29 protein-coding genes, 1 pseudogene and 1 riboswitch are annotated in these 50194 nt (G+C 71.6%); of the genes and pseudogenes, 14 read left to right on the top strand and 16 right to left on the bottom strand.

What is annotated here, in order from left to right; genetic code table 11:
* Positions 1-19: 19 nt before the first annotated feature.
* From MXD60_RS16585 to MXD60_RS16565, 5 genes are all read left to right on the top strand, one after another.
* Positions 20-5497, top strand: coding sequence for an SDR family NAD(P)-dependent oxidoreductase (locus MXD60_RS16585; RefSeq protein WP_248820159.1), 5478 nt, complete (start codon positions 20-22; stop codon positions 5495-5497).
* Complete coding sequence (locus MXD60_RS16580) at positions 5494-6372, top strand: thioesterase II family protein (protein ID WP_248820158.1); 879 nt, start codon at positions 5494-5496, stop codon at positions 6370-6372. Before MXD60_RS16585 ends, MXD60_RS16580 begins: the two co-directional genes overlap by 4 nt.
* 208 nt (positions 6373-6580) lie before the next feature.
* Entirely contained in the window at positions 6581-7543 is a 963-nt protein-coding gene (locus MXD60_RS16575; protein WP_248820157.1) for a hypothetical protein, read from the top strand.
* A gap of 2 nt (positions 7544-7545) precedes the next feature.
* Positions 7546-8715 (top strand): hypothetical protein, encoded by a 1170-nt coding sequence (locus MXD60_RS16570; RefSeq protein WP_248820156.1) that lies wholly within the window; start codon positions 7546-7548, stop codon positions 8713-8715.
* Positions 8716-8888: 173 nt separating this feature from the next.
* Positions 8889-10208, top strand: coding sequence for a CopD family protein (locus tag MXD60_RS16565; protein WP_248820155.1), 1320 nt, complete (start codon positions 8889-8891; stop codon positions 10206-10208).
* A 24-nt stretch (positions 10209-10232) separates the two neighbouring features.
* Here MXD60_RS16565 and MXD60_RS16560 read toward each other — a convergent pair whose 3' ends face one another.
* The 4 genes and pseudogenes from MXD60_RS16560 to MXD60_RS16545 form a co-directional block, all read right to left on the bottom strand.
* On the bottom strand, positions 10233-10853 hold the full coding sequence (locus tag MXD60_RS16560) for a hypothetical protein (protein ID WP_248820153.1): 621 nt from the start codon (positions 10851-10853) through the stop codon (positions 10233-10235).
* A gap of 305 nt (positions 10854-11158) precedes the next feature.
* Positions 11159-14656, bottom strand: a complete 3498-nt coding sequence (locus tag MXD60_RS16555; protein ID WP_248820151.1) for a protein kinase domain-containing protein — start codon at positions 14654-14656, stop codon at positions 11159-11161.
* Positions 14657-14934: 278 nt separating this feature from the next.
* Positions 14935-15471 carry a hypothetical protein gene (locus MXD60_RS16550; RefSeq protein ID WP_248820149.1) on the bottom strand — a complete coding sequence of 179 codons (537 nt, stop codon included), beginning with the start codon at positions 15469-15471 and terminating at the stop codon, positions 14935-14937.
* A 394-nt stretch (positions 15472-15865) separates the two neighbouring features.
* Positions 15866-15958, bottom strand: a pseudogene (locus tag MXD60_RS16545) (SAM-dependent methyltransferase); the annotation flags it as partial.
* Between the two features lie 295 nt (positions 15959-16253).
* Here MXD60_RS16545 and rph point away from each other — a divergent pair.
* Positions 16254-18851 carry a rifamycin-inactivating phosphotransferase gene (gene rph / locus MXD60_RS16540; RefSeq protein ID WP_248820147.1) on the top strand — a complete coding sequence of 866 codons (2598 nt, stop codon included), beginning with the start codon at positions 16254-16256 and terminating at the stop codon, positions 18849-18851.
* Between the two features lie 133 nt (positions 18852-18984).
* Positions 18985-19608 carry a GNAT family N-acetyltransferase gene (locus tag MXD60_RS16535; RefSeq protein WP_248820145.1) on the top strand — a complete coding sequence of 208 codons (624 nt, stop codon included), beginning with the start codon at positions 18985-18987 and terminating at the stop codon, positions 19606-19608.
* A 348-nt stretch (positions 19609-19956) separates the two neighbouring features.
* On the opposite strand, the gene MXD60_RS16530 is transcribed toward MXD60_RS16535, so the two are convergent.
* The 3 genes from MXD60_RS16530 to MXD60_RS16520 all read right to left on the bottom strand — a co-directional run bounded on the left by MXD60_RS16530 (position 19957) and on the right by MXD60_RS16520 (position 23179).
* Positions 19957-20463: a MarR family winged helix-turn-helix transcriptional regulator gene (locus MXD60_RS16530; protein WP_248820144.1), complete on the bottom strand. Its 507-nt coding sequence runs from the start codon at positions 20461-20463 to the stop codon at positions 19957-19959.
* Positions 20460-22007 (bottom strand): MFS transporter, encoded by a 1548-nt coding sequence (locus tag MXD60_RS16525; protein ID WP_248820143.1) that lies wholly within the window; start codon positions 22005-22007, stop codon positions 20460-20462. Before MXD60_RS16525 ends, MXD60_RS16530 begins: the two co-directional genes overlap by 4 nt.
* Before the next feature lie 101 nt (positions 22008-22108).
* Complete coding sequence (locus MXD60_RS16520; RefSeq protein WP_248820142.1) at positions 22109-23179, bottom strand: YihY/virulence factor BrkB family protein; 1071 nt, start codon at positions 23177-23179, stop codon at positions 22109-22111.
* Positions 23180-23690: 511 nt separating this feature from the next.
* Here MXD60_RS16520 and MXD60_RS16515 point away from each other — a divergent pair.
* Positions 23691-24530, top strand: coding sequence for a methyltransferase domain-containing protein (locus MXD60_RS16515; protein WP_248820141.1), 840 nt, complete (start codon positions 23691-23693; stop codon positions 24528-24530).
* A 127-nt stretch (positions 24531-24657) separates the two neighbouring features.
* Positions 24658-25872 carry a zinc-dependent alcohol dehydrogenase gene (locus MXD60_RS16510; RefSeq protein WP_248820140.1) on the top strand — a complete coding sequence of 405 codons (1215 nt, stop codon included), beginning with the start codon at positions 24658-24660 and terminating at the stop codon, positions 25870-25872.
* A 125-nt stretch (positions 25873-25997) separates the two neighbouring features.
* Here the strand turns inward: MXD60_RS16510 and MXD60_RS16505 are convergent, their stop codons facing one another.
* Positions 25998-26906 carry a LysR family transcriptional regulator gene (locus MXD60_RS16505; RefSeq protein WP_248820139.1) on the bottom strand — a complete coding sequence of 303 codons (909 nt, stop codon included), beginning with the start codon at positions 26904-26906 and terminating at the stop codon, positions 25998-26000.
* A gap of 139 nt (positions 26907-27045) precedes the next feature.
* On the bottom strand, positions 27046-27516 hold the full coding sequence (locus tag MXD60_RS16500) for a hypothetical protein (RefSeq protein WP_518468094.1): 471 nt from the start codon (positions 27514-27516) through the stop codon (positions 27046-27048).
* Between the two features lie 566 nt (positions 27517-28082).
* On the opposite strand from MXD60_RS16500, the gene rlmB reads away from it, so the two are divergent.
* Positions 28083-29147 (top strand): 23S rRNA (guanosine(2251)-2'-O)-methyltransferase RlmB, encoded by a 1065-nt coding sequence (gene rlmB / locus MXD60_RS16495; RefSeq protein WP_248820138.1) that lies wholly within the window; start codon positions 28083-28085, stop codon positions 29145-29147.
* Between the two features lie 495 nt (positions 29148-29642).
* Positions 29643-31823 (top strand): acyl-CoA dehydrogenase family protein, encoded by a 2181-nt coding sequence (locus tag MXD60_RS16490; RefSeq protein WP_248820136.1) that lies wholly within the window; start codon positions 29643-29645, stop codon positions 31821-31823.
* A 213-nt stretch (positions 31824-32036) separates the two neighbouring features.
* Here MXD60_RS16490 and MXD60_RS16485 read toward each other — a convergent pair whose 3' ends face one another.
* Entirely contained in the window at positions 32037-32417 is a 381-nt protein-coding gene (locus MXD60_RS16485) for a transglycosylase family protein (RefSeq protein ID WP_248820134.1), read from the bottom strand.
* Positions 32418-32419: 2 nt separating this feature from the next.
* A riboswitch (cyclic di-AMP (ydaO/yuaA leader) is annotated at positions 32420-32567 on the bottom strand.
* Between the two features lie 511 nt (positions 32568-33078).
* Positions 33079-34830, bottom strand: a complete 1752-nt coding sequence (locus MXD60_RS16480; RefSeq protein WP_248820132.1) for a peptide deformylase — start codon at positions 34828-34830, stop codon at positions 33079-33081.
* 656 nt (positions 34831-35486) lie between these two features.
* Between MXD60_RS16480 and MXD60_RS16475 the strand changes: the two genes are divergently transcribed.
* On the top strand, positions 35487-36212 hold the full coding sequence (locus tag MXD60_RS16475) for a hypothetical protein (RefSeq protein ID WP_248820131.1): 726 nt from the start codon (positions 35487-35489) through the stop codon (positions 36210-36212).
* Between the two features lie 19 nt (positions 36213-36231).
* On the opposite strand, the gene MXD60_RS16470 is transcribed toward MXD60_RS16475, so the two are convergent.
* Positions 36232-37599, bottom strand: a complete 1368-nt coding sequence (locus MXD60_RS16470; protein ID WP_248820130.1) for an alpha/beta fold hydrolase — start codon at positions 37597-37599, stop codon at positions 36232-36234.
* 740 nt (positions 37600-38339) lie between these two features.
* Here MXD60_RS16470 and MXD60_RS16465 point away from each other — a divergent pair.
* Positions 38340-40226: an ABC transporter ATP-binding protein gene (locus MXD60_RS16465; RefSeq protein ID WP_248820129.1), complete on the top strand. Its 1887-nt coding sequence runs from the start codon at positions 38340-38342 to the stop codon at positions 40224-40226.
* A 39-nt stretch (positions 40227-40265) separates the two neighbouring features.
* Here MXD60_RS16465 and MXD60_RS16460 read toward each other — a convergent pair whose 3' ends face one another.
* The 4 genes from MXD60_RS16460 to idi form a co-directional block, all read right to left on the bottom strand.
* Positions 40266-42128 carry a serine/threonine-protein kinase gene (locus MXD60_RS16460; protein WP_248820128.1) on the bottom strand — a complete coding sequence of 621 codons (1863 nt, stop codon included), beginning with the start codon at positions 42126-42128 and terminating at the stop codon, positions 40266-40268.
* Positions 42129-42453: 325 nt separating this feature from the next.
* Positions 42454-44703, bottom strand: coding sequence for a family 2 encapsulin nanocompartment cargo protein terpene cyclase (locus MXD60_RS16455; protein ID WP_248820127.1), 2250 nt, complete (start codon positions 44701-44703; stop codon positions 42454-42456).
* Positions 44704-44818: 115 nt separating this feature from the next.
* Complete coding sequence (locus MXD60_RS16450; RefSeq protein ID WP_248820126.1) at positions 44819-46213, bottom strand: family 2B encapsulin nanocompartment shell protein; 1395 nt, start codon at positions 46211-46213, stop codon at positions 44819-44821.
* Between the two features lie 1738 nt (positions 46214-47951).
* Positions 47952-48536, bottom strand: a complete 585-nt coding sequence (gene idi, locus MXD60_RS16445; protein ID WP_248820125.1) for an isopentenyl-diphosphate Delta-isomerase — start codon at positions 48534-48536, stop codon at positions 47952-47954.
* Between the two features lie 340 nt (positions 48537-48876).
* Between idi and bioB the strand changes: the two genes are divergently transcribed.
* Positions 48877-50109 (top strand): biotin synthase BioB, encoded by a 1233-nt coding sequence (gene bioB / locus MXD60_RS16440; RefSeq protein WP_248820124.1) that lies wholly within the window; start codon positions 48877-48879, stop codon positions 50107-50109.
* Positions 50110-50194 lie beyond the last annotated feature (85 nt).

Below are 50194 nucleotides of genomic sequence, written 5' to 3'. Positions count from 1 at the left end.
GTTGCCGGTGACGTTGCATGTGGATGCGCCGACGCCGAACGTCGACTGGTCCGCCGGCGCCGTCCGGTTGCTCACCGCGGAAACCCCCTGGCCGGCGACCGGCGCGCCCCGCCGCGTGGGCGTGTCCTCGTTCGGCGTCAGCGGCACCAACGCCCACGTCATCCTCGAACAACCCCCCGCGCCGACCCCGATCCCCGTGGCGCGACCCGCCGTCCCGGTCGAGCCCACCCCGGACGCGTCGGCCGAGTCCGCGTCGGCCGCCGGCGGCGAGACCAGGCCGGTGCCGTGGCTGCTCTCCGCCACCGACGCGGAGCAACTGCGCGCGCAGGCCGGATGCCTGCACGCCCATCTGCGCGACGGCGCGGCGTGGCGGCCGGTCGACGTCGCGCACACCCTCGCGACCGGACGGGCGCGGCTCACCCACCGGGCCGTCGCCGTCGCCGCAGAACCCGACGAACTGCTGCGCGCGCTCGCGGCCATCGCCGCCGGCCAGCCGTCCGCCGCGGTCGTCACCGGCGCGGCCACCCCGGGTCGCTCGGCCGTGTTCGTCTTCCCCGGGCAGGCTGGGCAGTGGACGGGGATGGCGGTCGGCCTCGCCCGCGCGTCGGCGGTGTTCCGGGCCCGGCTGGCCGAGTGCACCAACGCCCTGGCCGCGCATCTGCCCTGGCTGCGGGAATGGTCCTGGTCGGACGTGGTCGGCGGGGCGCCCGGCGCGCCCGACCTGGACCGCGACGAGATCGTGCAGCCCCTGCTGTTCGCGGTGATGGTCGCGACGGCCGGGCTGTGGCGCTCGTTCGGCGTGCGCCCGGCGGCCGTTGTCGGACACTCCCAGGGCGAGCTCGCCGCGGCCTGCGTCGCCGGTGCGCTGACCCTGCCCGACGCCGCACTCGCCGTCGCCCGCCGCGTCGAGCTCATCCGGGCGGAGCTGACCGGCCGCGGCGCGATGCTGGCCGTGGCCCTGCCCCGGGCCGACGCCGAAGCCCGGCTGGCCCGCTGGTCGGATCGGCTGACGGTGGGCGTGGTCAACAGCCCGGACGCGGTCGTCGTCGTCGGCGAACCCGCCGCGCTGGCGGACCTGGAGACGGACCTCGCCGCCGACGGCGTGCGCACCAGGCGGATGCCGGTCGGCTACGCGTCCCACTCCCCGCAGGTCGACCGGATCGGCGACCGGCTGCTCACCGCCCTCGCCTCGATGCGGCCGGTGACCGCGGCGGTGCCGTTCTACTCCACCGTCGAGGGCCGACGGATCGACACGGCGGGCCTCGACGCCGGGTACTGGCTGCGCAACCTCCGCCAGCCGGTCGAGTTCGACCAGGCGACCCGTGCGCTGCTCGACGCCGGCCACCGCACGTTCATCGAGGTCGGGCCGCACCCGGTGCTCGGTGTCGCCGTCGGGGCCACCGCTGCGGCAGTCGGTGTCAACCTCGCCGCGGGTGATCAGGCCGACCGCGACGCCCTGGTCACCATCGAGTCGTCCCGCCGCGGCGACGGCGGATTCGACCGCTTCCTGCTCGGCGTCGCCGGCGCGCACGCCCACGGGGTCGCGGTCGACTGGTCGGCGGCTCTCCCGCCCGGCGACCCGCGCCCGACCGACCTGCCCACCTACCACTTCCGCCGGCGCCGCTTCTGGCTCGATGTGGCCGGCACCGGGGACGTGGCCGCCGCCGGCATCGACCCGGTGGACCACCCGCTGCTCGGCGCCGCGTTCGGCTGGCCCGGCAGCGACCGGGCCGCGCTCACCGGCCGGCTGTCGACCCGCGCCCAGCCGTGGCTCGCCGACCACACGGTCGGCGGCGCAGCCCTGCTGCCAGGCACGGCCTTCGCCGAACTGGCCCTGCGCGCCGGCGACGAGGTCGGCTGCGACCAGCTCGACGAGCTGACGCTGCGCGCCCCGCTCGTCCTCGGCGACCGGGCGGTGCAGGTCCGCGTCACGGTCGGCGAGCCGGACGACGACGGCCGCCGCGACGTCGACATCCACGCCCGGCGCCAACCATCCCCCGGGACCGGCCCGGCAGCGGCCGACGAGGCGCCCTCGGCCGGCGACACCGCCGCCGCGGCGGCTGCCGCCGATGCCCAGCGGGGTGACTGGACCCTGTACGCCACGGGCCTGCTGTCCGTCCGCACCGACGCCCACGGCGGCCCGGGTAACGACGGCGACCGGGACGTCCCGCCGGGGGAGGACGACGCCAGCGACGGCGACGGCGCGCTGTCGTCCACGCCGGGCGAGTGGCCGCCCGCCGACGCCCTACCGGTCGATCTCGACGGGTACTACGAACGGTTCGCCGCGTCCGGCTTCGGCTACGGGCCGGCGTTTCGCGGCCTGCGCCGGCTGTGGCGCCGCGGCGCGGACCTGTTCGCCGAGGTCGCCCTGCGGCCGGCCGAGCAGCCCGACGCCGCCCGGTTCGTGCTGCACCCGGCGCTGTTCGACGCCGCGCTGCACCCCGTCGGCCTGCTCGACGCGGACCTGCCCGACGGTGCGCTCGGCCGGCTGCCGTTCTCCTGGTCGCAGGTGTCGGTCCGCGCCTCGGGCGCCACCGCCCTGCGGGTACGGGTACGCCCGCTGGGCGCGACCACGATCTCGCTGCGGGCCACCGACCCCGCCGGCCAGCTCGTCGTGGCCGTTGACGCGCTCGAGCTGCGACCGGTGTTCCCCGCAGTGCTGGACGCCGCGTCCGAGTCGACCGGGCCGGGCGAAGGGATCGCGGCCCGCGACAGCCTGTTCCACCTGGACTGGCCTGCCCTCGACGTGCGCCGGCCATCCTCGTCCACCGCCGCGGCCGAACGCCTCGTCCTGGTCCGCGCCGCGGCCCCCGGCCCCGGCCCCGGCGTCGGCGTCGGCCCCGGCGTCGAGGAGGACGACGGGTTCGTCGCCGCGATGCTCGCCACCGGCACCCCGATCACCGACGCGGCGACCTTCACCGCCGTGGCGGCGCCGGCGCCCACCGTGCTCGTCCGCTGCCCACGGGCCTGGCCCGCCGACGGTGGGACGCCCGGGGCGGTGCGCGCCGCCGTCCGCTGGGCCCTGGCCGTCGCCCAGGCCTGGCTCGCCGACGACCGGTTCGTCGACTCCCGTCTCGTCGTCGTCACCCGCCACGCCGTGCCCGTCGCCACGGGTGAGCCGAGCGATCTCGCCGCCGCGTCGGCGTGGGGACTGTTGCGCACCGCCCAGGCGGAGAACCCAGGCCGGTTCGTCCTCGTCGACGCCGACGATCACGTCGAGACGTACGCGATCCTCCCGGCCGCGCTGGCCACCGACGAGACGCAGCTCGCCGTGCGCGCCGGCGCCGTCCACGCCGCCAGACTGACCCGGACACCAGCGCCAGCGCTGCCGGCCTCGGCAGCGCTGGCCCCGGATCCGGTGCCGTGGCCGTCCACGGGAACGGTGCTGATCACCGGCGGCACGGGCACCCTTGGCCGGCTGGTCGCCCGCCACCTGGCCGACGCCCACGGCGTGCGCCGCCTGCTGCTGCTGAGCCGGCGCGGCCCCGCCGCGGACGGCGCCGCGGACCTCGTCGCCGAGCTGGCCGGCCTCGGCGCCGAGGCGTCCGTCGTCGCGTGCGCCGCCGCCGCCCGCGCCGCGCGCGCCGCGGTGCTCGAGGCGATCCCGGCGCACCATCCGCTGACCGGGGTCGTCCACGCCGCCGGCACCGTGGACGACGGTGTCGTGCCGACCCTGACGCCGTCGCGCCTCGACCGGGTGCTGCGGCCCAAGGTGGACGCCGCATGGAACCTGCACGAGCTGACGGTGGGACGGGCGCTGACGGCGTTCGTGCTGTACTCCTCCGCCGCCGGCACCTTCGGTTCGCCGGGCCAGGCCAACTACGGCGCCGCGAACGCCTTCCTCGACGCGCTGGCCGTCCACCGCCGCGACGCAGGGCTGCCCGCGACGTCGCTGGCCTGGGGACTGTGGGAGCAGCGCAGTGCGCTCACCGGCACCCTGAGCGGCACCGATCTGGCCCGGATGGCTGCCGGTGGACTGCGTCCGCTGAGCACCGCGCAGGGTCTGGCGCTGTTCGATGCCGCCCTCGCCACGGCGGACCCGGTCGCCGTCACCGTCCGCCTGGACCTGGCCGCTGCCGGCGAGCAGGCCCGGCGCCTCGCGGCCGGCGCCGTCGGGTCGGATGCCGCCGTCGTGGCGCCGATCCTGCGTCGGCGCGTCCCCGCGGGCCCGGCGCGGTCCCGCGGGCGCGCCCGCGCCGCTGCCGTGACCAGCTCGGCGCACCGCGGCGAGCTGGTGAGCCGGCTGGCCGGTCGCTCCGCCGACGAACGCGACGCGGTGCTCACCGTGCTGGTCCGTGACCAGGCGGCGTCCGTACTCGGCCACGCGGACAGCGCCGGTGTGGCCGCCCAGCGCAGCCTGCTCGAACTCGGCTTCGACTCGCTGACCAGCGTGGAGCTGCGTAATCGCCTCGCGGGAACCACCGGCCTGCGGCTGCGCCCCGGCGTCGTCTTCGACCATCCGACCCCCGCGGCGCTGGCCCGCCACCTGCGCGCGGAGCTTGACCGCGTCGGCCTCCTGCCCACCCCGGCGGGCCGGTCGGACGCTGACGCCCCGGCGGGCGCCCCCGCCGCCGTCACCCGCGTCCGCGGCCCGCAGCCCGAGGAGGGCGACGCCGACGGCGGTCCGGTGACACTGCTGTTCCGGCAGGCCGCCGCCGACGGGAAGATCAAGATCGGCCTGGACATCATGCGGGACGCCGCGCAGCTGCGACCGATGTTCGACCGTCCCGCCGAACTCGACCACCTGCCGGAGCCCGTTCGCCTCGCCGCCGGACCGGCCGGCCCGGCGATCGTCTGTTTCACCTCTTTCGTCGCCCTCGGTGGCGTGCACCAGTTCCTTCGCCTCGCCGGCACCTTCCGCGGCGACCGGGACGTCCTGGTGGTCGCGGTGCCCGGATTCGAGGACGGTGAGTCCCTCCCGGCAAGTGTGCCGGCGCTGGTCGAGATGCTCGCCGACGTCGTCGCGGCGCACTGCGCTGACGGCGGCGGGCCGACGCCGGTGCTGCTCGGCGCCTCGTCCGGGGGGCTGCTCGCGCATGCCGCCGCGCGGGCACTCGAACAGCGCGGCGTCGAGGTGCCGGCGGTCGTCCTGCTCGACACCTACCTGGCCAGCGATCAGGCGATCATCCAGTTCCAGGGGCAGCTGGTCGGCGGGATGTTCCAGCGGGCCGGCTCGTTCGTCGCCATGAACGACACCCGACTGTCGGCGATGGGCTGGTATTGCGCCCTGTTCGCCGACTGGAAACCGGAGGCGGTCGCGGCGCCCACGCTGCTCGTGCGGGCGACGGAGCCGCTCGCCGGGCCGCAGGAGGCCTCGGCGGCGGCCACCGACTGGCGTTCGTCCTGGGAATCCGCGCACACCGTCGTCGACGTTCCTGGCAACCACTTCACCATGGGCGAGGACCACGCGGCGGCCACCTCCGCGGCCGTGCGCGACTGGCTGCGGACCATCCTCGCGCAGGCATCCGACCGGCCCGCCCGCCAGGGCCCGGCATGACCGGCGCCCCGCCGGGCCGAGCAGGTGCGGTCAACGCCAGGGACGGGCAGACCACGTCGGACCACGCCTTTCCGCCATGGGACCTGCTGTGGTTTCGCCGGTTCACCCCGTCGGCCACCGCGCGGGCACGACTGGTCTGTTTCCCGCACGCGGGGGGATCCGCGAGTTTCTACCAGCCGGTCGCCGCGGTCCTGGGGCCGTTGGCCGACGTGTGGGCGGTGCAGTACCCGGGCCGCCAGGATCGGCGGACCGAGCCGGGGCTCACCAGCATCGACGCGCTCGCGGACGCCGTCGTCGCCCGGCTGCGCCGCCCCGCCTCCGGCCCGCCTGTCGCGTTCCTCGGCCACAGCATGGGGGCGGTCGTGGCCCACGAGGTGGCCCGGCGCCTGGTCCGGCTGGGTGAGCCCGGGCCGGCCGTCCTGTTCGTGTCCGGCCGGCGGGCCCCCTCGATCCGCCGCGAGGAACCGGTGCACGAGGGGACCGACGAGGACCTGCTGCGGGCGCTGGCCGCGCTGAGCGGCACCGATCGCCGCATCCTCGACGACGAGGAGCTACAGCGGATGATCCTGCCGGCGGTGCGCAGCGACTACCTGGCCATCGGCCGCCACCGTCACCTTCCCGGCCCGCCGGTGCCCTGCCCGGTCGTCGCGCTGACCGGCGACCGCGACCCGCACGCCACGGTCGAGGACATGCGCGCCTGGGCCGACCACACCACCGGAGGATTCGAACTTCATGTCTTTCCCGGCGGCCACTTCTACCTCGTCGACAGAGCGCGGGAGGTTCTTTCCGTAATCGCCAACCGAATTAGCCATCTTCTTCCTGGCGGGGCTTCCGGTGCCGTCCAGAACGATGAGAGGGTCGATCCTGGGTCTTGACCGGCACCCGGTGGGAACCTACGATTAAGAAAAGCCAGGCGCGGTCGCGGTGAACACGAGTCCGGATCGCTTCCTGCTGCTGAGCTGTCCCATTTCCGCGTCATTCGTGGATTTCTCTCTGCTTACTGCCGGCGCTTCCGCCGTGCATTCATGACATGGGCACACACGACTCAGGTCGCTCGCGAGGCGGCGTCGGGAGGAGATTGCGATGACCCTTGGCTACATTCTTGGTGGCGGTATCAGCCATGACACGGGCGCGGGCGCGGAACTGTACGAGCAGTTCCCGGTGATGCGCGCCGCCTACGACGAGGTCGCGCTGTGGACCGGCCTGACCGTGGCGCAGATCCGCACCGACCCGCTGCCTGAGGAGCAGGAGCCGCGCCAGTCGATCGGGTCGATCCGCCAGGCCGTGCTCGCCCTCGGTATCCACGACATTCTCGCCGAGGCGGGTATTCATCCGGGTGCCGCGGGCGGGCTCAGCCTCGGCGCGATGACCAGCAGCTGCCTGGCGGGCGCCCTCGACCGGCAGACGTTCTTCCAGCTGTTGCAGTACACCCGCGAGACCCCGCCACCCGCCGCCGACGCTCCCGCCCAGGGCCTGGCTCTGGCGTTCATCCCGGTCGACGAGGACCCCGGCGCCTACTACGAGCCGGCCAGGGCCGGCGTCTACCTGGCCGGCGACTTCGGGCTGGCCTTCGACCACACCAAGCAGATGCTGATGCTAGCCGGCTACCGGGAGCCGCTGGAAGCGCTGGCCGCCGAGGTCACCCCGGGCACCGTCGTGGTGCTGCCCGGTGTCACGGCGGGTGTGCACAGCCCGCTGCGGACCCAGGCCAACGACTTCATGGCGCCCTATCTCGCCGCGACGGACTTCCGTAGGCCCGCGATCCCGCTCGTGTCCTGCCTCGAAGAGCGGACCCTGACCACCGCGGAGGAGGTGCGTGACCTGTTCGTGCGCAATGCCGTGACCCCGATCAGCATGGTCCACCTGATCTCCGGCCTGGCCGCCAACGGCACCGAGCTCGGCGTCGTCGTCGGGCCGGCAGTGCCCGAGGGCGTCATCGCGTTTCCCTTCCCGGTCGTCCACGTCGAGAAGCCCGAGCACGTCGCCGACCTCACCGCCGCCATCTACGACCTGGGAGTCGCCCTGCCCGTCCCACAAGGGGCCTGACGGTGTCCGCCGCCGCCGACACCAGTGCCCCAGCCGACCGCACCGCCTCACCGGCGGCCGGGATCCCGCCGGCCCGCGTCGTCCCGACGGACAGTCGTCTTGCCGGCCTGCCCCACCCCACGCTGACCGACGACTGGCTGGCCCAGGACATCGATGCCTGGACGAGGCGGGTCGTGCGCCGTCATTTCGACCCGGAGGACGGCAGCCCCTACTGGCTCGCGCGCGCCGGCGAGCTGCCCTTCGACCCACGTGACATCACCCGTTACGACGAGCTCGTCGAGTTCGACGCGTTTCCACTGGAGCTGCTGCGCACCGCGGATCCGACCACCCTGGTGCCGCAGGCGGTACCCCGGCCGCTGACCGGGCGGATCTGGGAGTCCGGCGGCACCACCGGCACACCCTGCCGCGTGTACTACACCGAGGACATGCTGGTTCACCGCGGCGTGTGGCGGCGGTGGTCGTTCCTCGCCGAGGGTTTCGAGCCTCGCCGCCGCTGGCTGCACGCCGCGCCCACCGGCCCGCACCTGATCGGCAACGGCTGCTGGGAGATCTCCGAGCTGTACGCGTCGGTGGTCTACGGCGTCGACATGGACCCGCGCTGGATCAAGCGGCTCATCCGCGCCGGCCGGCTCGCCGACGCCGGTGCCTACACCGACCACCTGCTCGAACAGATCACCGATGTCCTCACCACCCAGCGGGTCGACTACCTCAACACCACCCCGGCGCTGTTCCAGGTGCTGGTCCGCCGCCGACCCGAACTTGCCGCGGCCCTCGCCGGGGTGCGGCTCAGCGGTACCCAGATCAGCCCGGCGATGTACCGGGAGTTCGCCGGGATCCTCGGCGGCGCGCCCTGCGGGCTGAGCTACGGCAACACCTTCGGCAACGCCGCCGGCCTGCCCTACGAGCCGGATCACGACCTGCTGCCCTACGCCCCGAACTACCCACAGGTCACGATGGCGGTGGTCGACAAGACGGACTGGCGGCGCACCGTCGGCTACGGTGAGGGCGGCCAGGTGCGGCTCACCGTTCTGCACGACGACCTGTTCCTGCCCAACGTCCTTGAACGCGATCAGGCCGTCCGTTACGACGCCGGTGACCGTTGGCCCAGCGATGGCGTGGCGAACGTGCGGCCGCTGCAGATCGCCCAGTCCGCCCCGGAAGGGCTGTACTGACCGCTGCCGGCGAACCGGAAGGGCGCCAGTGACGGCGCAGGTCAGGCTAGGTGACACGGAGCAGGGCAGTTGCAGGTTCAACGATCTGGGCGTCTGTCTTCCCACATTGAACGGCAGCTTAGGGGTGCCTAACCTCGGTTCCGCCAGCTCGGGAACCACGGAGGTGATGCACCATGCCAGCCGCATCCGTCGCGTCGGTGACGGCGCTGCCCGCGCCGTCGACGCCACTGGGGCCGTTCCAGGACAGCGCACTGTCCTGGGCCACCTGGATCACCCTGATGGGCTTCGTCGGGATCGCCGCGCTGGCGCTGTTCGCCGCCGGTCCCGCGGCGCGGCGCGCGGCACCCGGCGCGCTCGCCGCCGTGACCTCCCGGCTGGCAACGGCGGCCGTGGTACTCGGCGTGCTGGCGGTACCCGCGGTGTGGAGCGAGCGCGCCCATGACTCCGCCGCGTCCGGCGGCTTCGACTACGGCGCGGCCTGGGACCAGCTCTACACCGAGGGCGGTCCCGGGCTGCTGTTCGGCCTCGAGATCACGCTCAGCCTGGTCGGCGCCGCACTGCTGGTGCCGCTGACCGTGCGTTCGCTCGCGGCGGGACCGGCGCGGCCCGGGCTGCTCGCCGCCGGGCTGCTCGCCGGCGCCGTCAGTCTGTGGACGACGAAGCTGCCCGTGTCCTGGCCGGACGGACGGACCGCCGTCGAGACCGGGATGTGGATCCTGCACCTCACCGGCGGTGCCTGCTGGCTCGGCGGCCTCGCCGGCCTGGTGTTGCTCGCCCTGCCCGGCGCTCTGCGCGGCGCACCCGGGACCGGACCGGCGGCGGCCGACGGGGAGGTCGGACGCGCGGCCTTCTGGTCGGTGACGATCCGGCGGTACTCCGCGGTCGCGATGGGTTGCGTGGCAACAATCGGACTGTCCGGACTGTTCTTGTACTGGGAGCATGTCGACGGCCCCAGCCAGCTCGTCAGCACGATGTACGGCCGCGTCCTCGGCGTGAAGATCCTGATTTTCGGAACGCTGCTGGTCCTCGGGGCGGTCAACCAGTTCTTCCTGCACCCCCGGATCGAGGCGCTGCGCGCGGCCGACGACGAACGTCCGCTGCGCACGATTCTCACCCGGCATTTCCCGGTCGTCGTCGGCATCGAGCTGCTGCTGGTCGCCGCCGTCCTGTTCGTCGCGCCGTTCCTGCACGGCTCCGCCCGCAACCAGGCCTTCCAGGCCGACGCGGCGAAGCACGCCACCTCGGCCACCGCGACCCTGCCGACGCTGGAAGCCAAGTCGGCCAGCACCTCCACGTGGATCTGGGGCAGCCTGGAGACGGTCGCCGTCATCGCCGTCATGACCGCCGGCTACCGGGTATCGGGACGCGCCGCCGCCCGCCGCGCCGCACCCCCGGCGACGCCCGACCGCCCGCACGATCCCGACCGCCGGCACGACTCCGACCGCCCGCGCGACTCCGAGCTCATCGCCGACCGCGGCGACTCCCATCGCTGACGCGCCGCGCCCACGCCCGGCCGCTCAGCGCCGCCCGAGCAGCCCCACGACCCGGGGGAGAACCACCGCGTTCCACCCCATCATGTCCATGGACATCGCCGGGCTGGAGTTTCGCCGGCCGTCCTCGGCATCACCCGACCCGGCCGTCCAGACCCGAGCCTGTCCCTGGTGCAGGTCGGCGTGCACGATCCGGCTCCACGGCACGGTCCGCGCGAACGGGCGGCGTGGCCGCAGACCCTCGGCGTCCGCGTTGATCCGCGCCGCCGGGCTGCTGCCGAAGGTCACCGTCTGCCCGGCGGTGACGGCGCGGGCGGCCGCCGCCGCGATCGCCGGGCAGACCACCGCCTCCAGCACCTCGACGACCTGCCCGTACAGCCGCCGGCTGTCCGCCAGTTCGGTGCCGCGTTTGTAGGCGTCGAACGTGAACAGGCACGTCTCGTCGCCCTGGCCGACGCCGATCCGATAGCTGGCCTGGTTGATGCGCGCGGCGGACCGGTAGACGACGCGGTCCACGGCCGCGAGCTCGAACGCCCGCCCGCCGATGCTGATCGTCCGGTCGGTCACGACGAGATCCTGCTTCTTGCCGTGAATGACCGTGCCGCCCGGCGGAACCATGTTCGCGGGATTGGTGGCTGACGCACTCATCGTGTCTCCAGTATGTTGTGCCGGCCTGGCTGCCGCGGAGTTCGACGTTAACCCCGGAAATGCCGGTGGCACGCTGGACGACGGCCTCGAGCGTGGTCGCGACGCCGACACCCCGTTGTCCGAACCGTTCGCGCACCATCGACGTGACAACTCGCGCGGGCCCACGGTTTTTGTGGGGTCGGTGACCTGCGTGCACAGCCTGCGCGCGCACGCCCCGGAGGTCGCCGTCGCAGCAGACCGATGGTCGAGGCCGATGGTCGCCGGCAGAGCGCTGATTGCCTGCCGGCTGACCGACAGGCGCGCTGTCAGGGGGAGAGCGGGCGAGGGGTAACGGTGGCGAGGACGGTCCGCGGATGGTCGGCATCCAGCTCGATCAGAGGAATCGGGCGACCGTAGGACTCGCCGGTCTGGGAGTCGATCTCGAAGGTCCCGCTTGCGCCTGGAATGCTGCTGTTCTGTGTGTTGAGGAGCCTCAGCGCATCCCGCACCTGCTCTTTCGTGGGAAGCGTCGCGGACTGCCCGGTGACCGCGCGAATCGCTTTGGTTGCGGTCGCCATCGCGTCGTGTGTGAGGATGGCCCACCCGTCGTCCAGATCGGCCGGGCTGAACCCCTGGCCCAAGAAGTCAGCCTTGAAGCGGCTGTACTGGGCGAAGTTCGTGGTGCTGGTCCAGTGGCTGTCGCCGAGCGCCAGCGGGCTGGAGGTCGCGGCGTAGATGACCGATACCGGCGCGTCGCCTGAAAGTGACCGGGGGAGCGTCAGGCTGGACGCGTCGCCGCCGGTGAGAATGGTGACCGGGCCGCGGGCGCAGCTGCGTTGCCGGAGGTGACTGATGAGGATGGAAAGCCCGTTGGTGCGACCGGCATAGAAGATCGTCTGTGGCGGATTGGGTCCACAGAAAATGTTGTTCGTAATAAGGTCGAAAATGTTGCCGACGCCTTTCGTGGTCCCGATGTAAGGGACAGGAACGGGTCGTGACCTCAGGTAGCTTCCGAGCATCTGGGTGAAATCCGTCGTGAGGGAGGAGGTGTAGAGATCGTCGGGATTTCCGTCGCTGAGCAGCGCCGCATCTCGCAGATCTGGGCGGGTCTTGAGATAGGACGCGAGTGCGGAAACCTCGTCGCTGACGGTCGGCGTGGCTCGAACGAATCCAGGGATACCCGCGGTGACGCCGTCGGCGGTGATGACGGATCCGACCATGCCGATTTCGGCCTGCGCCACCGCCCGCGCCGTATTCACGCTGGGCGTGATGCTTATCCCGAGACCCACGACCGCGACCAGTCGCTCGGCCACCGCTCTGGACCTGAGCATCTCCACCACCGGCTGCCAGGCCTGCTCCGTCTCGCCCTGGTTGGCAAGCAGGAGTCGGATCGACGGACTGTCCCCGAGGTAGCCGTTGTTGTTCGCTCGGATCTGGGCCGTATATGCTCCCTCCAGCTCGCTGCGGATCCGTCCGATCATGATATCGCTGGTGGCTGCGGTTGTCCTGGTTTCGGTCAGCGGTGCAACGAGGGCGATAGTGACATAATTCCCCCCGTCGACCACTTTTGTGTTTTCTGTGAGAATCTTCTTCTCGATATCTTGCAGGCGACTGTCGAAAGGATAGAATCCGTCGGTCACCCCGACACAGTCGGTACCCGACCGCAGCAGATTGGAGTGGGTGCATGAATCCGGGGGCGGACCTGGCTTCCGGTTACGAGTACCGGTCAGCAGGATCGCTGCCGCCGCGACGGCCGCCACGGTGACAAGGGCGACGAGGGAGATCACCGCGTTGCGCCCTGTCCGGCGCGGCCGCCGGCGCCTGAACCAGCCGGAACCCCCGTCGATATCCTGCCGGCGGGTTGCCTCATCCTGTACGTCTGCGCTGAGGCTCACCTGGACACCCGATCGCGTGAGCCAGTCCGAACCGTAGCTGTCGCGTGCGGCCGCGGCGAGGTGCAGGGCGAACTCCCGCGCGGACTGCTGGCGGTTCCTCGGCTCCTTGGCCAACGCGCGCATCACGACGTCCGCGACTGCTCGAGGCGTGTCGGGAGGCGGGGGAGGGGTGACCCCCAGGTGGTGATGGTATAGCGCCGCCAGCGGCAGATCGGGGCCGAACATGGGGGATCCGCTGAGAAGCTCGTAAAGCATGACGGCCAGGGAGTACAGATCGGTGGCCGGCCCGGGCTTCTCCCCGCGGAACTGTTCGGGCGCCATGTATCTAGGTGTTCCCATGACAGCGCTTGAGGTCGCAGTTGAGCCGTCGAACATCCTAGCGATGCCGAAATCGGTCACCTTGACCAGACCGTGCTCGTCGAAGAGCACGTTGGCCGGCTTGATGTCGAGGTGCAGGACATTGTGGTCGTGCACGTGCCGCAGGGCCTCGGCCACCGCAAGCCCCACCGCGCAGGCACCGAGTCCGGACAGGTCCCGTTGCTGCACGCGCCGCCCAAGCGTCCCGCCGGTCAACAGCTCCATGACGATGATCTGGAGCTTGTCGTCCTCGTGGTAGTCATAGAATCGCGCCAGGTGGGGATGGCGCAGCCTGTCCAGCACGTCCGCCTCGAAAGCGAATCGGGCCCGAGCGTCCTCCTGCGGCGCCGACAGAACCTTGACCGCGACCTCCCGTCGACGCCGGGTGTCGAGGCCCGCGAGGACCACCCCGAAGCTCCCCGCACCCAGGCGCTCGCCGATCTGATAGCCGCTTCCCAGGAGGCGGCCGACCTGCTCTGCGAAATCGGCAGGCTTGCCTGGAAACGGTTCGTCGTCCTCTGCGGGAGTCGGTGCCGCGGCCTGCAGAACGTCTCCTGGCCAGGTCATGTCCTGCGCCAACGCCGGCGGCTGAAGCCCTCGCACCGCCCTGACAAGTCGGAGACGTGCCTCCTGTTCACCGAGGCCGAGGAAGTCAACTCTCGACAGCCGATCGAAGAGTGGCGGCACAGCTGTCGGGGCGACCAGCACGGGCACCAGAAGATCGTTCTCCCGACGCCCACGGAGTAGTGCGGCCTCGCGCTCCTCTCCTACGTACGATTCCGGAGCAAAATATGCCGGAGATATAACCATCACAATTCGCTGCGCGCTGGCCAGCCCTTTGTCCATACGACCCAGAAAGCTTTCCCCGGGCTGCACGGACCATTCGTCGTACTCGACGGTATGGCCTTCTCGGCGTAATTCCTGGGCGATCCAGCGCGCCCATCGGCGGTCCGGTCCCGCCACGCTGATGAAGACGTTGAGTGAGCCGTTCTGTTGATCATCCCCCGTGGGCATGCGTACAGGATGCCACAGGCCGCGTGGCCCATACTTACGGGGTACGGGGGAATACTCGTTCCGGTCTGGGGAGACGGCCACCAACCAGCTTTCAGGGTGCAATGGCCCGATGGTATCAGGACCTACATGCCGGTGCTGGCAGCTCCAGCCTCCGATAACGGCCGCTCCGACGGCGAGGAGGTGACGGTTTGGGGTGCCGTGTAGATGTTGACCTGGTCGTCTCTCAGATCGGGCCGATCTTGGCGTCGGGCCGCCGGCGGCGCACGGGGGGAATGCCAGGATCGACGAGGCCGAGGCTGTCGAAGAACTGGGCGAGGTCGTCCTTGCCGCGTGGTTGGACGGTGATCCCCTGGGCCGGTAGGCCAGCGCGCCCTGGTTGCTCATCGCCGGGTCGAAATCGGTGGTGCCGTGGCTGAGCGCGAGGTAGCGGCCCGGGGTGAGGATGTTGGGCGGTTCGGGTGGGACGAGGGTCGTGTCGACGTCGCGCAGGTCGGCGTCGAGGTAGGCGGGGGTGCCGGTGAACCGGGCGCGGGCGTGGGCGAGGACCAGCGGTACCACACCACCCCTCGGTCACACACGACACGAGTCGGCGGTGACCACCTCGCCCGTGTACAGGCGGTTCTGGTGGCTCGGCGCCACGGAGGGCTTGCAGGAGCAACAGGGCGCGCTGGTGGAGGCGGTCCCGAGCGTTGGGATGCGGCCATCAGCCAGTCGGGAGACGAGAAGACTCACGGCCGGACGCTTCCCCAGGCGGGTCACACGTATGTCTGGAACGGGCTACCGCCCCGAGGCGCCGATGTCTCGGGGCGGTGCGACGGTCCAGTCTCGCGCTGGCGTTATCCTGTGATCTTCACTTCGGGACCAAAGTACGGTTTGCTCTCCGAGCCGGGCAGGACGGCACCTGGAAAGCGACCCTTGCCTTGGACTGTCGCGAGGTTGTTGGAACGAACATCAACTGAAAGGCGATAGCTGTTGGAGCCCTTGCGAAGTGCGATCTGGAGCGGAGGAAAAACGCGGACCCCGTTGGTCGGAATCTCATCGTAGGTATATTGCTTCGAGATTCCTTCCCATGAACAGTCGGTGTACCAGAGTTGCTTGTGGCAGAACTTTGTCTCAAGATGGAGGGTTGCGGACAACCCACACCCCCCGTTTCTGACATCGAGCGCGATCTCACCCTCGGCGATGGCACCGCGAAGGACGGACTTGCCTTCTGAATTGATCGCGGGTGGGCCCGGAATGAAGCCGCGCTGCGGGCCAGCGTAGCCAGGAAAAACGAACTGTGGGCTCAATAGCCCACAGTTCGTGACGCTGTGCGGGTAGTCGACCCGGGCCGGCGGCGGTAGAGGAGCAGCGAGTGCGGCGGTCGTCGTCAACGCGAATATCGCAACAAGCAGTGCCGCTACGACCCCTATTCGGCGGTGCGCGGCGGAGGTGAATTGCATTCTCAAAGAGCCCCTTTGTTTGTGCGCGCGCTTCGGGGGACCAAAAATGCTCCGCGGCGTGGTCGGCCGCACTTGGCATGGCGGTGCCGTTCGCAACGTAATGTAGGGCGCGCTGTGGACGACCCCTTGCCAGATTTCCCCCGTGGCAAACCGTCTCGACGGTAGCTCGATGAAGGTCGTGGCATCAAGATTCAAGTACCGAAAGCTTGCCACTGTCAGCCGATGAACCTACCCGTGCCTTTTGGGACGACTTATGCTTCGTAGTGCCATGGCTGCGTCTTCGTCCCCCGATCACCACAGACGCTGGGAAAAGCCCATCCTGCACGAGCACGATTTGGTCGTGGCCGGCGTGGGCGTCGGGCGCGACGGCCTGGGCGACTTCGTGCAGGTTCGGTGAGGTCGGGATGCCGGTGCCGACAAGGCACTCTCAACGCCCGACTCGCTGGCCGCCGCGCTCCTGGCGCCTGGTTGCCGGCCGATGTGAGCTACGCAACCGCCGAGCTGTCGCGTGCGCGGCGACCGCCGGGAGATGGCGGCGCGTTCGACGCTCGGGCCGTGCCGCTCAGTTCCCGTGGGCGGCAAATGAAAAGGCGGGGAGAACCCTCTCCCTGCCACTCCTAATTTATAGCGCACCGGGGGGCTTGCGGCAAGACCCGGGTCGTGCCGCAGAATCGTCGACCGAGGCCACAACCTGCGGAAATGGAGTTATCGGATTGATCGAGCAGTATGTTCTGGATCTTCGCGAGGTCGACGAGACGCAGGTCGCGATCGTCGGCGGCAAGGGCGCGCAGCTGGGCGGGCTGTCGCGGATCGACGGCATCCGCGTGCCGGGCGGCTTCTGCGTCACGACGGACGCCTACCGGCAGATCATGGCGGCAGCGCCGTCGATCGAGGACCGGCTTGAGCAGCTGGCGCGTCTGAACCCGGACGACCGGGCGGCGATCCGCACGCTCAGCGCGCAGATTCGCCGGACCATCGAGGAGGTTGCCCTCCTTGGTGAGCTCGCGGCGGCGATCCTGCGCGCGCTCGCCCGGCTCGGCGAGCAGGCCGCCTGCGCCGTCCGCTCCAGCGCGACGGCCGAGGACCTGCCGACGGCCTCCTTCGCCGGCCAGCAGGACACGTTCCTGAACGTCGTGGGACCGGCGGCGATCCTCGAGCATGTCAGCCGGTGCTGGGGCTCGCTGTTCACCGAGCGGGCCGTGATCTACCGCCAGCGCAACGGCATCGACCACCGCACGGTCCACATGGCCGTGGTCGTGCAGCAGATGGTCCTCCCGGAGGCGGCCGGCATCCTGTTCACCGCCGACCCCCTCACGGGCAACCGGAAGGTCGCCACCGTCGACGCCGGCTTCGGTCTCGGCCACGCCCTGGTCGGCGGCCTGGTGAACCCGGATGTCTTCACGGTGCGCGACGGCAGGGTTGTCGCCAGGACGATCGCCGCCAAGCAGCGTGCCGTTCATGCCCTGCCGGCTGGCGGGACGCAGGAAGGGGCGATCGACGCGCAGCGGCAGGAGCAGCCGGCGCTGACCGATGCGCAGGTCGTGCAACTCGTGCAGCTCGGACGGCGGATCGAAGCGCATTTCGGCCGGCCGCAGGACATCGAATGGTGCCTGGCCGACGACGGCTTCCAGATCGTGCAGAGCCGCCCGATCACGACGCTGTTCCCCATCCCCGAATCCGGGGACCAGGAGAACCATGTCTACATCTCCGTCGGTCACCAGCAGATGATGACCGACGCCATGAAGCCGCTGGGGCTGTCCTTCTGGCAGATGACGACCCCCGCGCCCATGGCCGAGGCCGGCGGGCGGCTGTTCGTCGACGTCACCCAGCGGCTGGCCTCGCCGACGAGCCGGGCGGGCCTCCTGGCGGCCATGGACAGATCCGACCCGCTGCTCGGGGACGCGCTGCGGACCATCCTTGACCGCGATGGTTTCGTCCGGCCGCTTCCTGACGCGGGTCCACCCGGCCCGCTCTTCGGTAGCACGTCAGCCCCGATCGAGACCGATCCGGCGATTGTCCGCGAGCTGATAGCGGGCGGCGAGGCATCCATCGCCGCCCTGGAACGCGACATCCGGACGAAGTCCGGCGAGGCGCTGCTCGAGTTCATTGTGGCGGACATCCAGGAGCTCCGGCGGTTCCTCTTCGATCGGCGGAGCCATCAGGTGTTCATGTCGGCGATGGACGCTGCCTGCTGGCTCAACGAGCGGCTGCAGGAGTGGCTGGGCGAGAAGAACGCCGCCGACACGCTCACGCAGTCCGTGCCCCACAACGTCACATCGGAGATGGGGTTGGCGCTGCTGGATGTCGCCGACGTGATCCGCCCGCATCCGGATGTGGTGGCTTTTCTGCAGGACGTCGAGGATGACGATTTCCTGGCCAGGCTGCCCGGGCTCGCGGGCGGGCAGGAGGCGCGCGACGCCGTCGAGGCCTGGCTCGGCCAGTACGGTATGCGCTGCGTCGGCGAGATCGACATCACCCGGCCGCGTTGGCGTGAGCGCCCGTCCACGCTCGTGCCGCTGATTCTCGGCAACGTCAGGAACTTCGAGCCGGGCGAGAGCCGGCGACGTTTCGAGCAGGGCCGCCACGAGGCCTGGCAGAAGGAACAGGAGCTGCTGGAGCGCCTGCGGGCCCTGCCGGACGGTCCGGGCAGGGCCGAGGAGACCAAGCGGATGATTGACCGTGTCCGGACCTTTATCGGATACCGGGAGTATCCGAAGTACGGCATGGTCAGCCGCTACTTCGCATACAGGCAGGCCCTGCTGGCGGAAGCCGAGCGTCTCGCGCAGGCCAAGGTGCTTCGCGAGAAGGAGGACATCTTCTACCTCACGTTCCAGGAGCTCCATGACGTCGTGCGCTCGAAGCAGGTGGATGACGACCTCATCGGGCAGCGCAAGGACACGTTCCGGACGTACCAGGCGCTGACCCCGCCCCGGGTCCTCACCTCCGACGGCGAGGCCGTCACCGGGGCGTACCGGCGCGACGACGTGCCCGCCGGTGCGCTGATCGGCCTGCCGGTCTCCGCCGGGACCATCGAGGGACGGGCCCGCGTCATCCTCGACCTGGCGCAGGCCGATCTCGAGACGGGCGACATCCTGGTCACCGTCTACACCGACCCCAGCTGGTCGCCGCTGTTCGTCGGAATCACCGGCCTGGTGACGGAGGTCGGCGGCCTGATGACCCACGGCGCGGTGATCGCCCGGGAGTACGGCCTGCCGGCCGTCGTCGGCGTGGAGCAGGCCACCCGGCTGATCCGCGACGGCCAGCGGATCCGCGTGCACGGAACCGACGGATACGTCGAGATCCTGCCCTGACCGACCGCACCGGGAAAACCCTGCGGAGCGTGCCCTCGCGGTGCGGGCCCTGTGCCGGAACCGCTCGACGGCGGTCGTAGTCTGCGCCTCAACATCGACTGCTGGACGTTGACGAACAGGACGGACTGCCGACATGGAACGCTGGGGGAGGACGCCGACGCTGCGCGGCGAGCATGTTCTGCTGCGCCCGACCCTCCCGTCGGACGCGACGCCACTCGCCGTCGCCCACGATGACGACGCGACCCTTGAGTTCTTCCCCCACGGGATCGACTCGGAGCCGCCCTCGCCGGCGACCCTGGCCCACATGCTCGCCGCGCCCGGCCGCCAGACCCTGACGCAGATCGACCTGGGATCGGGCGCGGTCATCGGCACCACCGCCCTGTACAACCTGAACCCGGAACGTCGCTGCCTGACCATCGGCTACACCTGGCTGTCCAGCTCCGCCCGCGGAAAGCCCTTCAACGCCGAGGCGAAACTCCTCCTGCTGACCCACTCGTTCGAAACCCTCGAGGCCGTCAGGGTCGAGTTCAACGTCGACGACCGCAACACCCGCTCCCGCCGCGCGGTCCTGGCGCTAGGCACATCCCAGGAAGGGATCCTGCGCAAACACGCGAGAAGACGCGAGGGCTCGTGGCGCGACACGGTCGTCTTCTCAATTGTCGACGACGAATGGCCCGCCGTCTACCGCCGCCTCACCGCCCGCGTGAACACCCTCGGCTCCCCACTCCCTGAAGACCGCCCCTCCCGCTGGACCTGACAGACGGAGACCAGAGGCGTAAACGATCTACCTTTTCGGGCTTGGTTGAATATCTTGTGTATGCCGACTTGTGGCACTACCCGGACGCCACCCGGCAGCGCGCCGTGGCTCTCACCGATGTGGTGCAGCCACGGGCTGTCGCCGGCCAGGCCGCGGGGCCGGGCGGACAGGCGGGGAACGGTGCCGTCCCCGCCCTCGTCCGCACTGCCGATCATGATGTCGGGGTCGAGCCGGCCGGCGCGGGCGGGACGGGCCGTTGTCGGGACGGGCCGGCGACACGACCGCTCCAGCTCCCAGTGGTGACGGCTCGGGTAGGTGGGTCAGGCGGCGATGGCGGGGGAGGCGCGGTCAGGCGGTGGCGTCCGGGTCGCCGGCGAGGGTGTCGGTGATGCGGTCGAGGGTGGCGAGGTCGGCGGGGGGCAGTTGCAGCAGTGCCTCCGGCGGGTCGTTGAGGATCCGCTCGGCGCGGTGGGCGGTGTCGCGGCCGGCGTCGGTCAGCTCGACCACGCGGCGGCGGCGGTCGTCCGGGTCGACGGTGCGCAGGACCAGCTGCCGGCGCTCCAGCTCGTCGACGACGATGGTGGTGTAAGGGCGGTCGGTGGCCAGGGAGACAGCGAGTTCGTGCATCGTGCTCGGCCCGCGGGACAGCCGCAGCAGCGCCTTGACGCGGATGAAGCTGAGGTCGAGGGTCTCGCAGACCTCGCGGCGGCGGCTGTGGCGGTCGAGGACCATCGTCCGCATCCGCCGCCAGACCCGCTCGGCCGCGGCGGCCGCCTCACCGCCGGTCCCATCCCCGCCGGTCCCATCCCCGCCGGCCGGCGCTGTCGGCGCGTCGGGGAGCTGGTCGGTCGTCACTGCGACGCGGCTGGGGTCGGCGCGACCGGAGCCGGCGCGGCCGCCATCCTGGCGGCGGCGCGCCTGGCGCGGGCCAGGGCCCAGGGGCCGGTGGTGACCAGGCCGAGGACGGCGACGACGGCGCCACAGCCGGCGATGATCCACCAGCCGGCCGGATCGGTGGGGTCGACGTGGGTGCCGCCGAGGCCCTTGCTGGCGGCGATGGAGCCGATCACGGCGACGCCGAGGGCCTGGCCGAGTTGCCTGCTCGTGGACGCCACCGCCGCGGCCACACCGGCCTGCGCGTTCGGCAGGCCGGCGACCGCCGTGGTCGTGATGGGCGCGTTGACCATGCCGAACCCTAGCCCGAACAGCGCGTAGGCGACGAACAGCAACGCCGTGCCGGTATCCGGCGCCAGCACGGTGAGCAGCACCCCGCTGGCGGCCATGCACGGGCCGGAGATCAGCAGCGACGGCCGGGGCCCGTAGGCGCCGACGAGCCGGCCGGACACCGGCGCGGCCACCGCGGTGACCGCCGCCATCGGCAGGGTGAACAGTCCGGCGTGCAGTGCGGAGAAGCCACGCACGTCCTGCAGGTAGAGCGTGTTGAGGAACAGGAAGCCGCCGAGCGCGACGAACGCGCTGACGGCGATCAGGGTGGCGCCGCTGAACGGCGGGCTGCGGAAGAACCGCATGTCGAGCACCGGGTCCGCGCGCCGGCCCGACCAGCCGGCGAACGCGGCGAGCCCGACGGCGACGGCGGCGAGCGTCCCGAGCGTCTGCGCGGACACCCAGCCGGCGGACGGCGCCTCGATCAGCGCGTAGATGAGCGCGCCGAACGACAGCGCGATCAGTAGCTGGCCGACCGGGTCGAACCGCCGGGCCCGCGCCGCCCGCGACTCGGGCACGTACAGCCTGGTCAGCACGAACGCGGCCAGCCCGACCGGCACGTTGATCCAGAAGATCGCCCGCCAGCTCGCCTGGTCGACGAGCAGACCGCCCAGCACCGGGCCGGCGGCGAGGCTCAGGCCGATGATCGCGCCCCACACGCCGATGGCCCGGGCGCGTTCGCGCGGTTCGGTGAACGTGTTGGTGATGATCGAGACGGCCACCGGGTTGAGCATCGACCCGCCGACGGCCTGCAGGGCGCGGAACCCGATCAGCCAGCGGAGGCTCGGCGCGACGCTGCACAGCAGCGAGCCGGCGGAGAACAGCACCAGGCCGGTGCGGAACACCCGGCGCCGGCCGAAGCGGTCGCCCATCGAGCCGGAGAGCATCAGCAGGCTGGCGAGGACGATGACGTAGGCGTCGATGGTCCACTGCAGGCCGGAGACGGAGGCGTGCAGGTCGCGCTGCAACGCCGGCAGCGCGACGTTGAGGATCGTGTTGTCCAGGCCGACGAGGAAAAGGCTGGAACAGCAGATCCCGAGGACCAGGTAACGCCGGCGGAGGCTGATCTCGGTGGCTGTGGACCCAGCCCCGGTCTCGGCGGGCCGCCCGGCGGCGCGATCCGCGTCGGCGGGTGCCTGGGGGAGTGTGGCTGGTCGCCGTAGCGGCATCGCCATCGGCAACTCCGATCGTTGTAGGTCTAAAACAGTTATGACGCTACAACTAAACCGTCGGCGCCGGGGGCGGGCGCGGCTGTGAGTAATCAGTCGGCGGGCGCCTACGACGGCTCGCGGGACAGGGCCGGCTCCGTTGGCCGGCTGTCGCCAGGGCCGCGCCGGCGGCGCCACGTCCGGGTGTCCCGGGGCTGCGTACAGGGCTCGGTGTGCGCGGCCAGACCGCCGAGCAGGGCCCGCTCGCGGGCGATCTCGGCGTCGAACTCCAGGCCCAGCAGGATCGACAGGTTCGACAGCCACAGCCAGATCAGGAACACGATGACGCCGGCCAGGGTGCCATAGGTCTTGTTGTAGGAACCGAAGTTCGCCACGTACACCGCGAAACCGGCCGACGCGCCGAGCCACAGGGCCACGGCGAGGATGGTGCCGGGCGTCAGCCACCGGAACCCGCGCACCCGCACGTTCGGTGCGGACCAGTACAGCAGCGAGATCATCATCGAGACCAGGATCGCCAGCGCCGGCCACTTCGCGTACGACCAGGCGTGCAGGGACGTGACATCGACGTCGAGGATCCGCCCGACCCGGTCGGCGACCCCGCCGGAGAGGACGACGATCCCGGTGCTCGCCGCGAGCAGGATCACCATCAGGATGGTCACGGCCAGCCGCAGCGGCACGACCTTCCAGACCGGGCGACCCTCGGGGATGTCGTAGACGACGTTCGCCGCCCGGATGAACGCGGCGATGTAGCTCGACGCCGACCACAGCGCGCCGACCAGCCCGACGGCGGCGAGCACGCTGCCCGTGCCGGGGCTGGCCCGGATGCCGGTGACGGAGTCGCGCACGATGTCGCGGGCCGATCCGGGCGCGAGCTGCTGCACGTTGGTCAGGATCGTGTCCGCCGCGGACTGGCTGACGAACCCGAGCGTCGAGACGAGCACCAGCAGTGCGGGGAAGATCGCCAACACGCCGTAGTAGGTCAGCGCGGCCGCCCGGTCGGGCAGCTCGTCGCCGCGGAACTCGGTCACCGTGCGGCGCAGCACCGCGAACCACGACCGCGGCCGTAGTTGCGAGGGCCGTTCGGGCGCCGCAGCCCCGCCGGGTGGCGCCTGCGGTCCCGGCCCGCCGCCCGTCGCCTCGTTGCTCTTCTGCCGGCGACGTCGCCAGGTCCCAGCCATAGGACAGTCCTTACCGCGCCGCCGCAGGCAAAACCGCGACATCGCCGAGATCGGCGCCGCCGGTCACACCACACCCACCCGGCGGCCGGTGGGCGCCGCGGCCGCTGGTCGGGATCGGTGGCCCGGGCCTCAGGTGTCCTCCGGGAATCGGGGTGTCCGGCGCGGCAGGCCACCGCCGGGCCCTTCCTCGCGGCAACACCGAATCGCCGAGGTGTACCCGCCCGATAACACGGTTCGGCGACGCCCGGCCGGTTCCCGAACGAAATTCGATGGCCCGCCGCTGATAGCGGATTCACCGCCGCGGCGGGACACCTGATGCGGGAGCATGAACGCTGGGAAGGGGGCGTCGCGATTCACGGAAGCACATTAACCCCCGCCACGGGCACACGCCCGCTACCACGGTCGGCGCAGGTCACGAGGCTCTCGGGTGGCCGTGGTCGGGTGAACGTCGGCGGGTGTGCCCCCGCCTGGCACGGTCGGGAAGGCTCCCCTGGCGATCGGAGAAAACAGCGTGCGGCACAGCGGCGAGACGCCTACCGGCGCGGCTCCTCGGGCGGAGGCGTTCCGCGACGCCGATCAAGACCGGCATTTCCGCGACGTGGTCGACGCCATTGAACTGCAGTACACCCTCCCGTCATTCCGGGCCTACAAGAACGCCGTCCTGCGGGAGCTGGCGCTGCGGCCGGGTGCCACGGTCGCGGATCTGGGGTCGGGCCTGGGCCACGATGCCGTCGCGATCGGTGCGCTCGTCGGGCCGACCGGCGCCTGCGTTGGCGTCGACCTCAGCGCCAGACTCGTCGACCTCGCCCGCGCCCGGGTGCCGGCCGGGCTGGCGAACGTCTCGTTCATCGTCGGCTCGGCCGTCGACCTCGATCTTGAGGTCGCCAGCCTGGACGCGGTGAAGGCGGACCGGCTCCTCATGCACCTCGACGAACCGCACCGGGTTCTCACGCAGGCGCACCGGGTGCTCAGGCCGGGCGGCCGCGTCGCGATCGTGGAACCCGACTGCGCCACCGTCACCATCACAAGCCCCGACCGGGCCGCGACCCGACGATTCACCGACGCCTGGTGCGACAGTTTCCGCCACGGCTGGATCGGTCGTGACCTGCCCAGGCTCGCCCGCGACGCCGGATTCCAGGACGTCGCTCTCTCCGGGTACCTCGTGGTCGCGGAGGGTTTCGCGGCCGTCGACATGCTGCTGGAGGTCAGCCGCACGGTCGCGCGCATCGAGGAGAAGGCGGAGCCGGCGCCGGGCTCCCTCACCGCCTGGCTGGATTCGCTGCGCGACCCCGCCGCCACCGACCCGGTCACGGCCACCGTCACGATGTTCCTCGTCACCGGCCGTCGCTAGCCGCCGTCCACCGACCACACACCGCACGGTCCTGCGGGCGGCGCGGCGGGTAGGGGAGGAGGGACAGGCCCGGCGCCGGGCCGCGGGCTCGGTGCGGGCAGCAGCGACGAGTACGTGAGGAGACGTCGTGAAGGCCGTCGTCTTTCATGGCCCGGGAGACATCCGCGTCGAGCAGGTGCCCGAGCCGAAGATCGTCGAACCGATGGACGCGATCGTTCGGCTGACCACCAGCGCGGTGTGCGGCACCGACCTGCACATGGTGCGCGGCACGATGCCCGGGATGCGGGAGGGCACGATCCTCGGGCACGAGGGGGTCGGCGTCGTCGAGGAGGTCGGGCGCTATGTCCGTAACTTCCGACCGGGCGACCGGGTGGTGATCCCGTCGACGATCGGCTGCGGGTCGTGTTCGTACTGCCGCGCCGGCTACTACGCGCAGTGTGACCACGCGAACCCGAACGGGCTGCAGGCCGGTTCGGCGTTCTTCGGCGGCCCGATCTCCACCGGGCCGTTCGACGGCCTGCAGGCCGAGTACGCCCGGGTGCCCTTCGCCAACGTCGGGCTGGTCTCCCTGCCCGACTCCGTCAGCGACGACCAGGCGATCATGCTGTCGGACATCTATCCGACGGGATGGTTCGGCGCGAAACTCGCAGAGGTCGGGACGGCCGACACGGTCGCGGTCTTCGGCGCCGGCCCGGTGGGGCAGTTCGCGGTGCTCTCGGCGTTCCAGCTCGGCGCCGGGCGGGTCATCGCCGTCGACCGCGTCGCCTCCCGGCTCGACGGCGCCCGCGAGCTGCACGCCGAGACCGTGAACTTCGACGATGAGGACCCGGTCGAGATGATCCGGGAGATGACCCGCGGGGTGGGCGTCGATCGGGTGATCGACGCCGTCGGCGTGGACGCGCAACGTGCCGTCACCGGCCCCGCGACCCCGGACGCGCAGGCCGACGAGGAGTTCGACACCGAACGCCGCGCCGCCACCGGCGGCGAGGACCAGCCCGCCGGGCGGAACTGGGCGGCCGGCGACGCGCCGTCACAGGTCTCCCGCTGGGCGGCGGAGTCGGTCGCCAAGGCGGGGACGATCGGGGTGGTCGGCATCTACCCCGAGACGTTCATGGCGTATCCGATCGGCATCGCGATGAACCGCAACCTGACCGTCAAGCTCGGTGTCTGCCACCACCGTCAGTACATTCCGCGGCTGCTGTCGATGGTCGAGGCGGGCACCGTCGACCCGGCCACGATCATCACCCAGCACCGGCCCGTGTCCAGTGCGATCGACGCCTACCAGGCCTTCGACCGGCACGAGGCCGGCTGGACGAAGGTCGCCCTCGACCCCGCGGCGTGACCGCCGCGGCCGGCGCGGAACCGGTAACGCCGTCCCGATGGGTGGCAGCGGTGTCCGTAGTCCTTCTGCATGCTCGCCTGTCCGGTCTGGCCGTACAGAGCGACCCTGATCCAGGAGGCGCGGGATCAGTGAGCGCGCGGTCCTGCCACCGCGTGCTCCGCCGCGGCGTCGCGTTCGCGTAGGCAAAGGGCCGTGCGGATCAGGGCGGCGAGGGCGCGGGAGCGGCTGTGCGGTGGCCAGGCGATCATCGTGGTGACCATGGGGGCATCCAGGACCGGGACGGTGGCCAGGCCGGGGTGCAGGGCTGTCCGGGGGGACAGGGGCAGGATCGCCGCCGCCTGGCCGAGCGCGATCAGCTCGTGGAGCTGGGTGTTGTCGCGCACCCGGGGGCCGGGGCCGTCCCGATAGACGCCGTCACGGTCGGGCCAGCGAGGCAGCGGCAGGCCGGGCAGCGCCGCCACGTCCGCGAGCAGCACGTGGTCGCGGTCGGCGAGGGGGGGCCCGGCCGGCAGCACGGCGACCTGATCGTGGGCGCAGAGGTCCTCGGTGTCGAAGCCGGCCGCCGAGTCGAACGGCCGGTGCAGCAGCGCCACGTCGGCCCGGCCGTCGCGCAGTACCCGTTCCTGCTCGCCGATCCCGCACAGCAGCACGTCGACGGGGACGGCCTCGGCGTCGGCCGAGTAGGCGGCGAGCAGCCTCGACACCAGTTCGGTCGACGCGCCGGCCTTGCTGACCAGGACGAGCCCCCCGCCGCCGCCGGCGCCGTCCGCGGTGAGCGCGGCCCGGCGGGTACGGCGGTCGGCCGCCTCCACCGCGTCGAGGGCGGCCCGGCCCTCGCGCAGCAGCACCGAGCCGGCGTAGGTGAGGGCGACGGCGCGGCTGGTGCGCGTCAGCAGCGTCACCCCGAGTCGCCGTTCGAGTTGGCGGATCGCCCGCGACAGCGGCGGCTGCGCGATCCCGAGCCGCTCGGCGGCGCGGCCGAAGTGAAGCTCCTCGGCGACGGCGACGAAGTATCGGAGCTCCCGCGTCTCCACTCGCCCACGGTACCGGTCCGACCGCGCCGTCCGCGCCGGACCGATACCCCGGCGGTATCGCCGCCCACTGAGACGGTCTTGGTCGCGGGGCCGTCGCACGGACAGGATGAACCCATGAGTGAACAGACAATTGCCCTGGTCACGGGCGCGAACAAGGGAATCGGCTATGAGATCGCGGCCGGCCTTGGCGCGCTGGGCTGGAGCGTCGGCGTCGCCCCCCCCCCCCCCCCCCCCCCCCGCCCCCGCGGGGGCCCCCCCCCCCCTGCCCGGATCCCGGCGTCGTGGAGACTCCGTCGCACACCACCGCGATGAGAGTGCCGTAGACGACGGCGAGTCCCATGGAGTCCTCGTTGGTGGTGTGCCGCACCCCCCGATCGCACACGCCGGCCAGCTCGCCGAGATCGATCTCGCTGTGGTCGGCGTCGCCATGGGCCGGGTCGGGGCCCGCCAGGGCATGCCCGCAGACTTCGCAGTAGCGGTCGTCGGCGTACACCGGCGCGGCGCACACGGGGCAGCGGCCGAGGTCGTCCTCGGGTTCGTACGCCCCGCTGCCCGTCATCTGGTAGGCGACGGTCGGGGCGTCGTCGTGGGAGTTGAGGTCCACGGTCATGCCGCCGGGCGGGAACACTCGCGGGCGGGCGGTGTGTGCAGAGCCATGTGCTGGGTGCCTCCTGCCCCTGCTGGTCCGGTCGTCGGAGCGGTGGTCATCACGGATTCACGCGGGATGTATTGTCCCAGCTTCGCCCGGTGCGCGTCGACGGCGGAGATCACCACTGGCGGTCCACCGCCCGGCGTGTCCTCCTCCGTCGGCACGCAACCTCAAGAGAGCGTAAGGGTCGAGTGTCGACGATGGCGGCGGCCATGCCGTCGCCGGGGCGCGGGCGCGGCCACCGCGGCGGCTGGGATCTGTCGCGCACCGGGCCCTCCTGATACGGCCATGAGCGGGCCGGGACCATCCGGGCCACCGGCGAGGGACCGCCGCATCAGGATAGGGCGCCGGACTGCTCCACGGACCGTGTCGGGGCAGGTCGACAGCGGTCCGTCCCGGCTCGGCCCCCCGGCCGGGGGCCCCTGCCGGCCCGCGGCGGCGGGCCGCGCCGTCGAATGATCCTCGCTGGCCGCCGTATACCGTAGTCGAATGGTCGTTTCAAGCGCGTCCGCCGGTCGGTGGCACTGATGGCTGGCGCAGGGCGCCGGGGCGGCGGCAGCATCGGTCGTGGGGGTCAGGGCGGGCGGGCCGGCAAGTCCGGCTCGCACCGCAAGGGTGCCGCGGCCGGCAGCGGCGGACAGGGGCGCAAGGCGCTCGAGGGCCGTGGTGCCACCCCGCCCGCGTTCATGCGCCCCGGCCACCCGGCCCAGCGCCGGGCGGCCGCGCAGGCCAAGGCCCCGCAGGTCGATGGCCGTCCGGGGGCGCCCCGCCGCACCGCGGCCGGCCGCGCCGCCGGCGCCCGGGCCGCGGCGGGGCCCGGCGCGGGCGGCGGGCGGTCCCGGCGGACCGAGGGTGACGAACTGGTCGTCGGCCGCAACGCCGTCGTCGAGGCGCTGCGGGCCGGGGTGCCCGCGTCCACCCTCTTCGTCGCCGCCGGCCTGGACTTCGACGAGCGGCTCGACGACGCCCGCCGGCTGGCCGGTCGGGCTGGGATCGCCGTCGTCGACGTCGCCCGGCCGGACCTCGACAGGATGTGCGGCACGGCGCCGCACCAGGGGCTCGCGCTGTCGGTCCCGGCATTTCGCTACACCCATCCCGACGATCTGCTCGCGCGGGCCCGTGCCGGCGCCCCCGGTCTGGTCGTCGCGCTCGACGGCGTCACCGACCCGCGCAACCTGGGCGCCGTGGTTCGCTCCGCGGCGGCCTTCGGGGCGCACGGCGTCGTGGTGCCCGAGCGCCGGGCGGCCGGGGTGACGGCCGCGGCCTGGAAGACCTCGGCCGGTGCCGCGGCCCGGCTGCCCATCGCGCGGGCCACCAACCTGTCCCGGACCCTCACCGCCTACGCCGAGGGCGGGCTTTTCGTCGTCGGGCTGGCCGCGGACGCGGCCCTGAGCCTCGACGACCTCGCCATGGCGACCGATCCGCTGGTGCTGGTGATCGGCTCGGAGGGCCGCGGGCTGGGCAGGCTGGTCGAGCAGCGCTGCGACGTGACGGTCCGGATCCCGATGGCCGGCCAGGTCGAGTCGCTCAACGCCGGGGTCGCCGCCGGTATCGCGCTGGCGGAGATCGCGCGGCGGCGCCGCGTCGCCTGACCGCGAACGGGAGGCGGTCGACGGGGGCGCGAGGCCTCCCGGTGATCGCGCGGTGCGGTTTCCCGGCTACTCCGGTGTCCACCGGTCGTGATCGGAAATCCTCACGCAGCCGAACCGTGACCGCGCATGCGCGCGAGGCCGGGCGGCCGTCCGGGTGGCCTTGACCTGACTGGGCGTCGGGCTGTCTCGGGAGAAAGCGGACGACGTGCGAGTCGACGTGCGAGGCGTGGTGCTATCGGCGTGGTGCCGTGGCCACTGGCCGTTGCTTCCGGCCGACGCGGGGCCCCGGCTGGCCGTCCTGCCGACAGTAACGCTGCGGCGGGTGTTGGACTCGGTCTTCGCGATGGTGCGGGCGGAGCAGCTACCGCCGACGCCGGCCGGCCGGCACATCGAGATGATCGTCGCGAGGTCGTTGGACTCGGCCAAGTCCAACGTGCCAGCATCGCCCGGGTTCGTGAGCCACCGATGGCGGCTCGGCTCGGTGATGGAGGAGTCATGGGGACAGCGATCAGCGAGGAACACCGGGAGCTGGCCCGGACGACGCGATCGCTGTTGACCTCCCACGATGTCCGGGGTGCCGCCCGGTCGCTGCTGGACGGGGGCGGGGAGGGCCTGCCCGGCTACTGGAAGGAGTTCGCCGACCTCGGTCTGCTCGGGGTGCACCTCCCGGCGGAGTTCGGCGGCGGCGGCGCGGGACTGCCGGAGCTGGCGGTCATCGTCGAGGAGACCGGCCGGGCGGTCGCGCCCGGACCGGTTCTGCCGACCGTCGTCGCCTCGGCGCTGATCGCGGCCAGGGGTGCTCCGGCCACGCGCGCCGCCCTGCTGCCGGGACTCGCCGCGGGCACGGCGATCGGTGCTCTCGGCCTCGGCGGCGACCTCGCCGCGGACGGGCCCCCCGGGCCGGACGGCGAGGTGCGGGTGTCGGGTCGCTCCGGGGTCGTCCTGGGCGGGCACCTCGCGACCCTGGTGCTTCTCGCGGTCGGCGACGACATCGTCATGCTGGTGCCGACCGCTCCCGGCGTGACGGTGCAGGCGCCCGCGTCGCTCGACCCCACCCGCCGCTCCGTCCGGCTGCTGCTCACCGGGGTGCGCGTCGAACCGGGCGATCGCCTCGTCGGCGCCCGGCCGTACGCCGAGGCGGTGCTGCGGAGCCTGGTCGCCGCCGAGGCGATCGGGGGCGCCCAGGGCTGCGTCGAGGCCGCCACCGCCCACGCGAAGGTGCGCGAGCAGTTCGGCCGGACCATCGGGACGTTCCAGGCGGTGAAGCACCACGCCGCGAACATGCTGGTCGCGGCGGAGCTTGCCACGGCGGCGGGCTGGGACGCGGCCCGCGCCGCCGACGGGCCGGCCAGCGAGTTCGAACTGGCCGCCGCCGTCGCCGCGGCCCTCGCGGTGCCGGCCTACGTCGCGAACGCCGAGCTCGACATCCATCTGCACGGGGGCATCGGCTACACCTGGGAGCACGAGGCCCACCTGCACTACCGGCGGGCCGTGACCCTGCGGGCGGTGGTGGAGCCGAGCGCGGCGGCGCGGGACGTGACGCGCCTGCGCGGCGCCGGCGTGCTCCGGGCTGCCGCGTTCGACCTGCCGGCGGAGGCGGAAGCGGCCCGGCCCGAGGTGCGGGCGTTCGCCGAACAGCTCGTCGCGCTGCCCGAGGACGAGCGCCGGCGCCAGCTGGTCGACTCCGGCTACCTGCAGCCGCACTGGCCCCGGCCCTGGGGTCTTGGTGCCGCCCCGGGCCTCCAGCTCGTCATCGAGCAGGAGTTCCGGGCCGCCGAGATCCGGGTGCCCAACCTGCTGATCACCGGTTGGGTGATGTTGACCGTCGTCCAGCATGGCTCGCCGGAGCAGGTGGCCCGCTGGGTCCGGCCGGCGCTGCTGGGCACGGAGATGTGGTGCCAGCTGTTCAGCGAGCCCGACGCCGGGTCGGACGCCGCGGCGGTGCGGACCCGGGCGGAACGGGTCGACGGCGGCTGGCTGGTCAACGGTCAGAAGGTCTGGACCACCGATGCGCATCGATGCCGCTACGGGCTGGCCACCGTCCGCACCGATCCGGCCGCCGGCAAGCACGCCGGCATCACCACGATGGTGCTCGACCTGCGGGCCGACGGCGTGGAGGTCCGGCCGCTGCGCACCATCACCGGCGACTACCACTTCAACGAGGTGTTCTTCACCGACGTCTTCGTCCCCGACGATGACGTGGTCGGGGATCCGGGCCGGGGCTGGGCGGTCGCCCGTACCGTGCTCGGCAACGAACGGGTGAGCCTCGGCCGTGACCTCGGCGGGGGCGCCGGGGACCAGCTCCTGGCGCTGCTGCGGCAGCACGGCGACCGGATTCCCGGCGCGGAGTCCAGGCTCGGCACGCATCTCGCGCAGGAGAGCGCGCTGCGGCTGCTCAACCTGCGCTGGGTCGCCCGCGCCCTCGACGGCAGCGGCCCGGGCCCGGAGGGCAACGTCACCAAGCTCGCCACCGCCGAACACGGACAGCGCACCGCGGCGCTGGTCGTCGAGTTCGCCGGCCCGGACGTCGCTTTCGACGAGGGTCTCGGCGGCCCCGCCGGCCGATCGCTGCTGGGCACCCGGGCCCTGACCATCGCCGGTGGCACATCGGAGATCTCGCGGAACCAGATCGCCGAACGGATCCTCGGCCTGCCCCGGGATCCCCTGCTGTCCTAACGGTGTCCTGGCAGTGGCCGGGCGGGCCGCGAAGGAAAGCGGAAACGGGAATGGCGGAAGCCCCGCCCCCGGGAGGGAGGACGGGGCTTCCTGAGCCGCGCGCTGGGTCGCGTCGCCTCGCGCCGGTCGGCTCACGATCTGTCGAGCACGATCCGATCGATCATGTGCGGATCAGAACCGGCCGAGTGCGGATGTCGGCGCGGATTCGGGGCCTCAGATCCGGTGACCCCAGCAGGGCTTCGACGCGTACCACGGGCTGGTGCCAGCCTGGGCGTAGAGCTTGCGCGCCTTCTGCCACTGCTCCGCGACGCTGGCGTTCTGCGGCAGACCGTGGCCGCCCAGCCCGTGCCAGGTGGAGGGCAGGAACTGGAACAGGCCGCCGGCGCCGATGGAGTTGACGGCGTGCGGGTTGCCGCCGGACTCGCAGGGAATCACGGCGCGCAGGAAGTGGTCGGCGTTCGGCGCCGCGCTGGCCGGCTGCGACAGCGCGAGCCCACCGCCCACGGAGGCGGCGAGAGTGGTGATGAGAACAGCGGCACGAGTGCCGAGCTTGATCCGGTTGAGGCCCCGACCGAGCGTACGAGCGTTGGACATGTAATTGCCCTTCCCCACGCCTCCGAGGTGAGCTGTCGGATTCGGGCTGGGAATGCCCGGCCGCGTTGGCGGCTTCACCCCTAGGACGCCCTGGTTCGGCGCCCGCGATTGGTTCCCCCGGTCCTGCCGCTGGTTTGGTCTCTATCGGGTGGGGGCAGGATTCGGCGTGCCACCCGACGTCTGCCATCAGCTGACGGCATGGCTACGAACTTAGCCCAGCGTGACCCCGGTTAGGCAAGGGCGCGTGAAGATGGGCACAGTACGTTCTAAGTTCTTGTTTCGATCTTTTTTCAGCAGTTTCGCGCGCCTGCGTGCGCTCGATGTTAACTGCTCTCTCGGCTCTTTGAAATACCAGGTCGGCGGCCGTCCGGCCACGTTGCCGAGAAATATGTGCGGTCCGTGGCCACTCTTCTTCCGGCGGTGGTGATAATCATTCTGTCGGCCGTCGCGGCAGGCTGTGGTCGCTGGTCGAAAAATATCGTGGCCCGGGCGGGAGGAAAAGCCCTATTCGGACGTTTTTCGCCACTGTACGGCATGGGTGAGACAACCGCTGTAAACGGATCTGTCGCTTTTTTCCGGCACGGCGTGCCGGCTCGGAGCGTGGCCGCCGGGCCCAGGGTCTGCCGGGCTCAGGGTCTGCCGGGCTCAGGGGCCTGCCGGGTCAGGGGTTGTAGGTCCAGGCCGAGCCGGTGCCGCGGTACTGCTCGACCGGGATCGGCGTGGTGCCGGGCCGCATCCGGTCGGTGTACAGCTGGCCGAAGAGGTGGTCGATCTCGTGCGCGACCAGGCGGGCCAGGCCCTGCCGGTAGACCGTGATGTGCTGGCGGCCGGAGATGTCGGTGTGTTCCACCTGCAGTTCCAGCGGCCGGGGGACGACCCCGCGGACGTCGAAGAAGCTCAGACAGCCCTCGTACTGCTCGTCGGCCTCCGGGGACGACTCGATGACCCGAGGGTTGAGCAGCGTGAGGATGTCGCCGTCAGCGGACCGGACGACGGCCGCCGCCCGGCTGATCCCGATCTGCGGAGCGGCGATACCCATGCCCTTGCCGAAGGTGTGCAGGGCGGACACGCGTTCCATCGCCGAGGACAGCTCGGCGACCACCCGGCGGGCGTCCTCTGCCTCGGCCGGCAGGTCGAAGAAGCGGGCCGGTGCGCGCAGCATGGGCTCGCCCGCCTGGACGATGCCCGCGGTCGACATCAGGTCGCTGGGCCGGGGACCCGGCCCCACCTCGGAGTTCCCGGCGGCGCCGGCCGGGCCGGGCCGCCCGGCCCGGAAGTTCCATTCCAGCCGATACCGGGCATGCAGTGGCGGATTACCGGTGGACCAGGTGAACACGCGCCGGTCGCCGGCGTCGGCGCGGGCGATGGCCGTGCGGAACGGGAAGGCGTCCGCGGTCATCGACGTCTCCATTCCCCACACCACCGGGTCCGCCTGGGCGGGGAAGTCCAGCACGACGGAGAGGAAGGTGGTCGGCACCCGGACGGCACGCTGGAACCACGGCCCCCACTTCTCCTCGCTCACGCGGTAGCTGTACTCGATGAAGGTCGACTCGCCCGGATACAGCGGAAACCTGCCCCGCTTGTTCTCGAACAGCAGCCAGACCTCCTTCAGCGCGTCCCAGTCGGTCTTGATCTCCCAGGACATCTGCTCGTCGCCACAGCGCGCGGTGAGCTGGAGCTCCTCCCAGCGCAGCGGGTTGCTCCGGTACAGCCGCGCGGCGCGCTCCTGGTCGCCCGGGAAACGGTCGACCGAGATCCGCATCAGGTAGCGCGTGACGGGGTCGACGCCCGTGTTGACGACCAGGCGACGTTGGCGGGCGACGTACATGCCGTCGTCGTAGCGCAGTTCGGCGCGGTCCTCCTCGACGACCAGGCCGCCGCCGGCGGAGGTTCCGGCACCGGGCCCGGATCCGCCGCCGGTGCCGCGCGTGGTCGCGGCAGGTTCGGCCGCAGTCGCGGGAGCGGCGCCGCCGGCCTCGTGGGACCCGGCGGCGTCACGCGTCCCGGGTCCGGACTCCCAGGGGCGGGCGGCCAGCTGGAAGTACGCGCCGGGAATCCGCAGGGCATCGGCGAGCCGCTCGATGAGCGCCAGCCGCGCGATGCGGTCGTCGCCCTGCATGATCCGGCTTACCCGGCTCTGGCTCAGGCCCTCGACGGCGGAGGCGATCCGGTTCTGGCTCGCCCCGTCGTACTTCTTCATCAGCCGGAAAACGGCGCGGAAGTCCCGGTCCGCGCAGGCCGCGCGGAACTCCGCGCGGGCCAGCAGATCGGGGGAAACCCGATAGGGGCCGGACTCGTAGGACATCGACCGGCCTTTCCTCGGGCGCGCGAACCGCGTCGGTCGCCGCGCCGGCCCGTCGTCGAGACGGCCGGTAACACCGGCGACCACCGCGACGCGGGCGCCCTCACTCACCCCGTAGTTCCCCCGTCCGCCAGCGGAGGTGCCGCCGGGCCGGACGCGGGTGCTGTCGGCTATGTACCGGCATGACCGTTGCACTACGCCGCAGCCGACACGTCAGGATAGCGACGCTATGCCAGAGGAGCATTGGGTTGGCGCACGTTACCGTCGTCCGCTGGTTGTCGAAGATCTGACATTCGAGCTCTGCCGATTTCCTGCCGATGGGAAGGCGGGTCTGCTAGGCGGAGGACGGGTCAGACCCGATGAGGTCACCGGACACCCCTCCGATCGGGGGGTACAGGCGCGCCCGCACTGCTCCGATCTGGGGGGTGAGGGAGGAATCGGGCCACCCTGAGCACCGATGCACACCCGGTCCGGTCGGGCCATACGAGAAGAGCATTCCTGACTGACGTTTCCCGCCCACCCCCGTTCGGGCGACTCTGTTTCCAGGCCGGCCCCGCCCCGCGTCGAGCCGCGACCTCCGCCGGGCGGGGTCGGCGCACCCGGCCGCCACGGCCGGTCGTCGCCGGCCCGGTCGGGAGGGGGCGGACGGAGGGCGACCGGCCGCGGCGGTCGACCACGGACGTGGGTGACGGTCATCAGCGTGGCTGGCCGTTCCCCGCTCCGGCGGTTCGCTGCCGCTCACGAACGGCGGAAAGGTGGTGACGACCGTGCGAGACCAGACGGGGTACCGGGAACAGGAGACCGTGGTCTACGGGGTTGTCCGGTTCACGCCCGGCGGGCACCGGCAGGTCCTGGACATCGTCATCACCTTCGCCAGCGCGGCGGCGGCCGACGGCTTCGCGACCGAGCGGGGATGGGCCGACTACGAGGTCGCGCCCGCACGGTTCTTCGTGCACGAATGGCAGCTCTCCACGGCCACGCTGCCGCCACCGCCCGCGCGGGGTCCGATCGGGCCCCCCGCTCCCGCGCCGCCTGCCCGGCCTGCCCCGCCGGAGAGACGGCCACCGGCAGGTGGCCCTGCCCTGCCCAAGCAGGGTCACCGTCCCGCCCCCGCCGATTTGGCCGGACCCCCCGGATTGGCGGGGGCGGGCAGTGCGAACGACTTGACCGCGACGGTGACCGCGCGGGATCAGGACCACTGGGCGATCACCCTGGGCGCGGGCTCCGATCCGGCGGACGCGATGCGGGCCCTTGCCCGCCTACCGGCCGGGCTCGCCCTGGCCGTCATCCCCGGCGAAGGCGAGACGGTCCTCACCTACGACCCGGCGCCCGGCTCACCACCGACCCCGCGGCCCACCACGGTCGGTGAGGGACTGCTCGCCAGGTACGCGGCGCCCGATCCGGACGCCCGCTGGATGACGACGGGCGAGCAGAACGCCTACCGGGCCGGGCGGGCGGCGGCACTGGCCGATGTCCGCCGGGCGCTGATGTAGGCCGCCGGGCCGCCGGGTCCTACGGGTCGGTCCGGAAGTGCAGCGTCAGCCGATCGGTCTTCGACGGCAGGGCGGGCACGGCCAGGACGGTGCGCTTCGCGGTCTGCCCGCGCGGGGTCAGTGCGACCGCCAGCGACCGATCTCCCGACGGAATGCTGAGATCGACCCCCGTGATGAAGCCGATCTGAAAGTAGGCGGGAATCGGGGTCGCCACGTCGGAGGCGTGGTCCGAACCGCGGTCGAAGATGTAGATGGAGTTCGCCAGCTTCGCGCGGGGCATGTTCGTCGCGGTGATCACATTGGTGTTGTCGACGGTGAGGATGTCGCTCGCGTCACCCTGATCGCCCCACCATTCCAGACCACGATCGACGACGAGGTCGGTCTGGCCGGCATCGGCCGTCATCCCGCCGCCGAGTTCCTTGTCCGGCGCGCTGGTCAGGAGGCGGATCAGGCGATCGCTTCGCTGGAACGGCTGGTAGTAGAAGTGATGAACGGGTTCGCCCGTGCGGACGATCGCGAACTCGTAACTGGCCGTCCCGTCCGCGCGCACCGGCCCCCACGACCCGTCGGCGCCGATTTTGAGGAGCGCCTGCAGTCCGTCCGGCGCGCGTCGGCCCGTTTTCGGATCAACCCGGTACACCTCCAGCCGGGCATCGCCGACGGGGGCGTTGGCGGGAAAGAGCAGCGCCCGCCCGGCGAGCTCGATCCGGGCCGAGTCCGGAGTCACGTCGGTGGTGAGCGGATCGGCGCCGGTCAGGAAGCGGAACATCTGCCGGAAGGTCTCCGTCGAGGTGGTCAGCCCGTCACGTTCCTGCTCCAGGAAGCGGATGTTGACCGCCCCGTTGATACGTCGGGACGGGTCGCCGCCGCCCCACACGACAAGCATCGGCACCCCCTTGGGAGCGTTGAAGATCTGCTCCCCGTCCAGACTGACCAGGTGGGCGACGCGGGCGGCGCGCTCGGGCGAGCTGGCCAGGTACTTCTGCGCGAGCTCGGCGCCCTCCGACTGGCCCACCATGTCGATCTTCTTCATGCCGGTGGCCGCCAGGAGGTGCTGAATCTCGGCGTCGAGCTGCGGAAACGACTTCTCCCGGGGGGAGGCCGGTCGGGACGCGTCCCAGTCGAAGGCGGCTATCCGATCCGTCGGATAGCCGTTGCTGGTGAAACGCTGCGCCTGGGTTTCGAACAGATCACCCGAGCCGAGGTTTCCGTGGATGAACAGGATCGGCAGACGTGATGTGTCCGGCGGTCCCATGGCGCCCGCCAGCTCGCGGGCGAGAGCCGTCGACCTGACGTTCGCCGAGGCGCCCCCGGCGCTGGAACACGCTCCCACCGCGGTGGCGAGCAGCAACGTTGCGGTGAGGCCGAGCCAGCGGCGGCGAGGCATGCGACGCCCCTTTCCCGCAACAACGCCAACGGTCACGAACCGCCGCCGGTGCTGCTCCGCGTTCTTGTCCCGGCCGTTCGGCATGAACGCCGGGAAAAGCACAGTCATCCGCCTACGAGAAGAACATATCGTCGCCGGTCCCCGCCTGCCAACGAGCGATCCGTGAGAATCGTTGGGACGGCGTGGGGAGACACTGGTCACCGATCGCGGGCTGATGACCGGACGGCCGGTCTACCTGCGGGTTCTCGCTGGAGCGAGCGTCAACGGACCGTTCCCGGCGGGGGTCGGTCACAGTTCAGGGCGCCCACGTGGAGAGCATTGGGTGGCCCTGACCGCGTGGCTCGGGGATGTCGTCGATCAGGCTGCGTCCGGTGTGGACCAGCACGTCGACGCGCGCCGCGGCCCGATCAAGAAGCGATGTTTGTCACCGAGCGCCACGGTCTGGTCCGCCAGGTTCGTCCGATATCTGCGGGTCGGAGGGGCCACCGTGATTCTTCCGTACGGTTTACTGCCTGGTTTGTCCGTACAGAACGATCACGAGAAACAGCCAGAGGCGATCGCCCACGTCGGCGCCGACCACGCACGGTCATCGCAACCGCCGGGTCGGCGTCTCGTCCGCCGGGTAGCGGCGCTGGCCGGGTGTCCGCGTCGCTCGTCGACCGACCGTCGCCATTCCGGCCGCGGCTGGCAGCGCGGAAAATGGGATGCGGAGCCTGGCCGCCGCCTGTCATCATGCGTGCATGAGCGCCGCTGGCGACGATATCCACCGAACTCGGAAACATCCACCAGAATCGTCCGGTGGCATCATCCCGCAGAGCCAGTCCAGCGGCCTCGGCCGGCATCCCGGGCTGCGTTCCTATCTTCGTTTCGTCGGCACCTTCAAAGGCGCCCTGGTGCTGGTCATGGCGTGCTTCGCCGTGTCCAGTGGTGCGCTCGCGGTGCTCCCGGTCCTCGTCGGCGAACTCGTTCAGTCGCTGGCCGGAGCATCCGGATCCGCCGGCGCGGCGTACAGATACGCGGCCGTCATCATCGGCTGCAACATAGTGCACGACATGACCTGGCGGGTCGGTGAGCTGCTGTATCGGGAGCATCTCACGCACCGGGGGTACGAGTACGAGAACCTGCTCTTCCGTGATGTCATTGAGCAGCGCTACCCGTATTTCGTCGGGAAGTTCACCGGAAAGATCAGCAGCTACATCTCGACCCTGGGCCGGGAGTTCCGGGACATCCTGGACGCCGCCTGCTTCACCTACGTCGAGCAGGTCATTCGCGTGCCGTCGGTCGTTGCCATCATGTTCGCGGTCAACGTCTGGTCGGGGCTGACATTCCTGGCTGCCGTGCTGCTGATGATGCTCGTCGGCCGGCACACTGCCAGCCTGTCGTTCCGCGCGGAGAAGGGCCTCGCCGACCAGGTCTCCGAGATGGACGGGCACGTCATCGACGTCATCGCGAACTTCGTGAGCGTCAAGTCCTTCCGCCAGGAGGGAGCCGAGTACCGCGAGGTCTGCCGGCGGCGGCGTGACGTCGTCGTCGCGGCTCGCCGCTCCGCGCTGTGGGACATCGTTTTCTGGATGTCGATGTCGGTCGTCGTGCGTTACCTCGTCTGGCCGGTCTCCATCCTGCTCAACCTGCACCTCTACCTGTCTGGGCAGCTGACTCTGGCGGAGTTCGCGACGTTTCTGTCCGTCCTGGTGATGTTCTCCGACTTCATCTGGGTGACCGTCTGGGAGATCGGCCAGCTGAACCTGCGGCTGGCTCGGGCGGAGGAGGCGTACCAGTATCTGTTCGGCGACTCGGCCGACGGTGGCGTGGCCGGCCTGGTCGCCCGGCGCGAGGAGCTTCCTGACGCGCCGGCTCCGGCCCGGCCCGGACGTGCCTCCGGGCCGGGGCGGCTGGAGTTGCGCGGGTTGTCGTTCGCCTACCCGGACGCGCGGGCACGGCCTGTTCTCGCCGGCATCGATCTGGCGATAGAACCGGGTGAGAAGATCGGTGTGGTGGGGCGTAGCGGGAGTGGTAAGACCACGCTGGTGAAGCTTCTTCTCGGCTACTATTCCGTGCCCGCGGAGGCGGTCCTGGTGGACGGTCGGCCAACACCCAACGACCAGCTTGCCGCCGGAATCTCCTACGTGCCGCAGGACACCGCATTGTTCCATCGCTCCATCCGGAGCAACATCACCTACGGGGCCGCGGCGGAGGTTTCCCAGGAAAAGGTGGAGCTGGCGGCGCTGCGCGCCCATGCCCACGAGTTCATCAGCCGGGCGCCGGCGGGCTACGACACTCTCGTCGGTGAGCGGGGAATCAGGTTGTCGACCGGGCAACGGCAGCGGATCGCCATCGCCCGCGCCTTCCTCGACGACAAGCCCATCCTGATTCTCGACGAGGCGACCAGCGCCCTCGACAGTGAGAGCGAGGTTCTCGTCCAGCATGCCCTCGAACAGTTGTGGTGCGGAAAGACGGTGATCGCGGTCGCGCACCGGCTGTCGACCCTGCTCAACATGGACCGCATTGTCGTCCTGGACGGCGGCGGAATCGTGGAACAGGGCGCCCACCGCGACCTGCTCGACCTGGGCGGCCGTTATCGCTCCCTGTGGGAGCGCCAGAGCGGCGGCATGATCTCCGTGGACTGAACCGCGGGTCGCCGCGGCCGGCGGGTTCGGTTCCCCCGCTCAGTCGACGGTGACCCGAATCCCGCTCGTCGTCGTGTACCGCGACAGCGCAGCGGACACGGACGACCACCACGTGGCGAGCGAGGACAGTGTCTCCTCGCCGCAGTACAGGCTGGTGATGAGCGGGATGGGTCCCCACGGTGCTGCCGGTAGGCAGGCGGCGTCCCCGCCGTCGGTGCCCGCCGGGTTCGTCGAGGTCGAAGTGTTCGTCGAGGTCGAGGTGCTGGTGGGGCTGGACGGGGAAGCCGAACCGGCGGCCGTGACAGGTGTGGCCGCGGCTGCCGGGGTGCCCGCTGACGATCCGGGCCGGGCATCGTCGTGGGCCGACCCACTGGCTGCCGCGGTGCCCTTCGACGCGCCGGCCGAGCCCCCGCTGGCGGCACTGACGACGGCGGGAACGCCGGTTCCGGACGGCGGCGTCTGCCCGGATGGCTGCGGGTGGGCCGTCAGCACGATCGGGCGGGAACTGGTCGGCTGGCCAGGACCGGCCCCCAGCGCGACGGTGGCACCGAGCGTCTCCGGCGGCACGCCGTCGCTGGCTGACAGGGAGCCGGCGCTCGCGGCGAGCGGAACGCCGGGCCTGCTCCGGAAGGGAGCGGCGGCGTCCGACACGAGGTCCCACCAGGTAGAGTGGCCGGCCGACCCGCCGGCGCTCCCCGTGCCGACCGCGGACGCGGCGTCGGCGTCGGCGTCGGCCGAGGATGGTCCGGTGGCGCCGGCCGAGGAGTCCGCGTCACCGCCGGCCGCGGGGGCGGGTGTCGTCGCCTGCCGGGAATCGGTGGGGCCGCCGTCCGGTGCGGCGGGGGCTGGGTGACGCCGCGCCGCGTTCGGGCCGCTGGCGGTGGTGCCGACCGGCGAGTCCGGCGTGCTGGTGCCGATGAGGATGACGGTGGTCACCGCTGCGGCGACAGCGGTCGCCCCCAGGCTTGGCAGGACCGTGGCGAGCCGGCCCGGTCGGTTTCCTGACCGGCCGGTACCGGCCCCGACGGCGGCCCCGGCTCCGGCGGCCGCCGCTCTGGTCGCCGGTATGCCGGTCGCTCTGGCGCTGGCGGCCTTCTCGGCGGCGCTGAGCTGGGCGAGCAGCTTGGCGGTGTCCGGTCGGCGTTCCGGCTTCTTGCGCAGGGTCGCGGCGACCACGCCGCGCAGCGTGGCCGGCAGACCGTCGAGATCCGGCTCGCCGTACACGGTGCGGTAGAGCAGCGCGTCCAGCGGGCCCGCGCCGAACGGGGGCTGGCCGGTGCCGGCGAAGGCGACCGTCAACCCCCAGGAGAAGACGTCGGCCGCGGGACGGGCCCGGCGGGTGGTGGTCAGCAGCTCGGGTGCGAGGTAGCCGATGCTGCCGAGAACCACGCCGGAGCCGGTCATCGTGCTCGGCGGGCCGGCGACGATCCCGAAGTCGATCACTTTCGGTCCGTCGGGGGCCAGCATCACATTGCCCGGTTTGAGGTCGCGGTGCACGACGCCGGCGTCATGGATGGCGCCCAGAGCGGCGGCGAGGCCGCGGGCCACCTGCCACAGGCGCTCGCCGGTCAGCGGGCCGTCGGCGGTGACCGAGGAGAACAGCGTGGGGCCTTCGACATACTCGGTGGCCAGCCACGGCGCGTCACCGTCGACGTCGGCGGCCAACAGCCTGGCGATGTGCGGACTGTCGATCCGCGACACCGCGGTCGCCTCCCGGTGGAAGCGGCTGCGTGACCCCTCGTCGGTCGTGTACTCCTCGCGCATGACCTTGACCGCGGCGCGGACGCCGGCGGCGTCCTGGCCGAGGTACACGATCCCCATGCCGCCGCTGCCGAGCCGCCCGATGAGCCGGTACGGGCCGACCTCGGGCGGATCCCCCGGTCGCAAAGTTTTCCAGGACACGCAACGTCCCCCTCGGACTCCCTCGGTCGGCGGGACTGCCACGTGCCCGCCGTACCGGGTACCGGGAGCCCGGCGGCGGCACGGCCGCGGGGCGCCCGGTCGCGGCTGCGCCGCCACCCGACCGGACCGTTGTATCCCGGTGATCCGATCGAGGTGGCAGTCGTCGCGGGGCGGGGGAGTGCCCACATCGGGATCACCCGGTGGGAGTTCGGGGGTCCGGCCGGACGACGCGGCCACGCCGCCGCCCGGCCGCTGCCGGGCATCTGGCGGGGCGGTTGTGCACCCCCTCCCACCTGCTGTTTTCGCCGCTACGGTGGCCGTTCGGCTAGCGGGCGATCAGCTTGCGGATCTCTGTTGTTGAGGTGCCTAGTCCACGTGGACTACCGAAGGGCCGCCTGTCCGCGGCCGGGTGGTAGCGCAGTTCGGCCTCCTCGTAGCGGTGGGTCCCTTCGTGCCAGCGCAGGATGCCCGCCAGCCAGTGCTTCAGTTCCTCCACGTAGCTCAGCAGCGCGCCGCGGACCTCGTCGTCGAGCTCCAACTGATCGAACAGCGCCGGCAGCTCCTCGGCGATGATGTGCTCGAACTGGTGCATCCGGGCCGTCATGAGGTCGTTGACGACCGCCAGCGCGCGGAACCGGTCGCAGTCGAGGAAGTTCTCCACCACCAGCACGCAGTTGTGCAGCTCGCCCTCGAACTGGATCTCCTTCTGGTAGGAGAAGACGTCGTTGAGCAGACAGGCGTAGTCCGCGGCGGCGTTCTCCAGTGAGCGGATCGGCCGGGTCTGGAAGACCTCCGCCGGCACGATGCTCGACCGGGCCAGCCGGCACAGGCTCATCGTCAGGTCGGAGCCGAACGTCGCCCGGCGCATCTCCAGATAGTCGATGGGGTCGGGGATGCGGTTGACCGCCGCGTTCTCCAGTTCCCACACCCAGCTGTCGATCATTACTTCGACGGCGATGCGGAAGGCGGTCCGGTCGGCGAGCGGCATCGGTCCGGCGGTGCGTTGCCACAGGTCGGCCAGGCCGCGCTCGAGCGCGTTGGTCGGCGCCTCGGGCGGCAATCCCTCCAACGGCATGAAGCCCTTCAGCCGTGCGTTGCACGCCTTCGCCGCGGTCAGGTTCCCCGTCCGGCCGAAGACCACCGGGTAGAGGTCATCGCCGTAGGTGCCCCAGGTCAGCCAGCCGGTGGTGAGGTCCAGCTCCGCCGCGGAGGCGTCCGGGTGGATGCCGGCCGAGCACAGGGCGAAGTCGAACGCGACCAGCTTGTGCTCGTCCCAGATGCCGGGCACGGGGTCGAGCAGGCCCATAGCCGCCGCCCACGGGACGATCGCGCGACGGGCGTGGTCCAGGTGCGGGCTCTGCCCGGTGGTGTACGGCAGGTAGAACTCGGGCAGCGTGGTCTCTCCGACCGGCCGGAACGGGATGTTGGAATGGGAGCGCAGCCGCTGCGGCGCGGTCGCCAGCAGGGACGGCACGATCCGCACGGCCGACGTGCCGAGGCTCGGCAGGCCGGGCAGTCCCGGCAGGCCACCGACCCCGAGCAGCGGGGTGAACGCGGCAGGGAGCTCGTCGACCGCTGCCTCGCGGTTCATGTAGCGGCTCGAGCGCAGATGCCATTCGTGTCCGCCGGACTGCCAGTCCTGCAAACCCTTGATGTAGGCGAGCGTCGCGGCCTTGCCAGCCGGGTCGATGCCGTTCTCCTCCAGCAGCGCGGGCAGTTCCGCGAGGGCGGTGTGCTCGAACTGGTGCAGCCGGGAGGTGAGCAGGTCGTTGACCGCCTCCGCGGCGGTCTGCGTGTCGATGTCGAGGAACTTCTCGACGACCAGCACGCCGTTGGAGAGCTCGCCCTCCTCGGAGACCTCGCGCTCGTAGGAGAACAGGTCGTTGCGCAGGTGGACCGCGTCGGCGAAGGTGTCGCGCAGCACCCGCAGCGGGCGGGTGGCGGCGATCTGGGCCGGGACCTCGGCATCCTCGGAGTGCTCGACGAGGTTCGCCGACCAGGGGGCGCCACCGACCTTGCGGCGCATCTCGATGTACTCGATCGGGTTCGACAGCCGCCCGGCGTTGATGTTGGCCAGTTCCCAGAGCGACTCGTCGAGCAGGTTGCGGGTGCTGACGACGAACCGTTCCCGCCAGTCGAGGGAGCGCTCCGGCACGGTCCGCGTCCACAGGTCGGCGAGGCCGCGCTCGACCGGGTTCGTCGGCTCCTCGGTGATCGGGCCGTCGATCGGCATGAAGGCGTGCAGCCGGTCGAGGTAGGCCCGCGCGCCCGGCATGTCGTGCGTCCGCTTGAACAGCTCGAGGAAATGGTCGTCGAAGTAGAAGACCCACACGTACCAGTCGGTGATGAGGTCCAGCCGGTCCGCCGTGGCGTCCGGGTGGGTGTAGGCGCACAGCAGGGCGTAGTCGTGATCCTCGAGGTCCTGCTCGGTCCAGATCACGACCTCGCCCTCGGGCGGGTCGATCATCTCCATGGCCCTGGCCCACGCCCGGGTGTGCTCCCGGGCGATCTCCAGATGAGGGCTGAGCCGCGCGGGATAAGGCACGTAGAATTCGGGGAGGGTGAAAGGCTGCATGATTCTCCGGGAAAACCCTTCTCGGCCGCCGATTCGGGCGGTTGCGGCCGGCGGCGTCAGCGAAACCGGCGCGCCGCCGCAGCACAGGACCGCGGCGGCGCGCCGGCAGGGGAACTCAGCGCCCGATCTCTACGTTCTCCAGCACGCCGAGCGCGTCCGGAACGAGCACGGCAGCGGAGTAGTAGGTCGTCACCAGGTAGGAGATGATCGCCTTCTCGCTGATGCCCATGAACCGGACGGACAGGCCCGGCTCGTATTCGTCGGCGAGACCCTTGTAGTTCAGGCCGATGACGCCCTGGTTCTCCTCACCGGTCCGCACCGCAATGATGGACGTGCGGCCCGTGGCGCTGATCGGAATCTTGCTCAGCGGCAGGATCGGAACGCCACGCCACGCCGGCACGTGCTGGTCGTGGAACAGCACGGTCGCCGGGTAGATGCCGGCGGCCGTCGCCTGCCGGCCGAAGGCCGCGATCGCCTTGGGGTGGGCGAACAGGAAATGCGTGCTGCGCCGGCGGCTGAGCAGCTCGTCCAGGTCATCCGGGGTGGGCGGGCCCGAGTGGGTGTGAATGCGCTGCCGCAGGTCGACGTTGTGCAACAGGCCGAAGTCCGGGTTGTTGACCAGCTCGTGCTCCTGGCGTTCCCGCAACGACTCGACGGTGAGCCGCAACTGCTGCTCGAGCTGGTTCTGCGGCTCGTTGTACAGGTCGGCGACCCGCGAGTGGATGCGCAGGACGGTCTGCGCGACGCTGAGCTCGTACTCGCGCGGTGTGAGCTCGTAGTCGACGAAGGTGCCCGGCAGGTCCGCCTCGCCGGCGTGCCCGGCCGAGATCGCGACCTCCGCCTCACCCTGGCGGTTGGTCGACGGCCGCGGGCGGGACCGGTAGTCGTCCAGGTGGCTGCTGAGCGCCTCGTCCCGCCCGACGACCTCGGCGAGCTGGTCGCGGGTGGCCACGAGCACGGTCGCCGGGGTCAGGGCGCGCGCGGTGTACTCCCAGGTCACGTCCGACTCGGTGAGAACCTCGTCGCCGAAGAACTCGCCGTCGGCGAGAACTCCCAGGGAGCGCTCGTCGCCGTACTCGCCGGCCCCGAACTTCCCGATCTTGCCGTGGGCGACGAGATACACCGTGTCCGCCGGCGTGCCGCTCTCCGCGAGGACGTCGCCCTGGGCGTACTCCCGCTGCTCGAAGCGGTCGGCGAGGCCGGTGAGGGCGTCGCCGGAGAAGCCGCGCAGGGCGGGCAGCTCGGCGAGCTCGCCGGGCACCACCCGCACGTCGGACCCGGTGTTGGTGAAGGTGAGCAGGCCGTCGCCGAGCACGTAGCTCAGCCGGCGGTTGACGCGGTACACGCCACCGGCCGTCTGGACCCAGGGCAGCACCCGCAGCAGCCATCGGGAGGTGATCTCCTGGCTCTGCGGTACGGACTTGGTGGTGGTCGCGAGGTTGCGCGCGGCCGCAGTACTGAGGCTCAGCCGGGCGTCCTCGGCGGGGTCGGTCGGCACTGGCTCGGTCATGGCAGACTCCACCTATCGTCGTTCGTTCAGGGGCTGGCGCAGCCGGGCACGGCGAAGCGCCGCACCGGGCACGCAGGTCTGTTCCGGCCATGCGTGTCCCGACGATGTCCCTACGGTCATCGTCGCGCTGGCGGGGCCGGAGACATGTGGGTTGTCGTGGTGCTTTTCGGTCGAGGCTCGGCCACGCGCCACGGCAGGGGCGCGCCGGCTGTTGCCGCGCAATCTTTTCCGGGATCTCCCCGTGGAACGTAGAAATGCCGGCGCCGCGAGGGGGTCCCGGGTATTCCTACGGTGGCTTGACGGCGGTTGCCGTCGCGGCCATGTCGGCTAGCAGATCACGGTTTCCGCAATGCGAAAGGATGATCTCCGCCGGTTTGGCGGTCCGGACGATTGGCCCGTCATCGGCTCCATACCAGTAAACCCCCGTGTTGTCGCGCGGTTCGGCGACATGCACTGTGCTTTGGTGTCTGTGAGCGCATGGCTGCGCATCGGCAGCCTCCCTCATCCGCGCTACGGCCGGCAAGCATTTTGCGGAACCAATCGAGGACTGGCCCGGGAAGACGGTGCGCCCTAGTCCGCTCCTCGGCGCTGGCTGTCACGGAAAGTCAAGGGCGTCGGGGCTGCCGGTCGGTCGCGTCACCGACCAGACGGCGCGGGCGGCGCCGGCGGCGGTGGATCGCCGCGTACGGAACGGGTGGACGGAATTCCTGCGGCCATGATATTGGTCTACCAGCGTTCGATGATTCCAGTGGCCTGGACGAATTCTGGCGTACGGGTGCATTTCTTTCAAATTCATTAGACTGTTATCAACGAATGTCGACGGTCGCCGCGCCACCGGTGTCGCACGCCACCGGGAGTTGACATCCGCACAGCCCGGATGGTGCCTTCCGGAGGTGCGCCCGGGCCCGGACTGGCGGCCCGCGCGGGTCGGCTCGGACCACCCCGCGGGCGTGCTGGCGGAGTCTGGTTCTCCCTTGGCCGCGAGCACTTCCACGCGCCGCGCGGGCCAGGAACGGTCGGCATCGTCGCGCTCGGCCGAGGCCGCGGACACCCTCCCGGTGCCGGCCCCGCAGGCACGGACAGACGCAGGTCAGGCCGGTGTGCCCGCGCGGGCCCGCCGCAGCGGCGCCAGCCAGGTGGTGGGCCGGTTCCGCCGCGCGCCGCACACCGCGGGCCGACCGCTGCCCTGTCCACCGGCCGGCGACTCGTCCCCGCATCGGCTCGGTATGAGGCGGGTTACCGTCGATCCCGGCCTGGAGCCCCCGCCTCCCGGGCAGACGCGGGCTCCCGGCATCGGGTCCAAATGCCTTGCGAACGCGGGACTTTGGTCCGTTGCTCTTTGTCGGAGATGGAGAGGCCGCCGGCCCGACATACCGTGGGTGGCTCGGATCGCGGGATGTGCCGCGGGCCACCGCCGGCGCCGATACCCGTCCGGCGACGCCGCGGATAGCCGGGCGACCGGCGGCGCGAGGGTCTGTCCCCCATGCGGACCGTCCACCGCGCCACGTAGCTCGCGAGCGCGCGCCCCCGGGCAACGCGAAATGTCGGCCGGCGGCCCCGACTCTGATCGTTTAGCAATGAACAGGTCACCGTAGGTGACAGATGTGATCGTCGTGCTAGTGGAGAATGACCACCTCGGAGAGACTTGTGTGGTCAATCTGGGTCCAACGAGGTCTACCCGAAAAGGGGGAGGGTGCCTGCCTGTCCTGCGTCAGGCGTCCCACCCCCACCGCCGGGCTCACCCGGCCCGGTGCCGGGCGGCGGCCAGTGGGTGGGTGAACTGCTCGAACGCCGCCATCTGCTCGACCGACCAGGGGCTCAGCGCCCACGGCGCCGCGGCGGCGGCCGCGCGATAGCTCTCCCAGTCGACCCAGCGCCACTCGACGACCTCGTCGGGGTCCGGGTCCGGGTCGCCGAGCGCGCGCGCCACGTACACGGGGCAGACCTCGTTCTCGACCAGGCCGTCCGCGGCCGTGGCGCGGTACGCGAAGTCGGGCAGCGCGCACCGCAGGTCCGTCAGGGCCAGCCGCAGTTCCTGCTCGACCCGTCGCCGCACCGCGACCTCCATCGGCTCCTGCGGCTGGGGATGCCCGCAGCAGCTGTTGGTCCACACCCCCGGCCACGTCCGTTTCCCGAGCGCTCGCCGGGTGACAAGCAGGCGGCCGTCCGGGTCGAAGATGTAGGAGGAGAAGGCCAGGTGAAGCGGCGTGTCGAGGCCGTGTACGGCGAGCCGCGGCGCCGTGCCGCACGGCTGGCGGTCGGCATCCAGCAGCACGACCTGATCGTCGAGGTCGACGGCGGGAACCGATGCGTGTGGACTCAACTGTCCGGCCTCACTTTCCAGGATGTGGCTTTCCAGCGCGATGGTTGGATGTCCTGTCCATCCTCTCGCTGTCGCCGCCGGCCGGCGGTCCGGCCCCGGTTGGCTGCTGGTCACATCCCCGACTGTGTTCGCCGTGACGTCCGGCGACGCTCCCCGCAGGAGTGCCCCCGCCGGTGCCGCGACGGGACCGGCCGCCCGGCCGGTGAGCGGCGTGATGGCGTGATTCGGGACCGCGATAAGCCCGGAGTGTCGACCCGGTCGATGGCAGACTGACGACGCGGCCCGGTGGCCGCGGCGGACCGCCACCGGTGCTCCTGCCCACCGCATCGTGGAGGACCCGATGACCGACCTGGATCTGCGGACCGACCCTGGTCCTCGCCCGCGCGGCGCGACCCGTGACGAACCCGGCCGGCAGGGTTCCGCGGACGAGCTGCCCGGCGTCCTGGCGAGCCTCGTCAGCAAGGGGCTCAGCGGTGGGGAGCCGACGAGGGCCGAGGCACTGGCCGTGCTGCGCAGCGGCGACGACGACCTGATGGATGTCATCGCCGCCGCCTTCCGGCTGCGCCAGCGGTACTTCGGCCGTCGGGTCAAGCTGAACTTCCTGGTGAACCTCAAGAGCGGGCTGTGCCCGGAGGACTGCTCCTACTGCTCGCAGCGGCTGGGTTCGCAGGCCGGCATCCTGAAGTACTCCTGGCTGCGGCCGGAGCAGGCCGCCGCGTCCGCCGGGGCCGGGATCGCCGGCGGCGCCCGGCGGGTCTGCCTGGTAGCCAGCGGCCGCGGCCCGACGGACCGCGACGTCGAACGGGTGGCGGACACGATCGGCGCCATCAAGACGGCGCATCCCGAGGTGGAGGTGTGTGCCTGCCTCGGCCTGCTGTCCGCGGGCCAGGCCGACCGGTTGCGGACGGCTGGTGCCGACGCCTACAACCACAACCTCAACACGTCCGACGAGAACTACGCGGACATCTGCACCACCCACACGTACGAGGACCGGGTCGAGACCGTGCGGGACGCCCGCCACGCCGGCCTGTCGCCCTGCTCGGGGATCATCGCCGGCATGGGGGAGAGCGACGAGGACCTGGTCGACGTCGCGTTCGCGCTGCGCGAGCTGCGCCCGGACTCGATCCCGGTCAACTTCCTGATGCCCTTCGAGGGCACCCCGCTGGGCGGCGAGTGGAACCTGGACCCGCGGCGCTGCCTGCGGATCCTGTCGATGGTCCGGCTCGTCAACCCGAGCGCCGAGGTGCGTCTCGCGGGCGGCCGGGAGATCCACCTCGGCTCCCTGCAGTCGCTGGCCCTGTCGGTCGTGAACTCGATCTTCCTGGGCGACTACCTGACCAGCGAGGGCCAGCAGGGCCAGCGGGACCTCGACATGATCGCCGAGGCCGGCTTCACGGTGGAGGGCCTGCCGGCGCCAGGCGAAGGCGGGGCCAGCGGCGCGGACGCGCGGGCAGGAGGCTGCGCGCACGCGGAAGTGCCGGAAGCCGACGCCGGCCGGGCACCCGCGGACGGGGCACGGCCAGTGACGCTGCGTCGGCGTGGCGCGGGTACGGACCTGCCGCCCAACGCCTGACGGACGTCCCCCCCCCCCCGCCCCCCCGCCGGCGGGGCCCCCCCGGCCCGCGCCGGCCCGCCGCCCAGCCCCCCCGGGGGGCCCG

It is taken from the genome of Frankia sp. AgB32 (assembly GCF_023243045.1).
In the GTDB taxonomy this organism is placed as follows: domain Bacteria; phylum Actinomycetota; class Actinomycetes; order Frankiales; family Frankiaceae; genus Frankia.
Note: the sequence above shows the minus strand (reverse complement) of the source record. Positions and strands in the feature narration are given on the sequence as shown.

Bases quoted from the DNA above. Each gene is read 5' to 3' on its own strand.
- rlmB (WP_248820138.1), top strand. From the start codon at position 28,083: ATGGCTGGCGCAGGGCGCCGGGGCGGCGGCAGCATCGGTCGTGGGGGT.
- MXD60_RS16580 (WP_248820158.1), top strand. From the start codon at position 5,494: ATGACCGGCGCCCCGCCGGGCCGAGCAGGTGCGGTCAACGCCAGGGAC.
- MXD60_RS16465 (WP_248820129.1), top strand. From the start codon at position 38,340: ATGAGCGCCGCTGGCGACGATATCCACCGAACTCGGAAACATCCACCA.
- MXD60_RS16575 (WP_248820157.1), top strand. From the start codon at position 6,581: ATGACCCTTGGCTACATTCTTGGTGGCGGTATCAGCCATGACACGGGC.
- bioB (WP_248820124.1), top strand. From the start codon at position 48,877: ATGACCGACCTGGATCTGCGGACCGACCCTGGTCCTCGCCCGCGCGGC.
- MXD60_RS16565 (WP_248820155.1), top strand. From the start codon at position 8,889: ATGCCAGCCGCATCCGTCGCGTCGGTGACGGCGCTGCCCGCGCCGTCG.
- MXD60_RS16520 (WP_248820142.1), bottom strand. From the start codon at position 23,179: ATGGCTGGGACCTGGCGACGTCGCCGGCAGAAGAGCAACGAGGCGACG.
- MXD60_RS16490 (WP_248820136.1), top strand. From the start codon at position 29,643: ATGGGGACAGCGATCAGCGAGGAACACCGGGAGCTGGCCCGGACGACG.
- MXD60_RS16525 (WP_248820143.1), bottom strand. From the start codon at position 22,007: ATGGCGATGCCGCTACGGCGACCAGCCACACTCCCCCAGGCACCCGCC.
- MXD60_RS16485 (WP_248820134.1), bottom strand. From the start codon at position 32,417: ATGTCCAACGCTCGTACGCTCGGTCGGGGCCTCAACCGGATCAAGCTC.
- MXD60_RS16535 (WP_248820145.1), top strand. From the start codon at position 18,985: ATGGAACGCTGGGGGAGGACGCCGACGCTGCGCGGCGAGCATGTTCTG.
- MXD60_RS16500 (WP_518468094.1), bottom strand. From the start codon at position 27,516: ATGACCGTGGACCTCAACTCCCACGACGACGCCCCGACCGTCGCCTAC.
- MXD60_RS16470 (WP_248820130.1), bottom strand. From the start codon at position 37,599: ATGCCTCGCCGCCGCTGGCTCGGCCTCACCGCAACGTTGCTGCTCGCC.
- MXD60_RS16450 (WP_248820126.1), bottom strand. From the start codon at position 46,213: ATGACCGAGCCAGTGCCGACCGACCCCGCCGAGGACGCCCGGCTGAGC.
- MXD60_RS16455 (WP_248820127.1), bottom strand. From the start codon at position 44,703: ATGCAGCCTTTCACCCTCCCCGAATTCTACGTGCCTTATCCCGCGCGG.
- MXD60_RS16560 (WP_248820153.1), bottom strand. From the start codon at position 10,853: ATGAGTGCGTCAGCCACCAATCCCGCGAACATGGTTCCGCCGGGCGGC.